The 57671-nt window shown below is 32.3% G+C and carries 57 protein-coding genes (1 of these 57 running past the window's edge); 27 read left to right on the forward strand and 30 right to left on the reverse strand.

Annotated elements, in window-relative coordinates:
• On the forward strand, nt 1-265 hold a 265-nt coding region (locus BP92_RS16475; RefSeq protein ID WP_084329784.1), incomplete at its 5' end, for an integrase core domain-containing protein.
• A 12-nt stretch (nt 266-277) separates the two neighbouring features.
• Here BP92_RS16475 and BP92_RS0113795 read toward each other — a convergent pair.
• Entirely contained in the window at nt 278-907 is a 630-nt protein-coding gene (locus BP92_RS0113795; protein WP_026726555.1) for a hypothetical protein, read from the reverse strand.
• A 265-nt stretch (nt 908-1172) separates the two neighbouring features.
• Between BP92_RS0113795 and BP92_RS0113800 the strand changes: the two genes are divergently transcribed.
• Nucleotides 1173-2198 carry a M28 family metallopeptidase gene (locus tag BP92_RS0113800; RefSeq protein ID WP_026726556.1) on the forward strand — a complete coding sequence of 342 codons (1026 nt, stop codon included), beginning with the start codon at nt 1173-1175 and terminating at the stop codon, nt 2196-2198.
• Nucleotides 2199-2267: 69 nt separating this feature from the next.
• On the opposite strand, the gene glyA is transcribed toward BP92_RS0113800, so the two are convergent.
• The gene (gene glyA, locus BP92_RS0113805) at nt 2268-3542 is read right to left on the reverse strand and encodes a serine hydroxymethyltransferase (protein ID WP_026726557.1); all 1275 of its coding nucleotides are present in this window, start codon (nt 3540-3542) and stop codon (nt 2268-2270) included.
• 112 nt (nt 3543-3654) lie between these two features.
• Here glyA and fahA point away from each other — a divergent pair, with 112 nt between their 5' ends.
• The 9 genes from fahA to BP92_RS0113850 all read left to right on the forward strand — a co-directional run bounded on the left by fahA (nt 3655) and on the right by BP92_RS0113850 (nt 14503).
• Complete coding sequence (fahA, locus tag BP92_RS0113810; RefSeq protein WP_026726558.1) at nt 3655-4941, forward strand: fumarylacetoacetase; 1287 nt, start codon at nt 3655-3657, stop codon at nt 4939-4941.
• A gap of 280 nt (nt 4942-5221) precedes the next feature.
• Nucleotides 5222-7825: an ATP-dependent chaperone ClpB gene (gene clpB, locus BP92_RS0113815; protein WP_026726559.1), complete on the forward strand. Its 2604-nt coding sequence runs from the start codon at nt 5222-5224 to the stop codon at nt 7823-7825.
• 150 nt (nt 7826-7975) lie between these two features.
• Nucleotides 7976-9220 (forward strand): MFS transporter, encoded by a 1245-nt coding sequence (locus BP92_RS0113820; protein ID WP_026726560.1) that lies wholly within the window; start codon nt 7976-7978, stop codon nt 9218-9220.
• 38 nt (nt 9221-9258) lie between these two features.
• Nucleotides 9259-9762 carry a DUF4199 domain-containing protein gene (locus BP92_RS0113825; protein ID WP_026726561.1) on the forward strand — a complete coding sequence of 168 codons (504 nt, stop codon included), beginning with the start codon at nt 9259-9261 and terminating at the stop codon, nt 9760-9762.
• Nucleotides 9763-10371, forward strand: coding sequence for a DUF2238 domain-containing protein (locus BP92_RS0113830; protein ID WP_026726562.1), 609 nt, complete (start codon nt 9763-9765; stop codon nt 10369-10371). It abuts the gene before it with no gap.
• A gap of 19 nt (nt 10372-10390) precedes the next feature.
• Nucleotides 10391-10951 (forward strand): GNAT family N-acetyltransferase, encoded by a 561-nt coding sequence (locus BP92_RS0113835; protein ID WP_026726563.1) that lies wholly within the window; start codon nt 10391-10393, stop codon nt 10949-10951.
• Nucleotides 10952-10954: 3 nt separating this feature from the next.
• Nucleotides 10955-12097 (forward strand): ABC transporter ATP-binding protein, encoded by a 1143-nt coding sequence (locus BP92_RS0113840; protein ID WP_026726564.1) that lies wholly within the window; start codon nt 10955-10957, stop codon nt 12095-12097.
• Between the two features lie 13 nt (nt 12098-12110).
• Entirely contained in the window at nt 12111-13655 is a 1545-nt protein-coding gene (locus BP92_RS0113845; RefSeq protein ID WP_026726565.1) for a hypothetical protein, read from the forward strand.
• A gap of 2 nt (nt 13656-13657) precedes the next feature.
• Nucleotides 13658-14503 carry an aldose 1-epimerase family protein gene (locus tag BP92_RS0113850; protein WP_026726566.1) on the forward strand — a complete coding sequence of 282 codons (846 nt, stop codon included), beginning with the start codon at nt 13658-13660 and terminating at the stop codon, nt 14501-14503.
• 29 nt (nt 14504-14532) lie between these two features.
• Here the strand turns inward: BP92_RS0113850 and BP92_RS0113855 are convergent, their stop codons facing one another.
• From BP92_RS0113855 to BP92_RS0113865, 3 genes are all read right to left on the reverse strand, one after another.
• Complete coding sequence (locus BP92_RS0113855) at nt 14533-15057, reverse strand: hypothetical protein (protein ID WP_026726567.1); 525 nt, start codon at nt 15055-15057, stop codon at nt 14533-14535.
• 18 nt (nt 15058-15075) lie between these two features.
• The gene (locus BP92_RS0113860) at nt 15076-15357 is read right to left on the reverse strand and encodes a hypothetical protein (protein WP_026726568.1); all 282 of its coding nucleotides are present in this window, start codon (nt 15355-15357) and stop codon (nt 15076-15078) included.
• 173 nt (nt 15358-15530) lie between these two features.
• A complete protein-coding gene (locus BP92_RS0113865) occupies nt 15531-16205 on the reverse strand; it encodes an OmpW/AlkL family protein (protein ID WP_026726569.1) in 675 nt (224 codons plus the stop codon).
• 139 nt (nt 16206-16344) lie between these two features.
• Here BP92_RS0113865 and smpB point away from each other — a divergent pair, with 139 nt between their 5' ends.
• Both smpB and BP92_RS0113875 read left to right on the forward strand, forming a co-directional pair.
• Nucleotides 16345-16797 (forward strand): SsrA-binding protein SmpB, encoded by a 453-nt coding sequence (gene smpB / locus BP92_RS0113870; protein ID WP_026726570.1) that lies wholly within the window; start codon nt 16345-16347, stop codon nt 16795-16797.
• Nucleotides 16798-16806: 9 nt separating this feature from the next.
• Nucleotides 16807-17169, forward strand: coding sequence for a helix-turn-helix domain-containing protein (locus tag BP92_RS0113875; RefSeq protein ID WP_026726571.1), 363 nt, complete (start codon nt 16807-16809; stop codon nt 17167-17169).
• Here the strand turns inward: BP92_RS0113875 and BP92_RS0113880 are convergent, their stop codons facing one another.
• Nucleotides 17170-17811, reverse strand: a complete 642-nt coding sequence (locus BP92_RS0113880; RefSeq protein ID WP_026726572.1) for a protein-L-isoaspartate(D-aspartate) O-methyltransferase — start codon at nt 17809-17811, stop codon at nt 17170-17172. It lies immediately after the preceding gene.
• A gap of 143 nt (nt 17812-17954) precedes the next feature.
• On the opposite strand from BP92_RS0113880, the gene BP92_RS0113885 reads away from it, so the two are divergent.
• The 10 genes from BP92_RS0113885 to BP92_RS0113930 all read left to right on the forward strand — a co-directional run bounded on the left by BP92_RS0113885 (nt 17955) and on the right by BP92_RS0113930 (nt 26712).
• Nucleotides 17955-18920, forward strand: a complete 966-nt coding sequence (locus BP92_RS0113885) for a Gfo/Idh/MocA family protein (protein WP_026726573.1) — start codon at nt 17955-17957, stop codon at nt 18918-18920.
• 6 nt (nt 18921-18926) lie between these two features.
• Nucleotides 18927-19325: a hypothetical protein gene (locus BP92_RS17165; protein WP_026726574.1), complete on the forward strand. Its 399-nt coding sequence runs from the start codon at nt 18927-18929 to the stop codon at nt 19323-19325.
• Complete coding sequence (locus BP92_RS0113895; RefSeq protein ID WP_026726575.1) at nt 19322-20212, forward strand: 3-hydroxyacyl-CoA dehydrogenase family protein; 891 nt, start codon at nt 19322-19324, stop codon at nt 20210-20212. Before BP92_RS17165 ends, BP92_RS0113895 begins: the two co-directional genes overlap by 4 nt.
• A 65-nt stretch (nt 20213-20277) precedes the next feature.
• Nucleotides 20278-21498 (forward strand): DUF1015 domain-containing protein, encoded by a 1221-nt coding sequence (locus tag BP92_RS0113900; protein WP_026726576.1) that lies wholly within the window; start codon nt 20278-20280, stop codon nt 21496-21498.
• Between the two features lie 92 nt (nt 21499-21590).
• A complete protein-coding gene (locus BP92_RS0113905) occupies nt 21591-22010 on the forward strand; it encodes a hypothetical protein (RefSeq protein ID WP_026726577.1) in 420 nt (139 codons plus the stop codon).
• A 124-nt stretch (nt 22011-22134) separates the two neighbouring features.
• Entirely contained in the window at nt 22135-22791 is a 657-nt protein-coding gene (locus BP92_RS0113910; protein WP_026726578.1) for a YggS family pyridoxal phosphate-dependent enzyme, read from the forward strand.
• A 54-nt stretch (nt 22792-22845) separates the two neighbouring features.
• Complete coding sequence (locus BP92_RS0113915; protein WP_026726579.1) at nt 22846-24207, forward strand: exonuclease domain-containing protein; 1362 nt, start codon at nt 22846-22848, stop codon at nt 24205-24207.
• Nucleotides 24208-24225: 18 nt separating this feature from the next.
• Nucleotides 24226-25053 carry an ion transporter gene (locus BP92_RS0113920; protein ID WP_026726580.1) on the forward strand — a complete coding sequence of 276 codons (828 nt, stop codon included), beginning with the start codon at nt 24226-24228 and terminating at the stop codon, nt 25051-25053.
• Nucleotide 25054: 1 nt separating this feature from the next.
• Nucleotides 25055-25984: a tRNA (adenosine(37)-N6)-dimethylallyltransferase MiaA gene (gene miaA, locus BP92_RS0113925; RefSeq protein WP_026726581.1), complete on the forward strand. Its 930-nt coding sequence runs from the start codon at nt 25055-25057 to the stop codon at nt 25982-25984.
• Nucleotides 25985-25986: 2 nt separating this feature from the next.
• Complete coding sequence (locus BP92_RS0113930; protein WP_026726582.1) at nt 25987-26712, forward strand: acyl-[acyl-carrier-protein] thioesterase; 726 nt, start codon at nt 25987-25989, stop codon at nt 26710-26712.
• 34 nt (nt 26713-26746) lie between these two features.
• Here the strand turns inward: BP92_RS0113930 and BP92_RS0113935 are convergent, their stop codons facing one another.
• From BP92_RS0113935 to BP92_RS0113995, 13 genes are all read right to left on the reverse strand, one after another.
• Nucleotides 26747-27445: a response regulator transcription factor gene (locus tag BP92_RS0113935; protein WP_026726583.1), complete on the reverse strand. Its 699-nt coding sequence runs from the start codon at nt 27443-27445 to the stop codon at nt 26747-26749.
• Nucleotides 27446-27465: 20 nt separating this feature from the next.
• The gene (locus tag BP92_RS0113940; RefSeq protein WP_026726584.1) at nt 27466-29049 is read right to left on the reverse strand and encodes a sensor histidine kinase; all 1584 of its coding nucleotides are present in this window, start codon (nt 29047-29049) and stop codon (nt 27466-27468) included.
• A gap of 71 nt (nt 29050-29120) precedes the next feature.
• Nucleotides 29121-29708 (reverse strand): dephospho-CoA kinase, encoded by a 588-nt coding sequence (gene coaE, locus BP92_RS0113945; RefSeq protein WP_026726585.1) that lies wholly within the window; start codon nt 29706-29708, stop codon nt 29121-29123.
• Nucleotides 29709-29711: 3 nt separating this feature from the next.
• The gene (locus BP92_RS0113950) at nt 29712-30710 is read right to left on the reverse strand and encodes a glycosyltransferase (RefSeq protein WP_026726586.1); all 999 of its coding nucleotides are present in this window, start codon (nt 30708-30710) and stop codon (nt 29712-29714) included.
• Nucleotides 30711-30869: 159 nt separating this feature from the next.
• A complete protein-coding gene (locus BP92_RS0113955; protein WP_026726587.1) occupies nt 30870-34523 on the reverse strand; it encodes a GEVED domain-containing protein in 3654 nt (1217 codons plus the stop codon).
• A gap of 183 nt (nt 34524-34706) precedes the next feature.
• The gene (gene fabV / locus BP92_RS0113960) at nt 34707-35897 is read right to left on the reverse strand and encodes an enoyl-ACP reductase FabV (protein WP_026726588.1); all 1191 of its coding nucleotides are present in this window, start codon (nt 35895-35897) and stop codon (nt 34707-34709) included.
• A gap of 64 nt (nt 35898-35961) precedes the next feature.
• Nucleotides 35962-37614 (reverse strand): DNA repair protein RecN, encoded by a 1653-nt coding sequence (gene recN, locus BP92_RS0113965; RefSeq protein ID WP_026726589.1) that lies wholly within the window; start codon nt 37612-37614, stop codon nt 35962-35964.
• 27 nt (nt 37615-37641) lie between these two features.
• The gene (gene porD, locus BP92_RS0113970; RefSeq protein WP_084329786.1) at nt 37642-38535 is read right to left on the reverse strand and encodes a type IX secretion system protein PorD; all 894 of its coding nucleotides are present in this window, start codon (nt 38533-38535) and stop codon (nt 37642-37644) included.
• Nucleotides 38525-39736, reverse strand: a complete 1212-nt coding sequence (coaBC, locus tag BP92_RS0113975; protein ID WP_026726591.1) for a bifunctional phosphopantothenoylcysteine decarboxylase/phosphopantothenate--cysteine ligase CoaBC — start codon at nt 39734-39736, stop codon at nt 38525-38527. The genes porD and coaBC overlap by 11 nt, the downstream gene beginning before the upstream one ends.
• Nucleotides 39737-39742: 6 nt before the next feature.
• Nucleotides 39743-40057, reverse strand: a complete 315-nt coding sequence (locus BP92_RS0113980) for a DNA-directed RNA polymerase subunit omega (RefSeq protein ID WP_026726592.1) — start codon at nt 40055-40057, stop codon at nt 39743-39745.
• A 9-nt stretch (nt 40058-40066) separates the two neighbouring features.
• Nucleotides 40067-40873, reverse strand: a complete 807-nt coding sequence (locus BP92_RS0113985) for an outer membrane protein assembly factor BamD (RefSeq protein WP_026726593.1) — start codon at nt 40871-40873, stop codon at nt 40067-40069.
• A 98-nt stretch (nt 40874-40971) separates the two neighbouring features.
• Nucleotides 40972-41850, reverse strand: coding sequence for a 4-hydroxy-tetrahydrodipicolinate synthase (dapA, locus tag BP92_RS0113990; protein ID WP_026726594.1), 879 nt, complete (start codon nt 41848-41850; stop codon nt 40972-40974).
• Between the two features lie 3 nt (nt 41851-41853).
• Nucleotides 41854-42372, reverse strand: a complete 519-nt coding sequence (locus BP92_RS0113995; RefSeq protein ID WP_026726595.1) for a DUF6913 domain-containing protein — start codon at nt 42370-42372, stop codon at nt 41854-41856.
• Between the two features lie 45 nt (nt 42373-42417).
• On the opposite strand from BP92_RS0113995, the gene BP92_RS0114000 reads away from it, so the two are divergent.
• A complete protein-coding gene (locus tag BP92_RS0114000) occupies nt 42418-43206 on the forward strand; it encodes a 5'-nucleotidase C-terminal domain-containing protein (protein ID WP_026726596.1) in 789 nt (262 codons plus the stop codon).
• A gap of 11 nt (nt 43207-43217) precedes the next feature.
• Entirely contained in the window at nt 43218-44132 is a 915-nt protein-coding gene (locus tag BP92_RS0114005) for a bifunctional metallophosphatase/5'-nucleotidase (protein ID WP_026726597.1), read from the forward strand.
• 687 nt (nt 44133-44819) lie between these two features.
• Here BP92_RS0114005 and BP92_RS0114015 read toward each other — a convergent pair.
• The 6 genes from BP92_RS0114015 to rpsF all read right to left on the reverse strand — a co-directional run bounded on the left by BP92_RS0114015 (nt 44820) and on the right by rpsF (nt 49198).
• Nucleotides 44820-45530: a hypothetical protein gene (locus BP92_RS0114015; protein WP_026726599.1), complete on the reverse strand. Its 711-nt coding sequence runs from the start codon at nt 45528-45530 to the stop codon at nt 44820-44822.
• Nucleotides 45523-47514 carry an NAD-dependent DNA ligase LigA gene (ligA, locus tag BP92_RS0114020; RefSeq protein ID WP_026726600.1) on the reverse strand — a complete coding sequence of 664 codons (1992 nt, stop codon included), beginning with the start codon at nt 47512-47514 and terminating at the stop codon, nt 45523-45525. The genes BP92_RS0114015 and ligA overlap by 8 nt, the downstream gene beginning before the upstream one ends.
• A 2-nt stretch (nt 47515-47516) precedes the next feature.
• Complete coding sequence (locus tag BP92_RS0114025) at nt 47517-47990, reverse strand: DUF6495 family protein (RefSeq protein WP_026726601.1); 474 nt, start codon at nt 47988-47990, stop codon at nt 47517-47519.
• A gap of 60 nt (nt 47991-48050) precedes the next feature.
• Nucleotides 48051-48494, reverse strand: coding sequence for a 50S ribosomal protein L9 (gene rplI / locus BP92_RS0114030; RefSeq protein WP_026726602.1), 444 nt, complete (start codon nt 48492-48494; stop codon nt 48051-48053).
• A 63-nt stretch (nt 48495-48557) separates the two neighbouring features.
• Nucleotides 48558-48854 carry a 30S ribosomal protein S18 gene (gene rpsR, locus BP92_RS0114035; RefSeq protein ID WP_008253655.1) on the reverse strand — a complete coding sequence of 99 codons (297 nt, stop codon included), beginning with the start codon at nt 48852-48854 and terminating at the stop codon, nt 48558-48560.
• A 2-nt stretch (nt 48855-48856) separates the two neighbouring features.
• A complete protein-coding gene (gene rpsF / locus BP92_RS0114040) occupies nt 48857-49198 on the reverse strand; it encodes a 30S ribosomal protein S6 (RefSeq protein ID WP_026726603.1) in 342 nt (113 codons plus the stop codon).
• A 150-nt stretch (nt 49199-49348) separates the two neighbouring features.
• Here rpsF and BP92_RS0114045 point away from each other — a divergent pair, with 150 nt between their 5' ends.
• Nucleotides 49349-50044: a LytR/AlgR family response regulator transcription factor gene (locus tag BP92_RS0114045; RefSeq protein ID WP_026726604.1), complete on the forward strand. Its 696-nt coding sequence runs from the start codon at nt 49349-49351 to the stop codon at nt 50042-50044.
• Here BP92_RS0114045 and priA read toward each other — a convergent pair.
• The 5 genes from priA to sucC form a co-directional block, all read right to left on the reverse strand.
• Nucleotides 50041-52491, reverse strand: coding sequence for a replication restart helicase PriA (gene priA / locus BP92_RS0114050; RefSeq protein WP_026726605.1), 2451 nt, complete (start codon nt 52489-52491; stop codon nt 50041-50043). The two genes, BP92_RS0114045 and priA, sit on opposite strands and share 4 nt — an antisense overlap.
• 115 nt (nt 52492-52606) lie before the next feature.
• Nucleotides 52607-53170 carry a chalcone isomerase family protein gene (locus BP92_RS0114055; protein ID WP_026726606.1) on the reverse strand — a complete coding sequence of 188 codons (564 nt, stop codon included), beginning with the start codon at nt 53168-53170 and terminating at the stop codon, nt 52607-52609.
• Nucleotides 53171-53190: 20 nt separating this feature from the next.
• Nucleotides 53191-54114 (reverse strand): YihY/virulence factor BrkB family protein, encoded by a 924-nt coding sequence (locus BP92_RS0114060; protein ID WP_026726607.1) that lies wholly within the window; start codon nt 54112-54114, stop codon nt 53191-53193.
• 3 nt (nt 54115-54117) lie between these two features.
• On the reverse strand, nt 54118-54975 hold the full coding sequence (nadC, locus tag BP92_RS0114065) for a carboxylating nicotinate-nucleotide diphosphorylase (RefSeq protein WP_026726608.1): 858 nt from the start codon (nt 54973-54975) through the stop codon (nt 54118-54120).
• Between the two features lie 122 nt (nt 54976-55097).
• Nucleotides 55098-56291: an ADP-forming succinate--CoA ligase subunit beta gene (gene sucC, locus BP92_RS0114070; RefSeq protein WP_026726609.1), complete on the reverse strand. Its 1194-nt coding sequence runs from the start codon at nt 56289-56291 to the stop codon at nt 55098-55100.
• A 237-nt stretch (nt 56292-56528) separates the two neighbouring features.
• Between sucC and lysA the strand changes: the two genes are divergently transcribed.
• Nucleotides 56529-57671, forward strand: the 5' portion of a protein-coding gene (gene lysA / locus BP92_RS0114075) for a diaminopimelate decarboxylase (protein WP_026726610.1). Its footprint extends 63 nt past the window's final position; the window shows 1143 of its 1206 coding nt (coding positions 1-1143); its start codon is at nt 56529-56531; its stop codon lies beyond the right edge, outside the window.

Below are 57671 nucleotides of genomic sequence, written 5' to 3' on the forward strand. Positions count from 1 at the left end.
GAAAAATGTTGTAAAACTTGATAATTACTTCGCTCCAGAAGAATTAGAAGCTGCTTTAGAAAAGTTTGTTTATCGTTATAACAATGAACGCTATCATGAATCATTAAACAACTTAACTCCTGCAGACGTGTATTTTGGAAGAGGTGAATTAATTTTAAAAGAACGTGAACGATTAAAGAAAATGGCTATTATAAACCGAAGAAATGAGTACCAAAAATCAAAATTAACAACTAATCAAAAAAATCTTTTATCTTTGAATTATTAACTAAATACTCTCTTAGCAAAAGTCCAATTTAGTTTGAAGACGTACATCAAGATGAAGTTTTCCTAATGTAATAAATTTCCAAAGTTTAACTTCTGAATTGGATTTATCATCTAATTTTATTCCATCTAATACATTGATAGCCTCATCAATTTTTTCTAACATCATTTTATGCTTTGCTTTTTCAATTAGCAAAAAGGCATTTGAATCTGAAGTAACATCATTAGAATTATTTTTTATTAATAAATCACAATTCGTAATTTCAGTTTCAGATTCTTTATACAAGCACAAATATCTTAAGATTGTTGATTTTAAAAGTTCAACCTCTGCTTTTTCGGGTATTGTTAAATATTTTTGCTGTTGTTTTTCTTGAAATAAAGACTTTAAACAAGCACTCAAATCACCTTTTGCTAAATATGCTTTAGCAATTAACAAATTAGCTTTAGCCTTTTCTTCCTCAGAAATAATTGGGGTACTCAATAAATGTTGAGCAATTTTAACAGCCTGATTAGGATTAGAATACATTAACTCTTCAACTTCACCAATCAAATTATGCTTTTCAGGAGTTTGCGCAAAAAATGAAACAGAGTAAAATCCGCATACAAGCAACAATAAAGCACTAAAATTGAGGTAGCTTTTTCCCATTTTCTTTTCAACAATTTTTAAGCAATTTGAATAGTAGCAAATATATTATTTTAAATATAAGAAAAAAAACGAAAACCATAACATCTTAAACAAAATTTGTTGATTTTTTTTATGATTAGTGAAATTAATATCCCATATTTAAAACAATAATTACCATAGGTTGTTAAATTTTAAAATATTTTAAACTTGTTGTGTAATAAAAAATCAAATTAAGCTACTAACTCTTATATTTGTTATAACTTTCAACCAAACAAAACCTATTTCTATGAAAAAAATATTTTTTTCAAGTGCCGTTTTAACCTTGTTTCTTACAAGCTGCTCCTCAGCTCAAATGACAGAAAAAAAACCAGCAGATGCAGGCACTTACATTAACACAATTAAAGCAGAAGAACTAAGCAAACACCTATACATTGTTGCAGGTGATGAAATGCAAGGAAGAAACACTGGTGAACCTGGACAAAAAAAAGCAGGTGAGTATTTAATTAACGAATACAAAAAAATGGGCATCAGTTTTCCTCCTGGAGCGACTGATTTTTATCAAAAAGTACCTTCCGAATTCATGAAAAGAGGATTTGCTCCTAAATTAAATGATTCAGAAAACATTTGGGCTTTCATTAAAGGTTCAGAAAAGCCGGATGAAGTTTTAGTTATTTCAGCTCATTACGACCACGTTGGTATGAAAAACGGAGAAATCTACAACGGAGCTGATGATGACGGTTCAGGAACTGTTGCTTTATTAGAAATTGCACAAGCCTTCAAAGAAGCAGAGAAAAAAGGTCATGGACCAAAACGTTCAATCTTATTTTTACACGTTACAGGTGAAGAGCATGGCTTACATGGATCTAGATATTATTCTGAAAATCCTTTATTCCCATTAGCCAACACTATTGCCGATATTAATATTGATATGGTGGGAAGAAGAGATACACTTCATCCAGGAACAAATAATTATATTTATGTAATTGGTTCTGATAGATTAAGTAGTGAACTTCACACAATCAACGAAGAAGCTAATGCTAAATACACCAAATTAGAATTGGATTATAAATACAACGATAGAAAAGATCCTGAGAGAATTTACTACCGTTCTGACCATTATAACTTTGCAAAAAAAGGAATCCCAGCGATTTTCTTCTTCAACGGAATCCACGCAGATTATCACTTACCAAGTGATACTCCAGACAAAATTGAATACGATGCTTTAGCAAAACGTGCACAATTAGCCTTTGCCTTAGCCTGGGAATTAGCAAATCGTCCAGAAAAAATAAAAGTAGACAGAGACGGGAAATAATCCTGAACTTCTTAAAAATAAAAACTCCTGATGATTAGTCAGGAGTTTTTTATTGAATTTTGTTTGAAATTAAAATACAAACATTGCTCTTTCGCTCATTAAATCATTTACTTCTTCCGCTACTTGTTCTAAAACAGCTTCATCAGTGTGATTCATTAATACTTTATCGATTAAAGCTACAACTGTTTCCATATCTTCTTCCACCAATCCACGAGTTGTGATTGCTGGAGTTCCCACACGAATACCAGAAGTAACAAATGGTGATTTATCATCAAATGGCACCATATTTTTATTCACCGTAATTTCAGCTTTTACTAGTGCGTTTTCCGCATCTTTACCTGAAATTCCTTTGTTTCTTAAATCAATTAACATCATGTGGTTATCTGTACCACCCGAGATTAATTTATAACCTCTTTTATTGAAAGCTTCTGCCATTGCTTGTGCATTTTTCTTCACTTGCATAGCATAACGGAAAAACTCATCTGTTAAACATTCTCCAAACGCCACCGCTTTAGCTGCAATAATATGCATTAAAGGTCCGCCTTGATTTCCAGGGAAAACCGACATATCTAAAACATGCGACATCATTCTGATTTCTCCTTTTGGAGTAGTTAATCCCCAAGGGTTTTCAAAATCTTTCCCCATCATAATCATTCCTCCTCTTGGACCACGTAAAGTCTTGTGAGTAGTTGTTGTTACAATATGGCAATGTGGAATTGGGTCATTCAATAAACCTTTAGCAATTAAACCTGCTGGGTGTGAAATATCAGCTAGCAATAAAGCACCAACGCTATCTGCAATTTCTCTGAAACGTTTAAAATCCATATCACGAGAATAAGCCGAAGCTCCTGCGATAATCATTTTTGGTTTTTCTCTTAAAGCAATTTCTTGGATTTTGTCATAGTTCAAAACACCTGTTTCCTCTTCTACTCCATAAAATACTGGACGGTATAATTTTCCTGAGAAATTCACAGGAGAACCATGCGTTAAGTGACCTCCGTGAGATAAGTCAAATCCTAAAATAGTATCACCTGGTTTTAAACATGCTGCAAAAACTGCTGTATTGGCTTGAGAACCAGAATGAGGTTGTACATTTACATACTCAGCACCAAACAAAGCTTTTGCTCTGTCAATTGCAATTTGTTCTACAATATCTACTACTTCACATCCTCCGTAATATCTTTTACCAGGATATCCTTCAGCATATTTGTTGGTTAAACATGAACCTGCTGCTTCCATTACTTGGTCGCTAACAAAGTTTTCAGAAGCAATTAATTCAATTCCGTGAATTTGTCTGTCTTGTTCATCAAGAATTAGGTCAAAAATTTGTTCGTCGCGTTGCATTGCAATAAATATTCGTTAAAATTAGGTCAAAATTACGAAAAAGGTTTGTTACATTGCTAGATAATTTTATATTTGATTCATAATTTTTCAACAACAAACTAACAATACAATTATGCCAAATATAGCAAACGACCCAAATAGAAAATCGTGGATTCCAGTTCCTGAAAATAGTGACTTCCCGATTCAAAACATTCCTTTTGGTGTTTTCATTACAAAAGAGGATGTAATCACTATTGGAACAAGAATTGGAAATTGTGCCATCGACATGGGTGCTTTACAACAATTAGGATATTTTGAAGGTATTGAACTTACAGACGATATGTTCATGCAAGACACTCTAAACGATTTTATTTCTGACGGAAAAAAAACATGGCGTTTGGTAAGAAATCGCTTAGCGGAACTTTTCGATGAAACCAATCCAACTTTAAGAGACAATAAAAATCACAGAGAAGTTGTAATTTTTAAAGTAGAAGATATCGAAATGCTTTTACCGGTTCAAATTGGAGATTACACCGATTTTTACAGTTCAAAAGAGCACGCTACAAACGTAGGAAAAATGTTCCGTGATCCAGAAAATGCGTTGTTACCAAACTGGTTACACATTCCTGTAGGTTATCACGGCAGAAGTTCTACGATTGTGCCATCTGGGATTCCTGTTCACAGACCGTATGGACAAACTTTACCAAACGGAGAAACAACTCCAGTTTTCGGACCTTCAAGATTAGTGGATTTCGAATTAGAAACTGCTTTTATTACTACTGATGCGAATTTAATGGGCGAACCAATTCCTGTTGAAGAAGCAGAAGAACATATCTTCGGAATGGTGTTATTTAATGACTGGAGTGCGCGTGATATCCAAAAATGGGAATATGTTCCACTTGGACCTTTCTTAGCGAAAAACTTTGCTTCGTCAATTTCACCTTGGATTGTAACCATGGATGCTTTAGAGCCTTTTAGAACAAAAGGTCCTGAGCAATCACCAGAGCCATTACCTTATTTACAACAAAAAGGAGAAAAAGCATTTGACATCAATTTAGAAGTTTTAATCAAACCTGAAAATTCAGAAGAAACTGTAGTTTCACGTTCAAACTTTAAATACATGTATTGGTCAATGGCACAACAATTGGCACATCATACCATAAATGGTTGTAGAGTAAATTCAGGTGACATGATGGGAAGTGGAACCATTTCTGGACCAACAGAAGATTCTTTCGGTTCGATGTTAGAGTTAACTTGGGGCGGACAAAAACCATTAAAAATGAAGGATGGCTCTGAACGTAAATTCATCAACGATAATGATACCGTTATTGTGAGAGGATATTGTCAAAAAGGAAATTTAAGAATTGGTTTTGGAGAAGTTTCAAGTAAATTGTTACCTGCTATTGATTTGAAATTTTAAAAATTAAACCCTAAAATATTAGAAACTCCGAAAGTTATTTTCGGAGTTTTTTTTGCTTAAAACTTTCCCATTTTCATTCATCGATTATTCACGACATTTTATCAAAAAAATTGAATTTTAGCCACACTTTAAGACATTATGTCGTAAATTTATATGGTTTTCGGAGTTTTATCAGTCATTTTGTCTTGATTTAAGCATTGGAATACCAATTGCAGTACTCCTTTCAAAATCATTAAATTGAAAATAAAAACGAATCCCCAACTCGACAACAACTAAAAAAATGAACTTAAAAAATTTAACTATTAAATCGCAAGAAGCATTGCAACAAGCACAGCAACTTGCACAAGAATTCGGACACCAACAACTAGAAAATGAACACATTTTCAAAGGTATATTGGAAGTCGACGAAAACGTAACTCCATTCATCCTAAAAAAATTGAATGTAAATGTGGAGTTATTTAAAAAAGTTTTAGAAAGCACATTACAAAGTTTCCCTAAAGTTTCGGGAGGCGAAATCATGCTTTCTCGTGAAGCAGCAACCGCTTTAAATGAAGCTAATATTATTGCTAAAAAAATGAACGATGAATACGTTTCTATCGAACATTTAATCTTAGCTATTTTCAAATCGAAAAGTAAAGTAGCCCAAATTCTAAAAGACCAAGGAGTTACTGAAAAAGGATTAGAAAGTGCGATTGCGGAAATACGTAAAGGAGAACGCGTAACCTCAGCATCAGCAGAAGAAACCTACAATTCTTTGAACAAATATGCTAAAAACCTTAACGAATTAGCACGTACTGGCAAATTAGACCCTGTTATTGGTCGCGATGAGGAAATTCGTAGAGTGTTACAAATCCTAACTCGTCGTACCAAAAACAATCCGATGTTAATTGGAGAACCCGGTGTTGGTAAAACAGCTATTGCTGAAGGTTTAGCACATCGAATTGTAGATGGCGACGTTCCGGAAAATCTAAAAGATAAGATCGTTTATTCTTTGGATATGGGCGCCTTAATTGCGGGTGCGAAATATAAAGGGGAATTTGAAGAACGCTTAAAAGCCGTAGTAAAAGAAGTTACTTCAGCCGAAGGTGATATTGTTCTTTTCATTGACGAAATTCACACCTTAGTAGGCGCTGGTGGTGGCGAAGGTGCTATGGACGCAGCTAACATCTTAAAACCTGCTCTAGCTCGTGGTGAATTACGTGCGATTGGAGCGACGACTTTAGACGAATATCAAAAATATTTCGAAAAAGACAAAGCGTTAGAAAGACGTTTCCAAAAAGTAAATATCGATGAACCTGATACTGAAAGTGCGATTTCGATTTTACGTGGTATCAAAGAAAAATATGAAGCACATCATAAAGTTCGTATCAAAGACGATGCAATTATTGCTGCGGTAGAACTCTCACAACGTTACATTACAAATCGTTTTCTACCAGATAAAGCGATTGACTTGATGGACGAAGCGGCTTCAAAATTGCGTATGGAAATCAATTCAAAACCAGAAGAATTAGACGTTTTGGATAGAAAAATCATGCAGCTGGAAATCGAAATTGAAGCGATTAAACGTGAAAATGATGAAACTAAATTAAAAGTTCTTGGTTTAGATTTAGCGAATTTAAAAGAAGAACGCAACGAAATTTTCACCAAATGGAAATCAGAGAAAGATGTTGTAGATAACATACAAGCGGTAAAATTAGAAATTGAAGATTTTAAAATCGAAGCCGAACAAGCCGAAAGAAATGGAGATTACGGAAAAGTGGCTGAAATCCGTTACGGAAAAATAAAAGAAGCACAAGAACGATTAGATGCTTTACAAACACAATTAGCAGAAAATCAAGCTGGTAATTCTCTAATCAAAGAAGAAGTTACGCATGACGATATCGCAGAAGTGGTAGCCAAATGGACAGGAATTCCAGTTACTAAAATGCTTCAAAGTGAAAGAGAAAAACTACTTAAATTAGAAGATGAATTACATCGCAGAGTAGTTGGGCAAGAAGAAGCAATTGAAGCGATAAGCGATGCTGTTAGAAGAAGTCGTGCTGGTTTACAAGATGCAAAAAAACCAATTGGTTCGTTCTTATTCTTAGGAACAACAGGTGTTGGTAAAACCGAATTAGCAAAAGCATTAGCCGAATATCTATTCGATGATGAAAATGCGATGACCCGAATTGATATGAGCGAATATCAAGAACGTCATGCGGTAAGTAGATTAGTTGGTGCCCCTCCAGGATATGTAGGGTATGACGAAGGCGGACAATTGACTGAAGCAGTAAGAAGAAAACCGTATTCTGTAGTATTGCTAGACGAAATTGAAAAAGCACATCCAGATACGTTTAATATTTTATTACAAGTTTTAGACGAAGGTAGATTAACCGATAACAAAGGTCGTGTGGCGGATTTCAAGAACACGATTATAATTATGACTTCGAATATGGGAAGTCAAATTATTCAAGAAAAATTCGAGAATTTAAAAGGTGGAATTGAAGCAGCAACCGAAGCGGCAAAAACAGAAGTTTTAGGCTTATTGAAACAAACCGTTCGACCTGAGTTTATCAACCGTATCGATGAAATCGTAATGTTTACACCGTTAACCGATAAAAACATTAAAGAAATTGTTGGATTGCAATTGAAAAGTGTGATTAAAATGTTAGCACAACAACACATTACTATGGATGCCACTCCAGAAGCGGTAGCGTATTTGGCAGAAAAAGGATACGATCCTCAATTTGGAGCGCGACCAGTAAAACGAGTAATCCAACGAGAAGTGTTGAACCAACTTTCGAAAGAAATATTAGCTGGAAAAGTGACTACTGATAGCATTATTCTTTTAGATAGTTTCGATGGCCAATTAGTATTTAGAAATCAAAGTGAGTTGGTAAACTAAATCCAATTCATAAAATATCCCCACAATCCAGGGGTTTATAATGGGTTAAGTTTGTTTTAGTTTGGGAAACACCGGTTCAATTTTGAATCGGTGTTTCTTTTTTTATCTGATAACCAATTATTTTTCTATTTTTGAAACAAATGCAACCCAATGAAAGAATTTTCAACCCATGAAAAACTAAAACATTTATTATCGTTTCCTGTAATTGTAGCGGCTTTAGGCTACTTTGTAGATATTTACGATTTACTACTTTTTGGAATTGTTCGTGTTCCCAGCTTAAAAGATATGAATTTAGATGTGGATACGGCTGGAACCCTAATTCTGAATTATCAAATGGTTGGATTATTATTAGGCGGAATTCTTTGGGGTGTTTTGGGCGATAAAAAAGGAAGACTTTCCGTTTTGTTTGGTTCCATTTTAGTGTATTCTTTAGCGAATATTGCTTGCGGATTTTTGCCTCATTTTCCTGTTGAAGATAAAACCATGTTATACGCATGGTTACGATTCATTGCAGGTATTGGTTTAGCAGGCGAATTAGGTGCTGGAATTACTTTAGTATCCGAATCGTTACCCAAACAATTGCGTGCTATTGGAACTTCAATTGTCGCAGGATTTGGTTTGCTTGGAGCCGTAGTGGCTCAGTTAACAGTAGAATTAGCGGGTGATTGGACAATAGCTTATTTCATTGGCGGCGGATTAGGATTAATGCTTTTAGTGTTGCGAATCAGTGTCGCTGAATCTGGAATTTATAACGACATCAAACATGATTCAGACATCAAAAAAGGAAATTTCTTTTCGTTTTTTACCAATTGGAATCGTTTCGTAAAATACATGAAATGCATTGCCATTGGATTACCTACTTGGTTTTGCATCGGAATTTTAGCGGTTATGGCGAATCAATTTGCTGTAGTTATGGGAATTGAGAATATTCAGCCGGGAAAAGCGATTATGTGGGCTTATGTAGGAATTTCTATTGGAGATTTTGCAAGTGGTTTTATTTCGCATTGGTTACATTCTCGAAAAAGAGCGATTTTTTATATGATGTTATTCACCATTATAGGAGTTGTTTTAATGCTTTACGGCGGAACAAAATCGGAAAACATGTACTACTTCTATTGTGCTTGGTTAGGATTAGGTACTGGCTATTGGGCCATGTTTGTTACGGTTGGTGCAGAACAATTTGGAACCAATATTAGAAGTACCGCAACCACCACTATTCCAAATATGGTACGCGGATTAGTTCCTGTGATGTTATTAGCTTTTGATGGTTTAAAGGTCAATAATGGAGTTATAACGGCAGCTGCCATAGTGGGTTTCTTTGCTTTTGGGTTAGGCATTTACTCTACCCTAACTATTTCAGAAACCCATAATAAAGATTTAGATTTCATTGAATAATTTCATTAAATTTGATTAACTAACCAAAACTAGTCATTATGAACAAAATTGTTTTAAAAAACGGATTATTTGGAAGTAGTATTGTTACTGCACTATTGTTATCTGTTACTTTCTATATGAAAGCAAATCCAGAAAAAGAAGTAAGCATGTTTTTTGGTTTTGCTGGAATGCTTCTTGCTTTCATCTTTGTGGTATTAGGAGTTAAACAACAACGAGATACAAACAATGGTTTCATTTCTCTTGGAAAAGCATTCCTAACAGGTTTTTGGATAACATTAATTATTTCAACTATTTATGTGGTAGTTTGGCTAATTATCTTTTATAATTTCTTCCCAAATTTTGCAGAACATTATACAGATATGGCTATTGCAAAAGCAAGTCCAGATGAAGTGGCTAAAGTAACCGAAGAAATGAATTCCTTCAAAGAAATGTATAAAAGTCCAATTATGGTTATATTATTAACTTATATGGAAATATTACCATTAGGAATTATATTTTCGTTAATAAGTGCTTTAATTTTAAAGAAAAAGCAAATTAACTAAATGAAAAAACTACAACTTTATTCTCTATTATTCTTTGTCGGATTATTAATTTCTGGAATTTGTCCAAAAGAATATTTTACTTGGTTTTTAGAGGTTATACCTGCCATTATTGGATTCGCAATTTTAGCTTTTACCTTTAAGCGTTTTCAATTTACGAATTTTACGTACTTTTTTATTCTCATTCATTGTTACATCTTATTCCTTGGCGGGCATTATACGTATGCAGAAGTTCCGCCTTTTGAATGGATAAAAGAAACGTTTCATCAAACTCGAAACAACTACGATAAAGTTGGGCATTTTGCTCAAGGCTTTGTTCCTGCTATGATTGTGCGAGAATTATTCATTCGTAAAAATGTTATTTCTAATAAGAGTTTTTTCAACTTCATCATTGTTGCAGTTTGTTTAGCAATAAGTGCAGCTTACGAATGGTTAGAATGGGGTGTTTCATTATCAACTGGTGAAGGTGGCGACGCATTTTTAGGAACACAAGGTTATATTTGGGACACACAATCGGATATGCTGTATGCAACCATTGGTGCCATTTGTATGCTGATTTTCTTTAGGAAAAAACAAGACAAAGCAATTCAAGAGCAATTTCAAACTCAATAAAAAAATACAAACTATAAAAATGTTACAACTCAACTTCTCTCCTTTTCCGATACTAGAATCGGAACGTTTGCGTTTTAGAAAGCTAACCAATGAAGATGCTCCAGAAATTTTAGCACTTCGAGGCAATCCTGAAACCATGAAATTTATTCCGAGACCACTCGCTACAAATATTGAAGATGCCTTGAATCACATCAAAATCATTAACGATAAAATAGATGAAAATCTCGATATCAATTGGGCTGTAACCGAAAAAGGAAGCGATAAATGCATTGGACTAATGGGATTTTACAGAACCCAACCTGAACATTTTAGAACCGAATTAGGCTACATGATTGTACCTGAACACAACGGAAAAGGTTATGTTACAGAAGCAGTTAAAACGCTATTAGATTATGCTTTCAATACCTTAAATTTTCATTCTATTGAAGCTGTTATTGATTCTAGACACATTGCATCAGAGCGCGTTTTACAAAAAAATGGTTTTGAAAAAGAAGCGCATTTTAAAGAGAACTTTTATTACAACAATGAATTTACAGATACCGTAATTTATGGCTTGTTAAAACGAAATTTTATAAAATAATATATGACCGAATTTGAAAAACAATTTCGAGAAGTCAAAGAACTTTTAGATTTTAAAGATTACAATCAAGTAATCAAACGTATTATCGATTTTACTTTAGACAGTGAAGATATTACGCTTTACCAAAAGACAAATGCTTTTTTAGATTGGCACGACAACAATGAAAATAACGAAATTGAGAAATTAAGTCAACTTTCTAATTTACTTACCGAACTTCACTCCTTTTTGAGTTCAAAAGAATGTCACGACCATCAAACGATTATCTCGGTTAAAAATCTTCAAAAAGTTTATAATTCGGCTTTTGGATTAGGTCCGATAAACTTAGACATCAAAACAGGCGAAATCATTGGTTTAGTTGGAGAAAATGGAAATGGAAAAACTACTTTATTACGTAGTATTTGTGGTGAATTACATCCAACATCTGGAAGCATAAATTATCAATTTCAATACGATGATTTGTATGATTTGCGTACCAAATTGGTTTACATTCCTCAACGAACAGATACTTGGCGTGGATCTATGTATGAAAATTTAGAATTTACTGCTAGTTCTTACGGCTATAAACCTGAAGAAAACAATTTAGTAGTGAATCTTGTTATCACGCGATTAGGTCTTAGAAAATTCAGAAATCACTCTTGGAACAACTTATCGTCAGGCTATAAAATGCGTTTTGAATTGGCTCGAATGTTACTTCGTAAACCTAAAATTTTATTGATAGACGAACCTTTAGCAAACCTAGACATTTTAGCACAACAAACCGTTTTAGATGATTTTAGAAACATTGCTAATTCAGCATTTAGACCTATTGCCATTGTGTTGAGTTCGCAGCAATTATACGAAGTAGAAAAAACATCAAATCAGGTAGTTTTCTTGAAACGTGGCGCACAAAAGAATTTACTAGCCGAAAATGAAGCTAATAAAAATTGTATTGTTGAATTTGAAAGCTCATTAAATCTGAGCGAACTAAAACAAGCATTTGTGGCTTTGGAAATCATTTCATTAGAGCAAAATGGCGGAACTTTTATTGCAACTTTCCCAGAAAACATCAGCATAAATGATTTTATGAAAACGGTTGTTAATCAATCGGTTCCTTTAACTTATATGCGAAATATTTCAAATTCAACCCGTCGCTTTTTTGTGAACTAAAATTAAAAATCTCATGTTTAAAGATATACAGAAAAAACTTTTACTTCAATATCCATTGCTTTGGAACACCAAATTTGTTCCAATGGTTGCTATTGGAATTCTAATGCACATTATCTTCTTCGGTTTAGGTTATATTGATGGAACCATTGATTTTTCAAACAAAAATAATATTGATATAATTTCCTTTTCAATTATGATAGGTATTTTATCGGTTATTATTATTGTGATTTTATGGCTAGTGGCTTATTTCAAAAATAACGCTTTAAAATCTTTTTATAGAAAATCTAAAAACAGCCTGTTTTTTGAATGGATGCAAATATTTGTCATTTGTGTCTTACTCATTTCATTTTATGTTCCTTTTAGTATTGGAAAACAATTACATCAAAGAAGTTATTATTCACTAGAAGAAACCGCAAAACGTTGCAAAACCATAAGTACTGCCGATATATTTATTGACGGTAGTTTTGGAGATACCGAAATAGATTCTCTTGCTTCAGGATTGATTGATAGCCAAGGGAATAAAATTGCTCAAACGAATGCTAATTATGCAAATGAGCAAGATATAGAAGCAAATACTGTTGACTCAGCTGTTGCCTTACGATATAAAGACCACATCATTTTCAATAACAAAAAATACGACCAATTCTCTTTATTAAATAGAAATACGTTTGAATTTTCTGTTATTTCAAGAGAACAAGATTCAATAAATAAAATTCAAGTTGACACTTGGTTGCAGAACAAAAATGAAGGAGAAATAAAAAAATTAATGGCCGATTATATGAGTTTAATACGCGAACATAATTTAGCAACTAATTTGAATGCAACCAAATGGTTTGAAATCACTTACAAAGCACCCGATTTCAATGAATTTCTATACATTCAACCTTACTTAAAAGAATTCGAAACAGAAAACTCATATCAATACAATGATTACGAAACAGCCGTAGCAGTACCTTACGGTGAAAATAAATATTCCAAATATTTTGTTCAACAAGACATTTTAAAAGACAAATATGATATTGTAGCCGATGCATACACTGATTCCTTTATTGAAATTGAAATGATACTATCATTCCTTTATGGGGCATTTGGATTATCAATTTTAATATTCTCATTCCGTGTAACATCTGGAAAGAGTTGGTTAATTGCGGTTGTTGTTACAGGAGTTATCAATGTAATTTACGGAATTTTTACTGCAATTGCAGGTTCTTCAACTATGTATTTTTATTTAATTTTAGCTACCATTTTGGGAGTGTTATTCTATTTCTTCCTAATCTTTTTCAACAAGAAAAGCTTACAATTAAGTCGAATAGCGCTCAACTTGGCTTTATGGTCTTTTAGTACCATTATTCCAATTGTTTACTTTTTAACAATGGAAGCAAATAAACCAAGATATTACGATAATTATAATTTGCAACGCTATGAAGATTCAAAATTATATAATTGGCTCAATGAACATTTAATTCATATGCTCTCATTAAATTTTGTTTTAGTAATCTTATCACTTTTCTTCTTATCAAAAATTATTAGAAACTGGAGGGGAATTGCAGAAAATTAATTATGATAGTTACGATTTCAAATACTAAAATTTCGGCATCAATTAATGCTCTTGGTGCCGAATTAATCCGATTAGAAAAAGACAACCAAAATTACATTTGGACAGTTGATGAAACGTATTGGAACAAAACTTCTCCGATATTATTTCCCATTGTAGGGCGATTAAAAAATGACACTTACAGCATTGAAAATAAAACCTATGAATTACCGCGACATGGTTTTGCTAGAAATTTCGAATTTCAAATTGTAAATCAAACCGAAAGTTCTGTTGTTTTTGTATTGGAAAGTAATTCCGAAACTTTAAAAAATTATCCGTTTGAATTTCAATTGCAATTGCAATATAAATTGGTCGGAAACGAATTAATAATGAAGTATTCCGTTGAAAACAAATCAAAAGTATCTATGCCTTTTTCTATTGGAGCTCATCCGGCATTTACTATTGAAGATTCTTTTTCAGATTATTCTCTAAAATTTAACCAAACCGAAGAATTTATATCATATGAATTGGATAACGAACAATTTAGTAATTCATTCAGAAAAATACAATCTGAAAAGGGGATTATTAATTTGAATTACACTCTTTTTGAAAAAGACGCTTTAGTTTTTAAGCATTTACAATCAAACGAATTAACAATTTTAAAAAAGAAGGAACCCGTTCTTTCTGTTCAGTTTGAAGGATTTCCCTATTTAGGCATTTGGACCAAACCTAACGCTCCTTTTTTGTGTATTGAACCTTGGTGTGGTTTAGCTGATAATAGAAATCATAACGGAAATATTTTTAAAAAAGAAGGCATTAACTTTTTACAAGCAAAAGAAACTTTTTCAAAAACAATCAAAATAAAAATATAAAAAAATCCCGATTTCTCGGGATTTTTAATTTAGTCGATATACGTTTTATTACCATTTTTATTGATGTAATATTTACCGCCTCTTGGTCCTGTAAATACTTTTTTTCCTTTGTATTCTCCAGTAACTTTATCTTTTACTTTTTTCTCAGCTGCTTTAGACATTGCAGTTTCTTTTAAGTCTTCTTTTTCTTCAGCTTCGGTTTTCTTTACTTTTGTTTTAGCATCAGCTTTTTTTGTTTCTACTTTTGCTTTTGTTTCTGCTTTTTTAGCATCAACTTTTGCTTTCGTTTCTTCTTGCTTTGCAGTGGCTTTTGCTTTTGCATCAGCAGAAGTTGATTTGCCTTTGGCAGAAGCCTCATCTGCTTTCGATTTAGAATCTATTTTTACTGAGGTTGCTTTCTTTTCTGTCTCTTTCTTTTTCTTTTCAGCTTCTTTTTTACTTTTTTCAGCTTTTTCTGTTGTAGCCTTTTTAGCTTCTTTTGTTGTTTTAGTTTCTTGTGCTAAAGAACCTAATGTAAATAATAGGGATAAACCCAAAAGAGCGATTTTTTTCATAAGTAATCAGATTTTAAATTAAACAATTTTATGTATTCTTTTTACCGGAATTACAACACCTTGTTTTAATATAACACGTTCTTCTGTAACTCCCCAAATAGTAGTTTCTACCATTTTTTTTGAGATATCATCTTCAAAATAAATTTTAATCTTAACATGCTCAAGGTTACCCAAAGAAAGTGCTCTATCTAAATTGTTTCTGCGTTCCGCGATATCTTCTTTATCTTCTAATACATCCTCTTTTGGGAAATTTAATGATGTAATTATTTCTTTGTCGATTAATTCAAATACTGTATTCATAGTTTATTAGTTAGGTTAGTTAAATAAAATTATAAAAAAAAACTAAATAAAATTACTTTTTTTCTCTTTTATTTCAAGGCTTAAGCATTATTTAAGCTAACTTTAAAATACATGTAAAAAAAAGAGACTACCCTAGAGTAATCTCTTTAAGATTAAAACTAACCGATAAGCTATTAGAACTTCATTCCAACACCAACACCAAACAACCAAGGATCAATGTCAACAGTAGCAGGAATACTCAATCCAGGAGCTAAATTTGAAGCGTCAACCGTTACGTCAGTGCTTAAAAATAAACGTTTAGCGTCTACGTTTATGAAAAATGTATCATCTAACATTAAGTCAAAACCTACTTGAGCTGCATATCCTAATGCATTATCATATTTTACATCAGCAACATCTCCTGACTTAACATTGTAAAACAAAGTATAATTTACACCAGCTCCAATATAAGGTTTGAAAACTTTTTGATCTGATGTATAAAAATGATATTGAGCCGTTAATGTTGGAGGCAATAACCAAACACTTCCTAAATCTACATCACCAGCAGCAGTATTAACAGCTTTTACATCATGTTTTGCAGTTCCTAAAATTAATTCCGCCGCAAAATGTTCAGTAAAGAAATAAGTGAAGTCTAATTCAGGAATTAAAGCATTCGAGATTGCAACATCACCCCCAATAATACCAATTTTAGCACTTTCATCTGGAGCAACTCCAACTGCTCTTAATCGAACTTGCCATCTTTTAAATTCATTTGATTTTGATTCATTTTTTGTTTCACTATCTTGTGCATTAACAAAATTTACTGTCATTAAAGACATTGCCATTAAAGCAAAAACTATTTTTCTCATTTTTAATTAGTTTAAAATTATGAGTCAAAGATATTCAGATGTAAAACCCTAAAAACTGATATAAATCATAGATTAAAAATTATTTATCTGTAATTATCATTTTAAAATGCTACAATTTTAATTTACATTTGTAGTCCTTATGCAAAAGACCGTTAACATACTTAATAAAAGAGCTAAATTCGATTACGAAATTTTAGACAGATATACCGCTGGAATCGTTTTAACCGGAACCGAAATCAAATCGATTCGTCTGGGAAAAGCTTCTATTGCAGAAAGTTTTTGCGAATTTCATGATGGCGAATTGTTTGTAATTAACTCACATATCGAAGAATATTTATACGGAACGCATTACAATCACAAAGCAAAAAGTGAACGTAAATTGTTATTGAATAAACGCGAACTAAAAAAACTCGATAAAGATTCTGATAATAAAGGACTAACCATTGTTCCGCTTCGTTTGTTTACCAATGAAAAAGGATTAGCAAAGCTAGATATTGCGCTATGTCGTGGTAAAAAGAATTACGACAAACGTGAATCGTTAAAAGAACAAGATACCAAACGCGATATCGACCGAATTAAGAAAAGTTTCTAATCATTTTTTATGAAAGAAATTTTAAAACAAGGCCGAATAGATAAAGAACTTTCAACCCGAAAGTTAGCCGAAATTGCGAAAATCGACCAAGCTTTAATCAGTAAGTTTGAAAACGGATTTCGTATTCCAACAAAGAAACAAATTCAAACGCTTGCTCAAATTCTAGAAATTGATTTAAAACCATTGTTAGTTGCTTGGTATAAAGTAAAACTCGACCATAATTTCGATTTAAATCCATTTGCGATTCAAGCTATTACGGAAATTCTTCAAGAAAAAGGAATCGAAGTTGGAAATTCTTCAAAAGAAAAAGAAATCACTTCCATATTAGACGAATTGGAAGTTTTGAAACAAAAATTAACGAATCTTCGCTAATTAGTTTTTGTTTTCCAAAAGAGGCACAAATCTAAAATCACCAAATTCGTGTTTTTCAAATTGGGTTTCGTTTTTACGAATCAATAACGTCATGATTTGTTCTTTTTCGCCTACTGGAATCACTAACCTTCCTCCTATTTTTAATTGCGCCATTAAAGGTTGTGGAATAAATGGTGCTCCAGCAGTTACAATAATTCCGTCAAAAGGTGCATAATCGGGTAAACCTTTGTAACCATCTCCAAACGATAAATATTTTGGGCGAATATTTAATTTAGGTAATAAATTCGAAGTGATTTTAAACAATTTATTTTGTCTTTCTACCGAATATACTTTGGCTCCCATCATACACAAAACTGCGGTTTGGTAACCACTTCCGGTACCAATTTCTAAAATTTTATGGTCTTTTTCTACTTCTAATAACTGAGATTGAAATGCCACAGTATAAGGTTGAGAAATAGTTTGACCCGCTTCAATTGGAAACGCTTTATCTTGATAAGCAAAATTTTCAAAACTAGAATCTAAAAACAAATGACGCGGAATTTTTCCAATAGCCGCTAACACGTTTTTATCGGTAATTCCTTTTTCTTCCAATTGCTTTACCAACTGATTTCTAAGTCCTTGATGTTTATTAGTATCTTTCAATTTGGGATGATTTTGATTGGGTAAAAATAGCTTTAAAATCTCAAAAAACAAATCAGAAAATAAACTAACTTTTTTAAGAAGTTTCGGAATTTAATCTTTTGCACTTTCAACTAAAATCGTACTTTTGATAAAATTAATTTTTTATGCTAAAAGTGGGAGTTTTAGGTGCAGGTCACCTTGGAAAAATACATTTGCGATTATTAAATCAATCTGAAAAATATGAATTAGTTGGCTTTTACGATGCTTTTGAAGAAAACGCCAACAAAGTTGCAGCCGAATTTGGTTATAAAAAATTCGATTCTATTGCCGAATTAATCGCGGCAGTTGATGTAGTAGATATTGTAACACCAACGATGCAACATTTTGAATGTGCCAAACAAGTTATCGAAGCTGGAAAGCACATTTTCATCGAGAAACCAATTTCAAATACTGTTGCCGAAGCCGAAGAAATCATCGCTTTAGCTAACAAATACAACGTAAAAGGGCAAGTAGGTCATGTTGAACGTTTCAATCCAGCGTTTACAGCTGTGAAAGATAAAATCAACAATCCGATGTTTATTGAAACGCATCGTTTAGCAGAATTCAATCCTCGTGGAACTGATGTTCCTGTGGTTTTGGATTTGATGATTCACGATATTGATGCCATTTTAAGTGTTGTAAAATCGAAAGTAAAATCAGTAAATGCGAGTGGTGTTGCTGTAATTTCAGATTCACCAGATATTTCAAATGCACGTATTGAATTCGAAAATGGTTGTGTGGCAAACATTACTTCGAGCCGAATTTCGATGAAAAACATGCGTAAATCACGCTTCTTCCAAAAAGACGCTTACATTTCGGTAGATTATTTGGATAAAGTGTGCGAAGTAGTCCGTATGAAAGACGCACCAGAAGTTCCAGGTGATTTCGACATGATTTTACAAAATGCAGAAGGTGTAAAAAAACAAATCTACTTTGATAATCCACAAGTGGATGCTAACAACGCAATTTTGGACGAATTAGAAACATTCGCAGATGCTATCAATAACAACACAACTCCAATCGTAACCTTAGAAGATGGTACTGAAGCACTTCGTGTGGCGTATCAGATTATTGAGTGTATGAAAAGATAGTAATACATGACAAGAAAAGAATTTATATTAACAATCATTGATAAAAAACTAAAACCATTACTATTTTTAATAGTTTTGGTTTATCTCGTTATCTATCTTTTTAACATTGTTAATAATAATACAAATAACAATGTTAATAGTATTTTTAATTTAATCTTTTCGATTTCTATATTATTTTTAATTCTAGGAATTATAAAATACGCAATTGACATTATAAACTATAGTTTACCTAATTCAGTCAAAAATAGTTTAGCACATTTATCAAAAATTATAAATTCAATAGCTTACATAGGCTTATTCTTTTTGGGCTATTTTTCCTATATAGAAGAAAAATTCATTCAAACAATCTTGATACTATCAGCTATAATTTATTTAACATATACAAAAATTAAAAAAACAAAATGAACACAATCGCAGTAATCGGAGCAGGAACTATGGGTAACGGAATTGCTCATACTTTCGCGCAAAGCGGATTTACCGTAAAATTAATAGATGTTTCTGAAAAATCATTAGAAAAAGGGATGGCAACTATCGCCGCTAACCTTGACAGAATGGTTGCTAAAGGAAGTATCACCGAAGAAGACAAACATAAAACTATCGGAAATATTATCACGTATACCGACGTTAAAGATGGCGTTGTAGGATGTGATTTAGTTGTGGAAGCTGCTACAGAAAACGTACAATTGAAATTCAACATCTTCAAACAATTGAGTGAAGTTTGCGATCATAACGTAATTTTAGCTACGAATACTTCTTCAATTTCTATTACTCAAATTGCGGCTAACGTAGTTCATCCAGAGCGCGTAATCGGAATGCACTTTATGAATCCGGTGCCGATTATGAAATTGGTAGAAATCATCCGTGGATATAACACTTCAGATGAAGTTACGAAAATCACCATGGATTTATCTGTGAAATTAGGAAAAGTTCCGACAGAAGTTAACGATTATCCGGGTTTCGTAGCGAACCGAATTTTAATGCCAATGATTAACGAAGCTATCGAAACGTTATACAACGGTGTTGGTGGTGTTTACGAAATCGACACGGTTATGAAATTAGGAATGGCACACCCAATGGGACCATTACAATTAGCTGACTTCATCGGATTAGACGTTTGTTTGTCTATCCTAAACGTAATGTACGACGGATTCAAAAATCCAAAATACGCGCCTTGTCCGTTATTAGTAAACATGGTAATGGCTGGAAAATTAGGAGTTAAATCAGGAGAAGGATTCTACGATTACTCTGAAAGCAAAAAAGCAGAGAAAGTTTCGAAACAATTTTCTAAATAAAGTGAAAAGTGATTAGTAATTAGTGAATAGCTAGTTACTAATCACTAATTACTAATCACTCAAAAATGGCCAAAATAAAACCTTTCAAAGCAGTACGACCAGCGCCAGACAAAGTGGCTTTGGTAACGTGTAGAACTTATGACGATTATAGTTCGGCTGAGCTTGCCGCTTGGTTGGATTTTAATCCGTATTCGTTTTTGCATGTCATTCATCCTGCTTACGCCAATGCGCAAAAAGTGTCATTAGAAAAGCGTTTTAAAGCCGTTGCTAATAAATATCAAGATTTCAAGCACGACCAAATTCTAATTGAAGAAGAACATCCTGTTTTTTATCTGTACGAAATTCAGTCAAAAGGACAAACTTTTACTGGAATTATTGCTGGAACTTCGGTGAAAGATTATCAAAATAACGTCATCAAAAAGCACGAAGATACCTTACAATATCGAGTGGAATTGTTCAAAGATTATTTGCATCAAACCAATTTTAATACGGAACCAGTTTTGATTACGTATCCGGATAGTGTGGAAATCAATACGTTTATTGCGTTGCGAAAAAAGAGCAAACCAGTTTACGAATATTCAACAACCAATAAAGAAAAACACACGCTTTGGAAAATTGATACCCAAAGTGAAGTCGATTGGTTACAAGAACATTTCGAAAATATTCCGAATTTATATATTGCAGATGGACACCATCGTTCGGCTTCAGCGGAATTGTTATACGAGCAAGACAAACATTTAGGCAATGAAAATTTGAATTATTTCATGAGTTTCTTAATTGCTGAAAGTAATGTCAAAATTTACGAATTCAACCGATTAATTCGCGATTTGAATGGTTTGTCTAAAGATACTTTCATCAAAAAATTATCAGAACATTTTGTCATTGTGGCCAAAGACCAAGAAATTTGGAAACCGCAAAACAAGTTTGAATTTGGAATGTACTTAGATGGCAGTTTTTATGCTTTGTTTTACAAAAAAGAAAATCACCAGCAAGCTTCTATTTTGGACAATTTAGACGCCCAAATTTTATACGACAAAGTCCTTTTCCCTTTACTTGGAATCGAAGATTTAAGAAACGACGAACGCATTGATTACATTCCAGGAAAGCAATCGATATCCGTTATAAAAGATTTAATCGACGAAGGCGAATTTGAAGTGGGCTTCATGCTCTACCCTTCCGACATCAACGAAATCAAAGCATTAGCCGACAACAATTTAATCATGCCTCCAAAATCAACCTACATTGAACCGAAGTTTAGAAGTGGTTTGGTGGTGTATGAGCTATAATAGAGTTTGAAGATGGAAGTTGGGAGTAAAAGAAAATAAAAACAATTTTGTCATTTTGACAAAGGAGAAATCACATTAAAAACGTTAAATGAATGATGGAAGATTACAAAAATAGACTTATTCAAATTTTTCCTGCTTTTTTTGCAGCGATGTTTGATATTTTAATTACTATTTATTTTCAACCACAAGAATATTGGAATGGAAATTTAAAAAATCACAATGAAGCAAATCCAATAGGAAGTTTTGCAATGAATGAGAGTATTTATGGGATATTTATTATTTCTGTATTATGGCTTATAATTATTCTATTAATGGGAATATTTTTACCAAAAAAATGGATTTCTTATACTTCATTATTCATTCTAATTTGTCATACTTTAGGTGGATGTTCTTGGATTATGATTAATTTTGGTTTTCAATATCAATTCATTCTTATTGGATTTAATACATTTTTGTTTTTAAAATTTAATAATATATCAAAATTGCATTCGTTTAACCAACACATTAGATAAAAATTCAGTTTGTTTATTTTTTGCACATACTGTCTCAAAAGTCTATTTTCAGTAATCGAGGAATTCTCGATAACTTAAAACCAACAATTTCCATTTTGGAAACAGTTCATTCAAATAAAAAACAATGTCAATAGCAAAAAACCTAACTCAAATAAAATCTCAACTTCCAACTCACGTTACTTTGGTAGCGGTTTCAAAAACCAAACCTGTAGCGGATTTAATGGAAGCGTATGATGCTGGCCAACGTATTTTTGGAGAAAACAAAATCCAAGAAATGACTGATAAATGGGAAGTCATGCCAAAAGACATCGAGTGGCACATGATTGGTCATGTGCAAACCAATAAAGTCAAATACATGGCGCCTTATGTGAGTTTGGTTCACGGTGTAGACAGTTTAAAATTATTGCAAGAAATCAACAAACAAGCGGCTAAAAATAATCGTGTGATTGATTGTTTATTGCAGGTTTACATTGCGGAAGAAGAGAGTAAATTTGGATTAGACGAACAAGAATTAGACGAGATGCTGAAACAAGTTCAGCATGACAAAGAAAACTATAAAAACATTCGAATTATAGGTTTAATGGGAATGGCAACCTTCACTGAAAACCAAAACCAAATTGAAAAAGAATTCAAGCATCTAAAAACGATTTTTGACAAATTCACAATTCACAATTCACAATTCACAATTCTTTCCATGGGCATGTCGGGCGATTATCAACTAGCAATTTCATGCGGAAGTACAATGGTTCGAATTGGAAGTAGTATATTTGGCAGCAGATAAAAGAAAATAGACATAAAAAAGACTAATCACTATTCACTAATTACTAATCACTTTTTGTACGCAATCATCGACATAGAAACCACTGGAGGACAATACAATGAAGAAGGTATTACCGAAATCGCCATTTATAAATTTGATGGTCATGAGGTTGTGGACCAATTCATCAGTTTGGTAAATCCTGAGAAGCCAATTCAACCCTTTGTGGTAAAATTGACTGGGATTAACAATGCAATGCTCAGAAGTGCTCCCAAATTCTATGAAGTAGCCAAAAGAATCATAGAAATTACTGAAGGTTGCGTTATTGTAGCGCACAATGCATCTTTCGATTATCGTATTTTAAAAACCGAGTTTAGACGTTTAGGTTACGATTTCAAAAAACAAACGCTTTGTACTGTGGAATTGGCTAAAAAGTTAATTCCAGGTCAAGAATCGTATAGTTTAGGGAAATTGGTGCGTTCGCTTGGAATCCCAATGGCAGACAGACATCGTGCAAGTGGTGATGCTTTAGCTACAGTGAAATTATTCAAAATGTTGTTGGTAAAAGACATCGAAAAAGAAATCGTAAAAAGTTTCATTAAAACCGAAATCAAATCGGGAATTTCTCCAAAACTATTGGATATCGTTGAAAATTTACCTTCAAAAACTGGTATTTACTACATTCACAACGAAAAAGGCGATTTGATTTACATCGGAAAGAGCAAAAATATCAAGAAACGCGTTAATCAACATTTCACAGGAACTTCAAGTAAAAGTAAAAAAATACAACGCGATGTTTATACCGTAACTTTTGAAGAAACAGGAAGTGAATTGATTGCTCTTTTAAAAGAAAGCGAAGAAATAAAAATCAACAAACCGATTTATAACAGAGCCCAACGCAAAAGTATTTTTCAATATGCCTTATATCAACATAAAAATGAACAAGGTTACATTGCTTTAAGCATCGAAAAAGCGGATGGTAGAAAGAAAGAAATCACTTCGTTTACTTCGCTTCAAGAAGGAAAAAATGCATTGTTTAAGATAACAGAAAAACACAATTTGTGTCAAAAAATCAATGGTCTGTATGAAACCCAAAACGGATGTTTTCAATATAAAATCAAAGAATGCAATGGTGCTTGTATAGGCGAAGAAAATCCAGAAAGTTACAACGAACGCGTTTTAGAATTCATCGAAGAAAACTCGTTTGAAAACAACAATATGGTGATTCTCGATCGCGGAAGAACTTACGATGAAAGAACCGCAGTTTTAATTGAAAATGGCATTTACAAAGGCTACTGTTTCTACGATTTGAATTATCAGGTAAACAACATTGAAATTTTGAAAAACATCATCATTCCAATGCAACACAACCGCGATACTAAAACGATTATCCAATCCTATTTACGCAAACATAAGGTTTACAAAATAATTCAATTTTAATTGTTTAACTTTGTTTTTATGAATGAAGTTAAGTCGAAATACGAGATTTTTAAACAAAAAGCTCACATTGTTATCTACGGAACAAATACAGTTGCGGGAAGACTTTTCGATTTAATTCTTTTAGGTTTGATTTTACTCAGTGTTGTCTTGGTAATGCTAGAAACCGTAAAAGAATTCGATGGAAAATACCACTCTTTCATTTTAGTTTCCGAATGGATAATAACTATTTTCTTCACAATTGAATACATTTTACGAATCATTACGATAAAAAAACCCATCAATTACATTTTAAGTTTTTACGGAATTATCGATTTGGTAGCAATTTTACCGATGTATTTATCATTTTTTGTAACTGGAACAAGTGTTTTCACTGTTATTAGAGCCTTACGACTATTACGATTATTCAAAATATTAAACCATCCTCAATTCTCAAGTCAATCGGTGCATTTGCGAGAATCGATTATTGCGAGTCGAGGTCGTATCTTGGTTTTCATGTACTTTATTTTGATAAGTTGTATCATCATTGGTTCGGTAATGTATGTTGTAGAAGGAGATGAAGCTGGATTTACGAGTATTCCAGTTTCGATTTATTGGTGTATTGTAACTTTAACGACAGTAGGATTTGGCGATATTACTCCAATTACACCTTTAGGTCAATTTATTGCCTCATTTGTTATGATTATGGGTTACGGAATCATTGCCGTTCCAACCGGAATTATTACAGCGGAAATTGCAAAAAACACACCTAGAACAAGAGAAAGTGACAAAAAAGTTTGTCAAAACTGTGGTAATCACGAACACTTAATTAACGCCAAATTTTGTCAAGATTGCGGAAGCGAATTATAAAATGAATTACCTAATTACGATTATTGGTCCAACAGCCATTGGAAAAACGGCTTTGAGTATTGCTTTAGCACAACATTTTGGTTGCGATATTATTTCGTGCGATAGTCGTCAATTTTTTAAAGAAATGAAAATTGGAACTGCTGTCCCTAATGATGAAGAATTAGCAGCTGCACCACATCATTTTATCCAAAACAAATCGATTTTTGAAAGTTATTCGGTAGGTGATTTTGAACAAGAAGCTTTGACTAAATTGGACGAATTATTTCAGAAAAATAATATTCAAATTATGGTTGGTGGTTCTGGATTGTATGTCGATGCTGTTTTGAAAGGATTTGATGATTTTCCAGATATTGATGATTCGGTTCGAACTGAAATCAATACTAAATATGATGCATTAGGAATCGAATATTTACAAGAACAACTTCAAAAATTAGATTCGAAATATTACCAAAAGTTACAAACTGAAAATCCGCAAACCTTACAAAATCCACAACGTATGAAACGCTTTGTTGAAGTTTGTATTGGAAGTGGAAAACCCTATTCGAGTTTTATTGGAAAACGAAAAACTGAGAGAAACTTCACTCCTATTATCATCGGTTTAGAAGCCGACCGAGAAATCATGTACGACAGAATCAACCAACGTGTTGATATTATGATGAATGAAGGACTTTTAGAAGAAGCACAAACTTTGTATCCAAACAAACAGCTGAATGCTTTACAAACCGTTGGTTACAGGGAATTATTTGATTATTTTGATGGAAAAACAACTTTAGATTTCGCCATCGAACAAATTAAAATGAACACGCGACGTTTTGCTAAACGTCAAATCACATGGTTTAAACGAACTGAAAATGTGAGTTGGTTTAATTATTTGATTGATAGAAACAAGATTATTAAAAATATAGAATCACAGATTCAAAAAACACAATAAAAATGCCCATTTCACCCAACTTTACATCCATTTTAGAACAAGAATACGAAATTAACTTTCTGCAATGTTATCCAAATGGTTTATTGAAATATACTGAGTTATGTAATATTTTTCAAATTACAGCCGGAATTCATGCCGATTTAGGAGGAATTAGTTTTAGCGATATGCAAGAACATCATCAAGCTTGGGTAATGAGCAAAATGCGTTTAGAAATCATTAGCTTACCGAAATGGAAAGAGAAAGTAACCGTAAAAACTTGGATTAAATCGTTAGAAAATTCACGTTCGACGCGTTGTTTGGAATTGTATCGTAGAGATGAAAAATTAGCTGGTTGCGAAACTTATTGGGCCGTTTTAAATACACAAATTAGACGACCTGAAAATTTAGCGTTACCTCATGAACATTTTGTAAAATATCCAGAACACAACGCTACTAAAAAATCGGTTCAGCGTATTAATTTAGATGTTCCGTTTGAAAAGGTATTAGATTATAAAGTACAATTATCCGATTTAGATATCGTAAATCATGCTAATAACGTGAAATACTTGGAATGGTGTCTGAATACTATGGATAGAAAACTCGTTTTAAAACAACACATAAAAGGTTTTGAAATGAATTTCTTAAAAGAATTAAATTGGAATGATGAAGCGGTGATTTCAAAAAATGAAAACACCTATATTATCACCAAAGACGACAAGGTTTGTTATGCTTTAGAAATTATTGAATAAAAAAAGTCCTGAAGTATTTCAGGACTTTTTTTTATTATTTTTTGATTACTAATCTAAAACCTTCTCCGTGAATGTTTAAGATTTCTACGTTTTCATCTTGCTTTAAGAATTTTCTCAATTTAGCGATGTACACGTCCATACTTCTTGATGTGAAGTAGTTGTCGTCTCTCCAAATTTTTGTTAAAGCTAATTCTCTAGGCATTAAATCATTTTCGTGAAGTGCTAACATTTTTAATAATTCGCACTCTTTTGGTGATAATTTAATTGGCTCTTGACCAGGATAGGTTAAAAAACGTAATTTTGAGTTTAAGTGAAATTTACCAATTTCGAACTCAAATTTAGTCGTATCTGGTTTAACTTCAGTAGCTTTTCTTTGAATAATCGCTTTGATTTTCATTAAAAGTACTTCAGAGTCGAAAGGCTTATTCAAATAGTCGTCAGCTCCAACTTTATATCCTTTTAAAACGTCTTCTTTCAACGTTTTAGCCGTTAAAAAGATAATAGGCACTTCTTGATTTTTCTCGCGAATTTCTCTAGCCAAAGTATATCCATCTTTGTATGGCATCATTACGTCTAAAATACATAAATCGAAAGTGTCTTTTTTGAATTTCTCAAAACCTTCCATTCCGTTTTTAGCCAACGTAACTTCAAAATCATTTATCATTAAATAATCTTTCAAAACCGCACCAAAGTTTGGATCGTCTTCAACTAATAATATTTTCTTTGCTTCCATAGTAATTGTATGTATATTTTTTAATTTATTAATGGCATTTTAATAATAAAGGTACTTCCTTTACCTTTTTCACTCTCAACAAATATTTGACCGTTATGGTCTTCTACTATTTGTTTTACGTAGGCTAATCCTAACCCATGACCTTTTACATTATGTAAATCTCCCGTATGTTCACGGTAGAATTTTTCAAAAACTCGTTTTTGTGCTACTTTAGTCATTCCGGCACCTTGATCTTGTATTTTTATCAGGATAAAGTCTTTTATATTTTCTGTAAAAACATCAATTACAGGCGCGTTTGGGGAATATTTAATAGCATTATCTAACACGTTTACTAATACATTCGTAAAATGTACCTCGTTTAATAGAATCGTACTTCGTTGTGCATTAAAATGCGAATGAACAACCCCTTCTCTATCTTCTACTATTAAACTAACATGTTCGATAGCATCTTCAATTATTTCGGTTACATCTCTTGGCTCTTTTGAGATATCAAGTTCGTTTTTCTCTAATTTAGAAATACGTAATACGTTTTCAACCTGAGCGTGCATACGTTTATTTTCCTCTTTTATCATTTGAAGATAACGTTGTACTTTTTCTTTATCTTCAATGATTTTTGGGTTCTTAATGGCATCTAAAGCTAAATTAATGGTAGCTATAGGTGTTTTGAACTCATGTGTCATATTGTTAATGAAATCGGTTTTGATTTCTGAAATTTGTTTCTGCTTGATTAACTGATTCAACGCACTAGAATACGTTAATACGATAACCAATGTGAACAATAATGACAAACTCGAAATTCCAATTAAAGAAGAGAATACGAATTTATTTTTTTGAGGAAAACTCACTAATAATTGATATTTAGACATCCCTTCATTATCCTGAAAAACAGGAATTCCGTAAGTTGTTTTTACATCATATTTGAAATCCTCAGAACGCACTTTTGTTGCTAAACCATTACTGTAAATACCAAACTCAAAAGGGGTTTTAACACCATATTTGTGAAGTTCATCTTTTAAATATTTACCCAATTGCTCTGTTGAGACTCTTTCTTGCAAAGGTTTTAAAGAAACAACATCTTTGAAAGCAACTTCAAAGTTGGCTTTATCTAAACTAGAAACGCTTCCTGATTTTCTAATGGTAACATCTGGAAAGGAACGCATTTGTAAACTTCCGTCATTAATGGAATTTCCATTAAAAATTTCTGTTTTTCTTTTAGAAACCACGTTTCCAAAATTAACTGAATTTGCATTTTTATCAAAGAACGATCCATTAATACCGTAGTTTTCGGCTACTAGAGTATTGGTATAAATTATCGTTTCATTTGTTTTTTTGTCACGTTCATAGAAATAAATTTCTTTCAATTCCTCTTCCTTAGGGATTTTACCAGTACTATCAATAATTTTATTATAGTAATTGTAAAAAGAAACTAACTCTTTTTCTTTAATTGTGTTTGAAACATTTCCTAAAACTTGCTGAACGTGATATTTGAATTCCTCTTCATTTTTATCCAAAGAAGTGGAAATCCAATACAATTGAACTAAGATGATTCCAATTAATGATAAACTCATTAAAAAGACCAATAATCTAAATCTTGACTTATTCATCGAAACAAATTTAACATTTTAACATTTCTTGTTAAAATACATTAACCAAAGATTAACATATAAACCTTTTTTTAAAGTTTTGCTAATATTTTAAGAATTTTATCGATTTTTAAGAAAGTATTGCTCAAATTTATATTATCTATTATAAAATCGCTCAATTCTTTCTTTTTTGACTCAGGAAGTTGATTGTTAATTCTAACTAAAATGTCCTTTTTTGTTACATTATCACGTTTCATGGCTCTTTCTATTCTAAGTTCTTCGGGAGCAGTGATTAAAATAACTTTATCACATTGTTTATTACCACCTGTTTCAAAAAGAATGGCAACTTCTTTAATTATAAAAGGAGAATCTTTATGCTCGTTTAACCAATTTTTAAAATGAAGTTGTACTGCTGGATGAACTATATCATTTAATTCTTTTAACTTATTGGGGTTGTTAAAAACGAATTCGGCAATTTTTTTTCTATTAAGTGAATTATCTGGATTGAGTACCGATTCGGAAAACAAATTTTGAATTTTTTGTTTAACATCTTCTCTTTCCATAATTTTTTTGGCTTCTTCATCGGCGATGTAAACAGGAATTCCTTTTGAAGCAATGTAGTTTGCAACAGTAGATTTTCCACTTCCAATTCCGCCTGTTAAACCAATTATTTTTGTCATATCTTATTTCTTAAAAAACAACTCCGGAAATGCTTTTTGAGGCTCTTGCTTTAACACCTCAACTTTATAGTACGAAATAAAGAATCCTTTTCCATAACCATAAAACTGAATTAACGCAGCCCATACTGAATATAACGCTATTTTGAAACTTTTATTGGATAGTAATGAACTTATGAATAATAACAAAAAGTATAATCCGTAAACACCAATAAAAAAGTATATTTTAAAAATGGTCAATAACGCAGAGAATAGAAAGCCTAATAAAAATAAACTTGGAAACCAAAATGTAATTTTTTTATGCTCTGGATACCATGAATTTAAAATTGGTCGCGCTTTTCCAAATTTATTGACTTGGATTTGGAACTTTTCCCAGCTGATTCTTCTTTTATGATACACGAAGGCGTTTTTAATTAACTTCGTTTTGAAACCTAAATTCCACAATCGAATAGATAAATCGGGATCTTCCCCTGGGTGGATATTTCCAAAACCATTTGAAGCTTCAAAAGCTTTTTTAGACAATCCCATATTAAAACTTCGAGGTTGAAATTTATCTACTTTTTCACTTCCACCTCTAATTCCTCCTGTAGTTAAGAAAGAAGTCATCGTAAAATTAATTGCTTTTTGAATATCGGAAAACGAATCTAATGCTGCATCTGGACCTCCAAAACAATCTACATATTCTTCATTTAAACTTTTCTCAACTTGAGATAAATAATCCGATGGAATTATACAATCAGAATCAAGAATAATAAAATAATCGCCTTTAGCCACTTTCATTCCGTAATTACGGGAATCTCCTGGACCTGAATTTGGTTTAAAATAATAGGAAATAGTTAATTTATCAGTATACTTTTCAATTATATTCTGACAAGGAATAGTCGAACCGTCTTCAACAACTACAACTTCAAAAGGAATTGAGGAAGAAAACTTAGTCAAGCTTTCCAACAATTCATCAATTTCATCTGGTCGGTTATAAACGGGAACTATAAAAGAAAAATACATCTTATTTTTTTTTACAAACCTACATAAATTTTAAAGATTTTAAATAGTTGTCCTCTAATTTATGTAAGTTCTTTCTCATTGGGTAAAGTAAAACTTAGGAAAAAGATAAAAAAAAGTCCCGAATAAATCGGGACTTTAATCATTAACTAAATTTAATATTTATTGCTTAACAACTTTTAATGTTTTAACTGCATCTCCAACAGCAACATTAACAATATATGTTCCAGCGCTTAACTGAGACATATCAACTTGTGATGAAGTAGCGTTAATAGTTTTAGAAATTACTTCTTGACCAATCATATTGATTACTCTAATAGAAGATATTTCAGAAGTATAAGATACATTTAATACATCTTTAACTGGATTTGGATAAGCTGTAAAGTTAGAATTATCGAAATCTTCATTGCTTAATACACAAGTAACAGCCATTTCAAAAATACCAGTATTACTACCATATCCTTCTACCATGATATAATAAGTAGATGTTCCGTCCGCTGTAAAAGTTACTTGTGATTGTGTTTCACAAGAATCATCATTAGATGTTATTTGCGTACCACTACATGCATCATACACTCTTAAATAAGTGTCAAAAGATGTATTATTACATAAACTAACTGTTATAGCACCAGCAGCTCCACTATATGAATACCATACATCGGCAGCAGCATTACCTCCTGTGTTAGATGCACCATTAGCAGTTGAACCCGTAACAACAGATCCACATGTAACTGGAATTGCAGTTGCACAAGTATCATTAGTTGGTGGACAGAAGTAAACAAAATTACCTAATGGTAAATTACAAGTAGTATCCGAACCATGTAATAAAGTTAAATTAACTGAAGAACCACTTGCAAATGGACCAACATTTACCACTCCAATAGCTGAAACTGGCCATGAATTTGTTCCATCAGTAATTGAAGGCGTTCCACTTCCTAATGCAGTAACATTTACATCAATAGAATATTGAGCAGTACCACAAGCAGGAACTACAGTTGTAGTAGCCGCTGGTGGAGTACAAGAAGCTGCAACAATATTAACTGTAAAATCAGCAGTTTCACCATAAGTACCTGAATAACATGGATTAGCAGGAGTTTGCAAAACATCAGTAGCTACTATTCTCATTCTATGTTGACCTAGAGGCATTGTTCCAGGCATAACAAAAGATGCATTGTGAGTAACAATTGGAGTATTAGGAGCTAAACCTGTATAAACAATTTCTGACGCATCTAAATTGAAATCGTCATTTGCATCAATCCAAATAACAATATTATAATCATAACCAAAACCTGTATCAAAAGAAATTTGAACATTATTGTTAACTCCTTGAGACATAGTAACAGGCGTTGCTGTATGATCATTGTAAACAGGAGAAGTTGAAACTGTGTTCGCAAAATTTGTTGACACAATTTGAACATTTGTAATACCTAAATTATCAACAGAAGTTGGAGCAGATACACAATAACAACCATTAACATTTGTTGCAAAAGATTGTTCAGTACAACCTGTTGCAGAACCATTAGCATTATAAGGAACAATTGTATAAAAATAAGTAGTATTAAAGTTACCAGTAAAGTTATAAGAAGTACCCGAAACTGGAACAGCATTTGCAATATTATTTCCACCAGTTGTTGTACCAATAGTAACATAATATCCATCAGCACCAGATGTAACATCCCATGTGATTGAATTAGCATAATTTCCACATGTTGGATGAGGCGTTGCTACAACATTAGTTGCACAAGTAGGTGCAGATGATGGTACTGCTTCCCAAATTACATTATCTAAATAAACATAAGTATATGTAGAAGTTGACAATCTTTTAATTGCAATATAATCATCAGTTCCTGTATAACCTGTAAAATCAACAATATACTGAGCAAAAGTTCCATTGATATCAACTGTTTGAAAAGGTGTAAAAGTATTAGCATCACTAGGATTACTCATAGTACCTACAATAACATCTTGTGAAGCTACTGAATTACTAGCAACAAATCGCAATCTGTTAGTACCTGCACTTAAATTATTGATGTAAGGTGTAACTAACATTATATTAGCTGTAGCAGGTGAATCTGAATTGTATAAAGAAATACTATATGGAGCACTAAAGTTAGTTGTTGAAGATCCAACGGTTGCAAAAGTACTAACACCATTACTTAAAATCTTACTCCAACAAGAAGGAATTTGACCCGTAGCCGTTAGTGTATCAAAATTTTCAAAGAAATCTCCTAATTCATCACAAGTTGTAAAATTGATTTCTGTACATCCCACTGCTTGACCATAAGGATTATATGGAAATACACTAACATAATAAGTAGAACCTCCTACTAAATTAGATAAATAATAAGACAATACATTGCCAACATCAAAATTATTTAAAACATCTGTTGCCCCTGGAGTTGTTCCAACACTAATTCTATAACCTGTTGCATCAACGTTTGCTAACCAAGTTACTGTAGAATTAGAAACATTAATAGCACCATTAGCTGGTGAAGTAATAGCTACACAAGAAGGTAGTGTAACTGGAATTTCTTCAAGTACAACACCATCTAAATAAATATAAGCATCTCCACTTCCGTAGTTACTTGTTCCTTTAAACTTAATTTTAAGATTTGCACCAATATAACTTGTTAAAACATAACTTTTCAAAGTCCAATTGGCAGCGCCAGTTAAACCAGATTCTAACAAAGTATATGTTGAACCTCCATTTGTTGAAACATAAACTTCAAAATTACCTCCTGTAGGATTTTTATAGTAAAATTTCAATCTTAAAGATGAAACAGAAGAAGCATCAATAACAGGAGTAGTTAACTCAGAAGTATTTCCATTTGAATTACTCCAAGAGTCAAATCGTAAACCTTTTCCTGTATTTCCAGTAGCAAAACTAGAAAAATGATATGCTGAATTTGTTGTAGTCCCTGCTATTCCCCAACATGAAGGAACTCCTGAAGTAATACTTTCAAACTCTTCTGTAAAAGGAATTGTAGATACATCACAAGTTGTAAAATTAATTTCTGTACATCCTGTTGCTTGTCCATTCGCATTGTAAGGAAATACAGTTACATAATAAGTAGTACCACCTTCTAAGTTTGATAAATAATAAGACAATACATTTCCAACATCAAAATTATTTAACACATCTGTTCCTCCTGGATTAATTCCTACATTTAATCTATAACCTGTAGGGATTCCTGAAGCTGAATTCCAAACCACAAGTGGATTTGCAACGTCTATAGCTCCACTTACTGGAGATGTAATTGAAGTACATAATGGTGGTGTTGAAGTTGGTTGAGTTGCCGAAATATTATCTATATACACATAATAATCGCCAGTTGTACCATACACACAATTCCATCTCACTTTAACATTTGAAGCATTTGGAACACTTGCTCCTGGAACCACATAACTTACTGTTGTACAAGTATTGCCAACGATGTGATTGGAATCATTAATAACACCTGCAGTTACAGTCCAAGTTGCACCATTATCGATAGAAACTTGTGTTGTAATAGTTCCATTATAAGGAGTAGTTGCTACTGTTCCTGCATACCAATCGACAATTTTATAGTCAAAAGAAATTGTTAGATCTTGACCATTTGAAATTTGTGTTTCAGAAGTAAGGATTTTTGGTGTTGAATTGTAAACATTTCCTCTCCAAGAAGCTGTAGCACAAGTTTCTGTTGTGGAAATCCCTCCAGCGCCAACATCCCAACCTGTAGGAGTGGTTGTATTTGGAAAACTTTGAATAATACCCACCTGGGCATCAACTTTCCAAAACATAAAAAAGAGAAATAAAATAAATGTAATTTTTTTCATGTAATTGTGTTTTTTTGTTAGTATAAAAGCGAATTTAACTATTATTTAACTTCTAAAAAAGTTAAATTAATAAAGAAATATAACTAAAAACTAGTATATCGACGAAATACTCGATTTATCGATAAAAAACACAAAACCCCGACAATATCGGGGTTTTTATAACATTTTTTATATATTTTGTGATTATTTTATACTCGGCACTAAAACCATTTCATTTGTATCAGCCTGATAATCTACACCTTCAAATCCAAACCCAAATAAGTTTAAGAAATCTTGTTTGTATCCAGCTAAATCTCCTAATTCAACTAGAGTTTCTGTTGTAGATTCTCCCCAAAGTTTAGCAATTTTTTCTTGAACATCAGTTCTCATTTCCCAATCATCAATACGGATTCTTCCTTTATCGTCTGTTGGAACAGCATTTCCTGTGTACAATCTTTCCGCATACAAACGTTGGATTTGTTCAATACAACCTTCATGAATACCTTCAGCTTTCATAATTTTGTACAACAATGAAATATATAGTGGAATTACTGGAATTGCTGAACTCGCCTGAGTTACCAATGCTTTGTTTACAGAAACATATCCTTTCCCATTAATATCTTTTAACTTCTCTGTAATTTCAAAAGCTGTTGCTTCTAAATGATCTTTTGCTCTTCCAATAGTTCCTTTTCTGTAAACCGCTTCAGTTACCTCAGGTCCTATGTAAGAATACGCAATTGTAGTTGCTCCTTCAGCTAAAACTCCTGCTCCTTTTAAAGCATCCATCCACATTGACCAATCTTCACCACCCATTACTACTACAGTATTGGCAATATCTTCTTCGTTAGCTGGTTCAATAGAAACACTTGTTACATTTCCTGTATGGAAATCAACGGTTTTATTGGTAAAAGTACTTCCAATAGGCTTTAAAGTAGAACGATGCAAAACTCCTGTTACCGGATGTTGACGCACTGGAGAAGCTAAACTATAAATGATTAAATCCACCTGACCTAAATCAGCTTTAATCATATCTATAGTTTGTTGCTTTACTTCATTTGAAAACGCATCACCATTGATACTTTTTGCATACAATCCTGCTTTTTGCGCTTCCATTTCAAAAGCGGCCGAATTGTACCAACCTGGAGAAGCTGTTTTACCTTCTGAAGGTTCTTTTTCAAAAAACACACCAATAGTTGCAGCATCAGAACCAAAAGCACTCGTAATTCTTGAAGCCAAACCAAAACCAGTTGAAGCTCCAATTACTAAAACTCTCTTTGGTCCGTTGATTTTTCCTTTCGATTTTACATATTCAATTTGATTTTTTACATTTTGTTCACAACCTTTTGGATGAGCTGTCAAACAAATAAATCCTCGCATTCTTGGTTCTATAATCATCTTATTCTATTTTTATAATTGGTTTGTTGTCGTTTAAAATGGAAAGCAAAAGTACTTTAAAAAATTAATTCAACAAAGCTTTTGCATGTTGTAAAGCCGAATCTGTAATTTCTTTTCCTGATAACATTTCGGCTATTTGTTGAATTCTTTCTTCTGAGGTTAACAAATTTAATTCTGAAATTGTGGTTTCTCCTAAATTACGTTTGGATACTTTATAATGCGAATTTCCTTTAGCGGCAATTTGTGGTAAATGCGTAATGGCAAACACTTGCATGGTAGCACTCATATCTTTCATGATTTCACCCATTTTTATTGCAATTTCTCCAGAAACTCCGGTGTCAATCTCATCAAAAATGATGGTTGGTAATTTAGAATAATTAGCTAAAATGGCTTTTATCGCTAACATGATGCGCGACATTTCTCCTCCTGAAGCTACTTTCTTCAACAATCCAAAACTGGTTCCTTTATTTGCCGAAAACAGTAAAATCACTTCATCTTTTCCTTTTGGATAATAGGAATCGGTATGATTGATTTCGATTTGAAAATTGGCTTCTACCATTCCTAATTGTGATAAAATTGCTTTAATCTTTTCAATTAAAATTGGAGCGGTTTTCTTTCTGTTTTCAAAAATCGATTTAGCAATTTCGTCAACTTTAGCTTGTTTCGAATTTAATTCGGATTGTAATTTATTGATAACGTTATCTAAATCATCTACACGAATAACTTTAGCATCTAATTCGTTTTGAATTACCAACAATTCGGAAATCGTTTGTACTTGATGTTTCTTCTGTAAATTATAGATGGTTTGTAGCTTTGTATTTACCAATTCTAATCGCTCAGGATCTGCTAAAATTTTCTCGTTGCTTTGTTCACATTCTGAAACAATATCTTCAATTTCGAGTAAACTACTTGTCAAACGCTCCAACAATTGTGCATTTTGATTAGAAAAACCAGCTATTTTTTGAAGTGAAAACTTAATTTCTTTCAAATTGATTAAGGCGCCAACTTGTTCTTCATTGGCAATAGCTAAAATTCGTTCGAAATTTTCTTTTATGAATTCAACATTACTTAATTGCTCTAATTCTTGTTCTAATGTTTGTTGTTCGCCATCAATTAAATTAGCAGCTAAGAGTTCATTCAATAAAAAAGAATTGTATTCATATTCCTTAACCAATGCTTCTTTTTCCGAAATCAATTGTTTCAACTCTTTTTGAGTCGACTTGAAATCAGCTAATGAGTTCTTATATGAATTTACGGATTCGCCATTATTCGCAACCGCATCTAAAATATCTATTTGGTAGTTTTCTTCGGTAAGTTCTCGGGTTTGATGTTGGGAATGAATATCCAACAACATCGCACCTAATTCTTGCAATTCTTGAAGATTTACTGGACTATCATTTACAAAAGCACGCGATTTTCCCGAAGGTAAAATTTCTCTTCTAATGATGGTTTTATCTTCATAATCCATGTCATTATCCTCAAAAAAAGATTGAAGATTATAATTAGAAATAGCAAATTGTGCTTCTATAATACATTTTTGCTCCTTATCTTTAAGGGATGTTAAATCGGCTCTATTTCCTAAAACCAAACCTAAAGCACCAAGAAGAATCGATTTTCCAGCACCGGTTTCTCCTGTAATAACAGAAAACTGATTGGAAAAATCAGTTTCAAGCGATTCGATTAACGCATAATTTTTTATGGAAAGTGAAAGCAACATAAGTTAAATATTCATTAAGCGATTGAACTATCTTATTTTATTCCACTTTTGAGAATTAAGAGGAGAAATTCTATTTAAAGTTTCTAGTAATTTAGCATTATTTGTTTGTGGACCGCCTGAGAAAATCGAAACTAATTCGTCACCTTTGGCATCAAAAAAAGTTCTAACTAACAATGAATTTGGTCTAGTTTTTTGAATTTCTGCCAAAGTTTCTATGGAATTTGCAATATTCTCTTTTCCTTTTTTAACATCGTCACTCATAATGTCCAAACCTTGTCTATGATACTCATAAAGTGCTTTTCTAAAAGGGGCAAAAGTCGTAGCTAACATATCGGAAATTAAAAAATAACGATTGTTATTATTTCCTTCAGATTGAGACCATCCTTTATATCCACTGGATTGGGCAACGTTAACAATGTTTGAAGCTATTTCTAAATATTTTGAACCACCATTTAAAGCAAAAGAATCCATATCCATTCCAATAATCATATTAGAATAAAAAGCCAATACAGAAACTAAGTTAGAATTAAAAGAGTTTTGATCGTAAACCATTGTTTCAAATTCGATAAATCGAAAAGTGAAATTTTTATCGTTTATATTTAATATTGGAGTTACTAAAGTAGAGTTAAGAACAGGTCTTGAAGATTGTACTTGTAATGTTGCTTCAAAAACATTTGAACCGTAAGATGTTACATTGATAAAAAAATTACATTCAATTTTTTCTACATCAGTATACTCTTTGTTAGTCCATTTTGTAGTATTTAAAAAATCTTTAATTTGCGTTTCAAGATTTTTAAAAAGCTGTGGATTTCCATTAGCTACCTGTTGGTAGTTAACAGATACCGTTGCATTAAGTTCTTGTGAAAACACATTACCTAATGAAAGTAAGGAAACAAATACTACCAATATTTTACGCATCATAAAATTGAATTACTTTATTAATGATATCTTGAGCTACTTCTTCTTTTGATTTTAATTCTTTTGGTTCGATTGCAAATTCTTTGGATATAAAAGTTACTTTATTAGTAGCTTTTCCAAAACCAGCACCTTCATCATTTAAAGAATTTAAAACAATCAAATCTAAGTTTTTTTTCTGGATTTTTTGCTTTGCATGTTCAATTTCATTTTCAGTTTCCAATGCAAATCCAATTAAGAATTGATTTTTCTTTTGTTCGCCAAGTGAAGCCAAAATATCTTTGGTTTTTTCTAATTCTATAGAGAACGTTGCATCGTTCTTTTTTATTTTCTGGTTAGCTACATTTTTTGGACGATAATCTGCAACAGCTGCTGCAGCAATAGCGACATCAACACTATTATAAAATTCGTGACAAGCATCATACATATCTTGAGCCGATGTTACTCGAATCAATTTAATAGCTGAATTTTGTACATTCAGATGTGTTGGGCCAGTTACTAGAATTACTTCTGCTCCTTTATTTACAGCTTCATTTGCAATATCAAATCCCATTTTACCCGAAGAATGATTTCCAATAAAACGCACAGGGTCAATAGCTTCATAAGTTGGGCCAGCGGTAATTAAAATTTTCTTTCCTTTAAGTGGTAATTTTTCTAGTAAATCATGTTCCAAAAACGAAACAATATTTTCAGGCTCGGCCATTCTTCCTTCACCAGACAAACCACTTGCTAATTCACCACTTTCAGCAGGAATTATAATATTTCCAAATGATTTTAACTTGTGAAAACTATCCAAAGTAGACGGATGTTTGTACATATCCAAATCCATTGCTGGTGCAAAGTAAACTGGACATTTAGCAGAAAGATAAGTTGCAATTAATAAATTATCGCAATTGCCATTTGCCATTTTAGAAAGGGTGTTTGCTGTAGCTGGAGCAACAATCATTAAATCAGCCCATAATCCTAATTCTACGTGATTATTCCATTCTCCATTTCCTTCTTCTTCGTTGTAAAAAGTTGAATAAACCGGATTTTTAGAAAGGGTTGCCAAAGTAAGTGGCGTAACAAAATGCAAAGAAGCAGGCGACATTACTACTTGTACTTGTGCGCCTGCTTTTATGAATAGTCTAACCAAGTTGGCTGTTTTGTAAGCAGCTATACCACCAGATACACCTAGCAAGATTTTTTTACCGCTTAAAACAGACATATTGATTTATTTAGCTTCTCTGTAATAGATTTTACCTTCTTCCCACTCTTGTACTGCTAAAGCATGTGGCTTAGGTAATTTTTCATAGAATTTTGAAACTTCAATTTGCTCTTTGTTTTCAAAAACTTCCTCTAAACTATCGTTGTATGTAGCAAACTCTTCTAATTTTTCAATCAATTCTTTTTTAATTTCAGTATTGATTTGATTAGCACGTTTTGCCATGATAGTAATCGCTTCATAAATGTTTCCGGTAGGCTCTTCTAATTTACTTTTATTGTAAGTAATAGTGTTTACTGGAGCATTTGTTTTCTTTAAATCCATGATTTACTTTTATTTAGAAAATTGTTTTAATTCTTGTTCAATATCGGCCAATATTTTATCAGCTTCTTCTTTAAATTTTGTATTAGGCTTGAATTTAATCAAACTATTGTATAATGATTTAGCGGCATTGTAACGTTCCGCTTTTTTTAAATCGGTACTATTTTTTGCAAAACGATATGCAGTATCAAATCTCAAAAACATAGCTTCTTCCTTGTAAGGTGTACCTGGATAGTCTGCAATGAAATTTTCCAAGCTCTTTAGAGCGGCATTATACTCTAATCGATAATCTGCAATCTTATGATATTGCTTCGCTATTTCAAACGCTTTCTTTTCTTGTTTTTCTCTTAAATCTTTAACATATCCATTTGCCGTAGCGATGTACTGAGATTCTGGATAATTATCTATGAATCTTTGCATCTTATCTAATGCCTTTTCAGTATCCGACTGATCCAAACTATACGCTGGCGACAATTTATAAAAACACTCAGCCGCTAAAAAACTTGCTTCTTCTCTTTTATCACTTTTAGGATATGAAACAACATAATTTTCAAATTGATATCCAGCTAAATAATATTGTTTAGTATTATATAAAGCTTTTGAATAATTATAAAAAAAAGCTTCTGATGTTGGTTTCCCTTTATATGCTGGCGCTACTTGCTCATATAAACGAAGTGATTTTTCATATTTACCCCTTTCATACATTCTATTAGCAACAGCTGCTTTCAAATCAACATCATCTGATTTTAAAGCCTTTTGATAAGGACTACATGACACCAACAAAATGGTAAGAATAAGGAAACTAAAAAATTTATTCATTTGGCTTTATATTTTTTCTTTATAAACATCAATAAGATGTCACCTAAAAAAGCAACTGCAAATTTAGGCATTATTTAATTACTATAAAAATCTTTTTTTTAACTTAATTTTCTTGTAAAATTATGCAATCTTGTAGCTAAATCTTCATTTACATTTACAAGTGGCAATCGTACTGTATTTTCCGATAATCCTAATGCTTTAAAGACTTCTTTAATTCCTCCAGGATTTCCTTGTTCGAAAATCATATCGATACTATCAGCTAAAAGATAGTGCAATTTATAAGCTTCATCTACTTTTCTTTGTAGACCTAAACGTACCATTTCAGAGAATTCCTTTGGAAAACCTTCACCAATTACCGAAATTACTCCCGCTCCACCTGCTAAAACCATCGGTAATGTAATCATGTCGTCTCCAGAAATTACTAAAAATCCTTCTGGTTTTGTTTGGATTAATTTCATTGCTTGAACGATATCTCCAGCCGCTTCTTTAATTCCGATTACATTTTTGAAATCATTTGCAATTCGGATAACAGTAGATGGCAACATGTTACTTGCTGTTCTTCCTGGAACATTGTACAAAATAACAGGAATTGGAGACGCTTCAGCAACTGCTTTAAAATGTTGGTAAATACCTTCTTGCGTTGGTTTGTTGTAATATGGTGAAACTGATAAAATTGCTGAGAAATGAGAAAAATCGCTAGTTTTCAATTCTTCAACAACTTTATGAGTGTTATTTCCTCCAACTCCTAAAACCAAAGGCAATCTTCCTGCATTAGCTTTAATAATAGTATCGATAACTAATTCTTTTTCGTCTTGTGATAACGTTGCCGATTCTGCTGTAGTTCCTAAAACCACTAAATACTCTACTCCTCCTTCAATTACATAATTTACTATTCGCGTTAAAGCCTCTACATCAACCGAAAAATCTTTTTTAAATGGCGTAACTAAAGCAACACCTGTACCAATAAATGATTGCATTTTTTATATTTTATTTAAAATTTTCAAATACTTAAACAATTCTAAAACAAACTCATTAAAATCTTCAACGAGTGTTTTTATGATAAAATGATTGACTCTTTTGTCAACCGTATCAAATCCAACTTTAAATTTGGCTTTTGATTTTGTTGAAAGCAATAAAAGAGCACTTTTATTAACATCGTAATAATTGATTAACAAATCAAAAGGAGTTTCGATAAAATCGTTTACTTCTTTTTTATTGATTTCTCCTGAAATCGAAATGTTTTTTAACGACAAAAAGGGTTCGTTTATTACTTCTTTCTTTTTAATTTTATCTTTATAAACTAAGATAGAAATATTACTTTCTTGAATTCCCTGAGAAACAATTCGCTCCACTAATTGACTAGTTTCATTGAAATATGTTTCGTCTACTAAAACTCCAACCGTCAACACTTTATCGTTTGAACCAGACGAATTTTGAGTTGCTAATCGTTTAGTAACATTTTTTTTAAGAAAAAAGTTCTTTATAATATTATAAAACATAGTATTTTTACCTATTCGACAAAATTAAAAATTTAAGCTTTTGTTATGCTTGTAAATGTAAAAAAGAATACGATATCTTTTGGATTTTTTGTTATATTATTAACATTTAATCTCTTTATATCTTGTAAATCAACTTCTTCCTATCAAACTACTAAAATTGAAGGAAAAAAAATAGGCGTTACCAATGAAAAAGGTGAAAACGAAGCTATTGTAACTTACGTAAAACCTTACAGTGATAATATCAATAAAGATTTAAATAGCGTATTAGCTTACTGTCCAGAAACACAAGACAAAAGCAAGGGAACGTGGCAATCGAATATCGGGAATTTATTAGCAGAAATCACTTTTGAACTTGGAAATCCGGTTTTTCAAAAAAGAGAAAACAAAACGATTGATATTTGTTTGCTAAATCACGGCGGTATCAGAGCTGTAATTCCAAAAGGTGATGTAACTACAAGAACTGCTTTTGAAGTGATGCCTTTTGAAAATAGTTTGTTCATTGTGGGATTAACTGGAAAAGAAATTAAAACGTTAGCCGAATATATCATAAAAGAAAAGAAGCCTCATCCTTTGTACGGAATGAAAATTTATATTGATAAGTCAACTTCAGTAATAAATAAGATTGAAATTAACAATCAACCTTTAGATGAAAATCGAATTTATTATGTGGGAACTTCCGATTATTTAGCCAATGGAGGCGATAATATGACGTTTTTTAAAGAAAGTAAAATCAAATTTGACATGGAATATAAGCTTAGAAATATGATGATTGATTATTTTAAGAAAGTAGATACAATTCCAAACCTAACCACCGAAAAAATAATTTTAGAATAATACTTAAAGCAATGAAGAGAAGAGATTTCATCCAAAAAACAGCTGCGAGTTCGGTTTTACTTGGCTTATCAGGAGTGAGTTTAAGTAGTTTTTCTACTATTGATACCAAAAAGATTACTATTTTACATACGAATGACACGCACAGTCATATCGATCCATTTCCTGCCGATCATCCAAAAAACCCAAATATGGGTGGTGCTGCCAGAAGAGCTGCTATCATAGAAAGCATCCGAAAAGAAGAAAAAAACGTGCTTTTGTTAGATGCTGGCGATATTTTTCAAGGAACTCCATACTTCAATTATTATGGTGGCGAATTGGAATTCAAACTAATGAGTATGATGCAATACGATGTGGCCACAATGGGAAATCACGATTTTGACAACGGAATTGATGGTTTTTATGCGCAATTACCAAATGCAAAATTTGATTTTGTATCAGCTAATTATGATTTTAAAAACACGGTTTTAAATGATATCGTAAAACCTTATAAAATCATTATAAAAGATGGAATTAAGATTGGAATTTTCGGATTAGGCGTTCAATTAGATGGACTTGTGGATAAAAAACTTTACAAAGAAACGGTTTACAACAATCCAATTGAAGTAGCACAAGACATGACGCGAATTCTAAAAGAAGAAAAAAAATGTGATTTGGTGATTTGTTTGTCGCATTTAGGATTCAAATACAAAGACGAACCTGAAAAACCAAGTGATATTGTTTTAGCGCAAAAAACTAAAAATATCGATTTGATTATTGGTGGTCACACGCATACTTTCTTAGACAAACCTGTGATTGAAAAAAATAGTGAAGGAAAAGAAGTTTTAATTAATCAAGTAGGCTGTTTTGGAGTGAATTTGGGTAGAATTGATTTCTATTTAACCAACGACAAATTGCATCACGATCAAACAAAGAATATTATTGTTTAGTACTTTTCTCTATAAAGCAGATATTTTAAAAGAAAATAATACACTGGAATTTCGATTATACAAGAGATATAAATAAAGATATCATTTTTAAAATAATACTTATTTAATACTATAAACATGTCAGAAAAAAAAAGACATAAAATGGTTAACAATAAAAATCTAGAAGCAATTGATTTAAATCGTAATGCATTATAAATACTCAAAATCAAAACCATTAAGAACATTATAATATATCCAATTACTACAAAAAACTCTTTAAACTCCATATTTAAAGTCAAACTTGCAATCTTATAAAAGATAACCAACGACAAATAAGCAATTATAAAATAATTGAAATTGTTTTTTAAAAAATTATTTTTTTTAAAAATTTTCGAATCTGTAACTACATAACTAAATAAAATACCTATTGCTATTAGATACAAATAGGTCGAAAATACTTTAATATCTCTTCCCTCTATCAAAATCAAATTATCAGCAAAAAAGATTACTAAAAACAAAAATAAATTCAAATATATTTTTGTTGCTTTACTTATAAAAAAGTAAGCAAAAGCAATACTTGGAACTATGATGGGTTTAAAAATCAAAGCTATGTCTAAATCGCCATAAACCCTATAAAAAAACAAATAACACAAATAGGAAATAAAATATATATACAGAGCTCCACTAGCTCGGCTATCTATATTTTTATCAGTCTTGAATATCTCTCTTACCATAAAGTTTAAATTTAGTTCTGTAAACAAAATAACTTATGTAACAAAAAAACGATAACTCTTGAGTTGCAACATTAATCATCTTCAAGGCTAATAAATCGGGGATTTTTTTTGAAAAAACAAAAAACAAATCGGATAATAGAAAACAACCAACCATAAAACCCGTGTACAAAATTGTTCTATTAATGTAGTTAATTAGCATTACAAAGGCTAAAATTCCCATTAACAACAATAATATTCCATACAAAGAATAAATAAAAAATTCAAAGCTATTCTCTTCTATCATCATCATTAGTACATTAAAAAACAAATACACTAAAAGCATTACGATAATATAGAAAGAAAAGGTGTTCAGGTTAATTTTTTTCTTTTTCAAATAATAGATTAAATCTTGAAAAATAAAAAACAATATAATGAAATATGGAATTAATAAAAATATAAGCCCCGAAACATTAAACTCTTCTCTACTAATTAAATGCAAAATTTCTCCTATAAAAAAAGACAAAACCGAAAAAGAAAACAAATAATCAATCTTACCCCTAACACTAATATAATAGAAATAATAAATCGACGGAATGATAATTGGCTTACTAAAAAGTTCCAAATTATCGCTTCCAATTATAACAGCAAATACATATAAAATAAAAGCTGTAAAATATAATATTAAAGCCGAATTTACTTTAAGCATCTATCATTTGTTTGAAGTCTAATTCTGATATAATTGCAATTTTTAATTGATTTGCTTTTTCTAGTTTGGATGGTCCCATATTATCTCCAGCAATTACATAATCGGTTTTTGATGAGATTGAACTTCCTACTTTTCCTCCGTTATCTTCAATAGCTTTTTTTAGTTCATCTCGAGAATATATTTCAAAAACTCCTGATACGACAAAGGTTTTTCCTTTTAATTTTTCAGAAAGTAAAACATCATCTTCACCCGATTCTAATTGAACTCCAAAACTCTTAAGCTTATCAATAATACGAATATTTTCTTGATTTTCAAAGAATTGTACGACACTCTGTGCGATTTTATCGCCAATCTCATCAACCAAAATCAAATCCATGATACTCGCTTGAGCAATTGCATCAATTGATTTGTAATGCTTCGCTAGCTTCTTAGCAACTGTTTCACCTACATATCGAATTCCTAACGCATATAAAACACGCTCAAATGGAATCGTTTTCGATTTTTCAATTCCGTTGATTAAGTTTTCTGCTGATTTTTCCGCCATTCGTTCTAACGGAATGATTTGCTCTTTCTTTAATTCGTACAAATCGGCATAATTCATAACCAAACCTGCATTGAACAACAAAGCAACCGTTTCTCCACCTAAACCATCAATATCCATGGCTTTTCTTGTAATAAAATGCTGAATTCTTCCAATAATCTGCGGTGGACAACCATAGAAATTTGGACAAAAATGATTGGCTTCGCCTTCGCTTCTAACCAATTCTGTTTGACATTCTGGACAATGAGTGATATATTTTGTTGGCTCGGTTTGATTACCTCTTTTGGCAACCGCAATAATTTTCGGAATAATTTCGCCACCTTTTTCTACAAAAACTTCATCGCCAATTCGAATGTCTAATTTTTCTATTTGGTCAGCGTTATGCAATGAAGCGCGTTTTACAATCGTTCCCGCCAATTGCACGGGTTCTAAATTCGCAACCGGAGTAATAGCACCTGTTCGTCCAACTTGATAGGAAATTGAATTTAATTTCGTAGTTACTTGTTCGGCTTTAAACTTATACGCCATTGCCCAACGTGGAGATTTTGCCGTATAACCTAATTCCTCTTGATGTTGTAAATTATTGACTTTAATTACCACGCCATCTGTCTCATAAGGTAAATCGTGACGGTGTTTATCCCAATAATTGATGTATTCGAAAACTTCGTTTAGATTCTTAGCTAATTTGGATTGTGTTGGCACTTTAAATCCCCAATCTCGTGCTTTTTGTAAGCCTTCGAATTGGGTTTTAAAAGGTAGATTATTTCCAATTACGAAATACAAAAGGCAATCTAATGGTCGCTTGGCAACTTCGGCACTGTCTTGTAATTTTAAACTTCCAGAAGCGGTATTTCTTGGATTAGAATAAGGTGTTTCGCCAATTTCAATTAACTCTTGATTCATTTTTTCAAATCCAGCAAACGGCAAAATGATTTCTCCTCGAATGTCAAATTTCTCGGGAAAATCTCCTTTTAAATGAATGGGAACTGCTTTTATCGTTTTGATATTATTCGTGACATCATCGCCTTGAAAACCATCGCCACGCGTTACAGCACGAACTAAACGGCCATTTTCATACGAAATACTAATTGATGCTCCGTCGTATTTTAATTCGCACGTATATTCTAAAGAAACATCGCCCAAAACCTTTTGAATTCGGGTTTCCCAATCTTGTAAATCTTCTATGGAATACGAATTATCCAACGAATACATGCGATATTCATGCTTCACCGTTTCAAAATTCTTCGTAACCATTCCTCCTACTCTTTGAGTAGGGGAATTTTCATCGAAGAACTCAGGATGTTGTGCTTCTAAATCTTGTAATTGTTTTAGCTTTTGATCAAATTCAAAATCAGAAATGATAGGTTTATCTAAAACATAATAATTGTAATTATGCTGATTTAATTCGTCTCTTAAATTCTTAATAGTATCTAAAACGTTCATATTTACTGATTGATTAAGCTGTCTAATTTGGTAAACAATTCTCCTTTGCTGATGATTCCGCCTTGCTTGATAATTTCAAACAACGATTCATTTCTGTTTTCTGATAAATCTTTTTTGCCTCTTGTAATTTCAACATCATCGGAAAATAAATTTTCTGATAGCCAATGAATTCCATCAGCAGAAACAAAGTCAATTTGTGGATTATTGGTTTTTATTACGAAAGAAAAAACCACATTTTGCATACATTTAAAAAGAAAAATGTAGTTTTTAGAAAAATGATCAATGTGCGTAACATTCGTCAACGCTTTTTCCCAAATCATATCAGAGAAAACGTCAATTTCTTGTTCGGCAATATGAGGTTTATTTTGCTTAATTTCATCCCATTCCTTTTTATCAATTGATTGTGTAGCTAAAAAAGTAATGAATTCTGGATGTAATTCTTCTAATTGTTCTTTAGTTAATCTTGCGTATTTCATAAAGTAAAGATAAAAAAAAAGCCCCGATAAAATCGGAGCTAATTTATATTTTAAGAAAAATTATGCTTTTTCACCTACGATTTCGTATGGTAATTCAACGATAACATCTCTGTGTAATCTAACTGATGCAGTATATTTACCTACACGTTTTACAACACCACTAGTGATGAATTTTTTCTCAATTGAATGACCGTTAGCTTCTAATGCTTCCACGATGTTAGCGCTAGTAACTGAACCAAACAATTTATCACCACCTGCTTTAGCAGTAATTTTAATTTCTAAAGCTTTTAAAGCTTCAGCTAAAGATTTTGCATCTGCAACGATTTTAGCTTCTTTGTGAGCTTTTTGCTTTAAGTTTTCAGCTAAAACTTTTTTAGCAGAAGGTGTAGCTAAAATAGCAAAACCTTGAGGAATTAAGAAGTTACGTCCGTATCCGTTTTTCACAGTTACTACATCATCTTTAAATCCTAAATTTTGAACGTCTTGTTTTAAGATAAGTTCCATGTTGTTGTCCTTTTAATTAGAAGTTAGCTCACCAATGGCGAAGCAACAACTATTTGTTAAATATTATTTTAATAAATCGGCCACGTATGGCATTAAAGCTAAGTGACGAGCTCTTTTAACAGCTACAGAAACTTTTCTTTGGTATTTTAATGAAGTACCTGTTAAACGTCTTGGTAAAATTTTACCTTGCTCGTTAACAAATTTCAATAAAAAGTCTGCGTCTTTATAATCGATATATTTGATACCTGATTTTTTGAAACGACAGTATTTTTTAGTTTTGTTTGTATCTATATTTAAAGGCGTAAGATATCTGATATCCCCGTCTTTTTTCCCTTTTGCAGATTGCTCTAATGTAGACATGATTAGTTTGTTTTAGATTTTAATTTTGCTCTTCTTCTTTCTGCCCAAGAAATTGCATGTTTGTCTAAAGACACCGTTAAGAAACGCATAACACGCTCGTCACGACGGAATTCAGTTTCAAATGCAATAATGATTTCAGCTGGCGCTTTGAATTCGAATAAGTGGTAAAATCCACTTTTCTTGTGTTGAATTTCGTAAGCTAATTTTTTTAAGCCCCAATCTTCTTTCGATACCATCTCAGCCCCTTTAGAAGTAAGAAAATCTTCAAACTTGCTTACTGTTTCCTTTACCTGTTGCTCAGATAAAACGGGATTCAAGATGAAAACAGTTTCATAATGATTCATAATCTTTATATTTATTGTTATAAAATTGGGTGCAAAAATAATACTTTTATTTGAAATAGCAAGCATAACACATTATTAATTTTTATTAAAAAAACTTGTGTATTTGTAATAATTGTTCTACTTTTAACAAACTATAAAAATTACATGCCCATGAAGTTGAATTGTATCGTTGTAGATGATAGTGCTATTCAAAGAATTACCATCACAAAATTAGTTAACGAATCAACATTATTAAACTTAGTAGGAGATTTTGCCAATGCTCTTGAGGCAAAGAATTGTATCAACAACAATACTATTGATTTAATCTTCTTAGACATTGAGATGCCGTTAATAAACGGTTTCGATTTATTAGACGGACTAAAAACAAAACCACAAATTATATTCATTACTTCAAAAGCAGATTACGCAGTGAAAGCTTTTGATTATGAAGCAACTGATTTTCTTCAAAAACCTATTTCTAAAGAACGTTTTAATAAAGCGGTAAAAAAAGCTACTGAACTTCACGCGTTACGTTATGAAAACCATGAAGATCATGGAGAAAGTATCGTTATCAAAAGTAATTTAAAGAAACTCAAAGTGTATGTTTCTAAAATTAAATGGATTGAAGCTTATGGCGATTACATCAAAGTGGTTACCGATGATGAAAGTCATTTAGTATTATCAACCATGAAAGGTTTTGAAAAAGAGCTTCCAGAAGGTAAATTCATTCGTGTACACAAATCATACATTATTAATTTAGACCGAGTGGAGAAATTCAATAGTAAGTTTGCTGAAATTGGAAATACAAAAATACCATTAAGTCGTAACAAGAAAGAAGAAATTGTAAAAGCTATCGAAAACGCTTAATACACATCGACATCAACTTTTACCTTAATAGCACGATATTGCGGAACTGCTTCAAAACTCATGAGCACTTTCGCAATATTTTTTTTGGTATTGCCCAAATGCTTCTGAACCGGAATTTTAACCATAATAGTGCGAATATACTCATTGCGAATTCTATTAATAGCTGGTTCTTCAGGACCCAAAACGGGCATATCTAAATTTTGAGACAACACGTTATAAATCCACATAGAACCTTCTTTCAGTTTATCAAAATCACGATGTTTCAAAGTAAGTTTTACTAATCTAAAGAAAGGCGGATATTTGAAATTCTGGCGTTCGTAAATTTGCTCTTTATACATTCCTATATAATCATTACCCAAAACTTGTTGGATAGTGTTGTGATATGGATTATAGGTTTGAATTACCACTTTTCCTTTTTTCTCGGAACGACCTGCCCTACCCGAAACTTGCATCATCATTTGATACGCTCTTTCGTAAGCTCTGAAATTCGGTTGGTTTAATAAGTTATCGGCATTTAGAATCCCAACTAAAGTTACATTATCAAAATCTAAACCTTTGGCCAACATTTGCGTGCCAACCAAAACATCGATTTCTCTATTTTTGAAGGAATCGATGATTTTCTCGAAGCCAAATTTTCCTCGAGTCGTATCTTGATCCATTCTTCCGATATTTTTTTCAGGAAAAAAGGTTTTCAATTCCATTTCAATTTGTTCAGTTCCGAAACCTTTAGTAGTTAAATCAACCGATTGACAACTATGACAATGTGCTGGATTAGAAATCGAATGACCACAATAATGACAACGCAATTGATTTTTGAATTTGTAATAGGTCAAACTTACATCGCAACTTGGGCAATGCGGCACATGACCACACGTCATACATTCCACATAAGGCGAAAATCCTCTGCGGTTTTGAAATAAAATAACTTGTTCGCCTTTTGATAAAGTTTCGGTAATTTCCTCTAATAATTCATCAGAAAAATGTCCCGACATTTTCTTTCTGAAATATTTATCTTTTAAATCAACGAGCTGAATTTCGGGTAACACTACATTTCCGTAGCGCACTTTCAATTCCGTTAAACCGTATTTATTGGATTGCACATTATAATAGGTTTCCAAAGATGGAGTCGCGCTTCCTAAAACTACTTTCGCTCCGTGTTGCTTCGCTAAAACTATAGCAGCATCGCGGGCATGATATCGTGGCGCTGGATCGTGTTGCTTAAAAGTTTGCTCGTGTTCTTCATCTACAATTATACATCCTAAATTGGAAAACGGAAGAAACAAAGCACTTCGCACCCCAATCACTACTTTAGCTTTTGGCGAATTTTCTAAAACTTGATTCCAAACTTCTATTCGTTCGTTATTGGTGTATTTGGAATGAAAAACAGCAACTTCATTTCCGAAATAAGCTGTTAATCGTTGTACTAATTGAGTGGTTAAAGCGATTTCTGGCAATAGAAACAAAACTTGCTTTCCTTCTTTAATATATTGTTCTAAAAGTTTGATGTAAATTTCGGTTTTACCAGAAGCGGTAACTCCGTGTAATAAATTTACATCAAACGATTTGAAATTTTCTTGAATGCTCTCAAAAGCTACTTGTTGGGCTTCACTTAACGTGAATTGACTATCATCATCTTTATCGAAAGTTACTCTATCTTGGACGATGTAATATTCTTCGAAAATTGTTTTATCAACTAAAGATTTTACAATTGCTGCAGAACTTCCCGAAGTTTCAATTAGTTTTTTTACTGAAATAGGTGCTTTTTCACGAGCTTGTAATTGGAAATAATGTAGAACCAATTCGCGTTGCTTTTTGGCTTTGGATAACATTTCTAATAATTCGGCTAATCTTTCTTGTTGCAAAAATTCTTCTTGCAATCTGATATAACGAACTAATTTTGGTTTGTATTGTTCCGAAATTTCTTCTTGCAAGACCAAAGCGCCTTTCGCCAATAATCGATTAATGATTGGGAAAACTGTTTTCTTTCCTAAAATCTTAATCACCTCTTGAACTGTAATCGAAGATTGACTTTTTAAAGCTTCTAAAATTAGATATTCGTCATCTTTAAGTTCATTCGAATCAATTTCGACATTTTCTTTAGCTGAAATAATGGTTTCACTTTCCAAAATATAACCAGAAGGCAATGCACTTCGAAAAACCTCGCCTAACGAACACATATAATAAGACGAAATCCATTTCCAATGTTCGATTTGGTGAAGATTCACAACTGGTTTTTCATCTAAAATTTGATGAATTTCTTTTGCTTCGTATAATTGAGGTGGCGTATTCGTTTTATCTAACACCAAAGCAGTATAAATCTTAGTTTTCCCAAAGGGAACTGCCACTCGCATTCCTATTTGAATGTAGTTAAATTCCGCTTCCGAAACCTGATACGTAAAGGTTTTAGAAACAGCTAATGGTAAAACGACTTCGATAAAATACAGCATAGAACAAATATAGTTGGAAAAAGAGAATAGAGAAAAGAAAAAAGAGAAAAGATAAATACATCAATAAAAAAAAGCGTCCTCGATTGAGAACGCTTACTTTTATATTTAGTTGGAATTATTTTCCTAACATTTCGTCTTTTAAATCTTTATCAGCTGGTTTGTCGCATAACCAGATTCCGAATAAAGCTTTTTTGAAATCGTGACCGTCAATGCTTCCTTTTTTAACTCCGTTTTTGTAAACAACAACTCCTTCGTTAGGCACATTGATGATAATAAAAACATCCCCTTTTTTGATTTCTTCTTTGAAGAAACCTTTGAATTTATCAATTTTAGCTTTTAATGGAGCTGTTTTCTTACCTGTAGCATTTTCAAAACCTTCATTGATAGCAGAAACCATTTTTTCAGAAGTAATCAAACCTGAAACGATGTTTAGTTTAATAGCCGCTCCTTCTTTACTGTTCATGATTTCAGAAGCATTTGTACTTTTTTTCTCTAAATACAAAGAACCTACGTACATGTCCATAAACATTTTAACACGAGTTCCTGCTCCGTTTAAGACTAAAGACTGACCTTCTAAACTCATTTTAGCATCTACTTTAACTCCTGATACAGTTTTTTGTGCATTAACCGTGAATACAGTCGCAATCAACATTAAAAATGTAATAACTTGTTTTCTCATAATCTTTTTTTTTAGTTTGGTTAAATATATAAATTTTTTCTTTTCAATTTTGAAATTGTTGCATTTAGTTCGAAACCTAATAATAAAACCATGCAATTAATCCAGATATAAAACATTAGTACAAGAAGCGTACCAATTGAACCATACAACTCGTTGTACTTAGCAAATTTAGTTACATAAATTCCGAAAATGTAGGATGATAAAATTATTAAAATAGTAGTAAAAACAGCACCATAGCTAATAAATGACATGCTTGAGGTTTCTTTAGCTCCAAATTTATATAAAATTGAAGTGGTAATTAAAATCATCAAAAGAATGAATCCGTATCTACTCCATTCAATTAATGCGATATCCGTTACTTCTCCAAAAAGATTAATTTTTTGAATCATTACTTCAGCAACTACAATCGCAGCAACCGTGATTAGTAAAATCATCGACAATACTAAAGAAATAGCTAATGAAATGAAATATTGTTTAAAAAAACCTCTAGTAATCGTAATGTGGGCCGACATTTCAAATCCTCCCAAAATGGCATTAATTCCGTTAGTCATCAACAAAATAGACAAAATAAAACCTGATGAAAGTAATCCTTGGTGACTAGTTTCCATAATATCTTTCAAAATGGCTTCAATAGCTTCGTAAGTATTGGGTGGAACTCCTTCTTCTACAAACTCTAAAAAATCGGCTTGGAAATTTTCCAAAGGGATAAACGGAATTAAATTCAAGATAAATAAAGCAAATGGAAATAACGCCATAAAGAAACTGAACGCAATGGCACTCGCTCTGTATGAAAAAGCGCCTTTGAAAATTCCCAAAACATACATTTCTAAAATATCATAAAGCGACAAACCTTCTAAAGATTTAAGCTTTACAGCTTTTGTAAGCGAAATTAATTGTCTTACAACAGGAATTTTATTGAGTTTATTTTCTATTTCTTCTGACATACATTATATTGCTTTTAGGCTTAAATCCATATTATAAACTGAATGCGTTAAAGCACCTGAAGAAATATAATTCACTCCACATTCTGCGTAATTACGAATGGTTTTTTCATTAATATTTCCTGAAGATTCTGTCAAAGATTGATTTCCAATCATGGCTACTGCTTTCTTAGTAGTTTCGTAATCGAAATTGTCTAATAAAATTCGATAAACGCCGCCAGCATCTAAAATTTGTTGCACTTCGTCTAAATTTCTGGCTTCTACAATGATTTTTAAATCTTTTTTATTATCGATTAAATATTGCTTTGTCTTTGCAATCGCTTGCGGAATTCCTCCAGCAAAATCGTTGTGATTGTCTTTCAACATAATCATATCGTACAAAGCAAATCTATGATTTTCACCACCACCAATTTTTACCGCCCATTTTTCGATGGCACGGATTCCAGGTGTGGTTTTACGAGTATCTAAAATTTTAGTTTTTGTTCCTTCCAGTAAATCAACAAACATTTTGGTTTTCGTTGCGATGGCGCTCATGCGTTGCATTGAATTCAAAACCAAACGTTCCGCTTTCAAAATCGATTGCGAACTTCCGGAAACATGAAAAACAATATCGCCATGTTTCACTCTTTGACCATCATTGATAAAAGTTTCCACTTTCATGTCTTTATCTACATAATGAAAAATCATTTTAGCGAATTCTACTCCTGCGATAATCCCTTCATCTTTAACTAACAACTTCGCTTTTCCTTGTGCTGAAGCTGGAATACAAGCCAACGAACTATGGTCGCCATCTCCAACATCTTCGCGAATGGCATTGCTAATGATTAATTCTAATTCTTTTTGAAATTGCGCTTCTGAAATCATGTTTTGTAAATTGAATTGCTAATGTAAGAAATCCTTTGAAGTTTAAAAAATATTGAGTGTTTAAAAACAAAAAACTCCCAGATAAATCTGAGAGTTTCATTATGATTGAATTTAAAATTCGATTAAGATAAAGCTGCTTTTACTTGGTCAGCAGCTTCTTGGAATTGTACTGCAGATAAAATTGGCATACCTGAATTATCGATTAATTCTTTAGCAATTTCTGCGTTTGTTCCTTGTAAACGAACGATGATTGGCACTTTAATAGCGTCACCCATGTTTTTGTAAGCATCAACAACACCTTGAGCAACACGGTCACAACGAACGATTCCACCAAAAATGTTAATTAAAATAGCTTTTACGTTTGGATCTTTTAAAATGATACGGAAAGCTGTTTCCACACGTTTAGCATCGGCAGTTCCACCTACGTCTAAGAAGTTAGCTGGCTCAAAACCTGCATACTTAATTAAGTCCATAGTAGCCATTGCTAAACCAGCTCCGTTTACCATACAACCTACAGTTCCATCTAAGTCAACGTAGTTTAATCCTACTTCTTTAGCTTCTACTTCGATTGGGTTTTCTTCTCTAACGTCTCTCATTTCAGCATATTTTGCTTGTCTGAATAAAGCGTTATCGTCGATATTTACTTTAGCATCAACTGCTAAGATTTTATTGTCAGATGTTTTTAATACTGGGTTGATCTCAAACATTGAAGAATCAGAACCGATATACGCTTTGTATAAAGCATCGATAAATTTCACCATTTCTTTGAAAGCCTCACCAGACAAACCTAAATTGAAAGCAATTTTTCTAGCTTGGAAACCTTGTAATCCGTAAGCAGGATCAATTTCTTCAGTAAAAATTAAGTGTGGTGTGTGCTCAGCTACTTCTTCGATATCCATTCCACCTTCAGTAGAATACATAATCATGTTACGTCCTGTTGCTCTGTTTAATAATACAGAAACATAGAATTCAGAAGTTTCGCTTTCACCAGGATAATAAACATCTTCAGCAATTAAAACTTTGTGAACTGTTTTTCCTTCTGGTGGAGTTTGTGGTGTAATTAACTGCATTCCGATGATTTGCTCAGAAATTTCAGTTACTTGGTCTAAGTTTTTAGCTAACTTAACTCCTCCACCTTTTCCTCTACCTCCAGCATGGATTTGTGCTTTTACTACGTACCAACTTGTACCTGTTTCAGCAGTTAATTGTTTTGCTGCAGCTACCGCCTCAACTGGATTGTTTGCAACAATACCACGTTGAACACGTACTCCATAACTAGCTAGGATTTCTTTACCCTGATATTCGTGTATGTTCATAATTGTTATGCGTTTATCTTGTTTAAAAAAGTGCCACAAAAATAGCAAAGTAATTTTTAATGGACTAACTTTTTTTCGTTTAATTTGGGAATTTGATATACATATTCGTATTAAAACTACAACTCTAAAAAAACACAAATGTTACAAATAAAACATTTTGTTATATTTTGTTAATAATTGTTTTAAAAATTGCATCTTTTAAATATTGATTTACTTTTGCATCAAATTAAATCAAAAATGAAACCAGAAGTATTACAACAATTAGCAACAGAATTTGGAAGTCCATTATATGTTTATGATGCGGAAAAAATCGCCTTTCAATACAACCGATTACAAAATGCATTTAGCAAAGTAGAACGCTTTAAGGTACACTATGCTGTTAAAGCTTTATCGAATGTTTCTGTTTTGAAATACTTAAAAAGTTTAGGTTCTGGATTAGATACAGTTTCTTTACAAGAAGTACAATTAGGATTACATGCTGGTGTTGACCCAAAAGATATCATTTATACGCCTAATGGCGTTTCGATGGAAGAAATTGAAGAAGTAGCACAATTAGGTGTTCAAATCAACATTGATAATTTATCAATTTTGGAACAATTTGGAACGAAACACCCAACAATTCCAGTTTGTATTCGAATTAATCCACATGTGATGGCGGGTGGAAACGCGAATATTTCGGTGGGTCATATTGATAGTAAATTTGGAATTTCGATTCATCAATTGCCTCATATTTTAAGAATTATTGAAAACACGAAAATGCATATCAATGGAATCCACATGCATACGGGTTCTGATATTTTAGATGTGGAAGTATTTTTGTATGCAGCCGAAATCTTATTCGAAACTGCAAAAAATTTCAAAGAGTTGGATTTTATTGATTTTGGAAGTGGTTTTAAAGTTCCTTACAAAAAAGATGATATTGAAACCAATGTAGAAGAATTTGGAAGAAAATTAACGAAACGTTTTTTAGCTTTCGAAAAAGAATATGGTCGACCATTAACACTAGCTTTTGAACCTGGAAAATTCTTGGTTAGCGAAGCAGGTTATTTCTTAGCGAAAGTAAATGTGGTAAAACAAACCACTTCAACAGTTTTTGCAGGAATTGACTCAGGATTCAATCATTTAATTCGTCCGATGCTATATGGAGCGCAACATCATATTGAAAACATTTCCAATCCGAAAGGAAAAGAACGCTACTACTCGGTAGTAGGTTATATCTGTGAAACCGACACTTTTGCTAGCAACCGAAGAATTACAGAAATTCACGAAGGTGATATTTTGTGTTTCCGAAACGCAGGCGCATATTGCTTTTCAATGGCATCTAACTACAACTCACGACTAAAACCAGCGGAAGTGCTGTGGAAAGAAGGAAAAGGTCAT

This window comes from Flavobacterium sasangense DSM 21067, assembly GCF_000686885.1.
Lineage (GTDB): Bacteria > Bacteroidota > Bacteroidia > Flavobacteriales > Flavobacteriaceae > Flavobacterium > Flavobacterium sasangense.

Coding starts and splice junctions, on each gene's coding strand:
- BP92_RS0113795 (WP_026726555.1), bottom strand. CDS start 907: ATGGGAAAAAGCTACCTCAATTTTAGTGCTTTATTGTTGCTTGTATGC.
- BP92_RS0113800 (WP_026726556.1), top strand. CDS start 1,173: ATGAAAAAAATATTTTTTTCAAGTGCCGTTTTAACCTTGTTTCTTACA.
- glyA (WP_026726557.1), bottom strand. CDS start 3,542: ATGCAACGCGACGAACAAATTTTTGACCTAATTCTTGATGAACAAGAC.
- fahA (WP_026726558.1), top strand. CDS start 3,655: ATGCCAAATATAGCAAACGACCCAAATAGAAAATCGTGGATTCCAGTT.
- clpB (WP_026726559.1), top strand. CDS start 5,222: ATGAACTTAAAAAATTTAACTATTAAATCGCAAGAAGCATTGCAACAA.
- BP92_RS0113820 (WP_026726560.1), top strand. CDS start 7,976: ATGAAAGAATTTTCAACCCATGAAAAACTAAAACATTTATTATCGTTT.
- BP92_RS0113825 (WP_026726561.1), top strand. CDS start 9,259: ATGAACAAAATTGTTTTAAAAAACGGATTATTTGGAAGTAGTATTGTT.
- BP92_RS0113830 (WP_026726562.1), top strand. CDS start 9,763: ATGAAAAAACTACAACTTTATTCTCTATTATTCTTTGTCGGATTATTA.
- BP92_RS0113835 (WP_026726563.1), top strand. CDS start 10,391: ATGTTACAACTCAACTTCTCTCCTTTTCCGATACTAGAATCGGAACGT.
- BP92_RS0113840 (WP_026726564.1), top strand. CDS start 10,955: ATGACCGAATTTGAAAAACAATTTCGAGAAGTCAAAGAACTTTTAGAT.
- BP92_RS0113845 (WP_026726565.1), top strand. CDS start 12,111: ATGTTTAAAGATATACAGAAAAAACTTTTACTTCAATATCCATTGCTT.
- BP92_RS0113850 (WP_026726566.1), top strand. CDS start 13,658: ATGATAGTTACGATTTCAAATACTAAAATTTCGGCATCAATTAATGCT.
- BP92_RS0113855 (WP_026726567.1), bottom strand. CDS start 15,057: ATGAAAAAAATCGCTCTTTTGGGTTTATCCCTATTATTTACATTAGGT.
- BP92_RS0113860 (WP_026726568.1), bottom strand. CDS start 15,357: ATGAATACAGTATTTGAATTAATCGACAAAGAAATAATTACATCATTA.
- BP92_RS0113865 (WP_026726569.1), bottom strand. CDS start 16,205: ATGAGAAAAATAGTTTTTGCTTTAATGGCAATGTCTTTAATGACAGTA.
- smpB (WP_026726570.1), top strand. CDS start 16,345: ATGCAAAAGACCGTTAACATACTTAATAAAAGAGCTAAATTCGATTAC.
- BP92_RS0113875 (WP_026726571.1), top strand. CDS start 16,807: ATGAAAGAAATTTTAAAACAAGGCCGAATAGATAAAGAACTTTCAACC.
- BP92_RS0113885 (WP_026726573.1), top strand. CDS start 17,955: ATGCTAAAAGTGGGAGTTTTAGGTGCAGGTCACCTTGGAAAAATACAT.
- BP92_RS17165 (WP_026726574.1), top strand. CDS start 18,927: ATGACAAGAAAAGAATTTATATTAACAATCATTGATAAAAAACTAAAA.
- BP92_RS0113895 (WP_026726575.1), top strand. CDS start 19,322: ATGAACACAATCGCAGTAATCGGAGCAGGAACTATGGGTAACGGAATT.
- BP92_RS0113900 (WP_026726576.1), top strand. CDS start 20,278: ATGGCCAAAATAAAACCTTTCAAAGCAGTACGACCAGCGCCAGACAAA.
- BP92_RS0113905 (WP_026726577.1), top strand. CDS start 21,591: ATGATGGAAGATTACAAAAATAGACTTATTCAAATTTTTCCTGCTTTT.
- BP92_RS0113910 (WP_026726578.1), top strand. CDS start 22,135: ATGTCAATAGCAAAAAACCTAACTCAAATAAAATCTCAACTTCCAACT.
- BP92_RS0113920 (WP_026726580.1), top strand. CDS start 24,226: ATGAATGAAGTTAAGTCGAAATACGAGATTTTTAAACAAAAAGCTCAC.
- miaA (WP_026726581.1), top strand. CDS start 25,055: ATGAATTACCTAATTACGATTATTGGTCCAACAGCCATTGGAAAAACG.
- BP92_RS0113930 (WP_026726582.1), top strand. CDS start 25,987: ATGCCCATTTCACCCAACTTTACATCCATTTTAGAACAAGAATACGAA.
- BP92_RS0113935 (WP_026726583.1), bottom strand. CDS start 27,445: ATGGAAGCAAAGAAAATATTATTAGTTGAAGACGATCCAAACTTTGGT.
- BP92_RS0113940 (WP_026726584.1), bottom strand. CDS start 29,049: ATGAATAAGTCAAGATTTAGATTATTGGTCTTTTTAATGAGTTTATCA.
- coaE (WP_026726585.1), bottom strand. CDS start 29,708: ATGACAAAAATAATTGGTTTAACAGGCGGAATTGGAAGTGGAAAATCT.
- BP92_RS0113950 (WP_026726586.1), bottom strand. CDS start 30,710: ATGTATTTTTCTTTTATAGTTCCCGTTTATAACCGACCAGATGAAATT.
- BP92_RS0113955 (WP_026726587.1), bottom strand. CDS start 34,523: ATGAAAAAAATTACATTTATTTTATTTCTCTTTTTTATGTTTTGGAAA.
- fabV (WP_026726588.1), bottom strand. CDS start 35,897: ATGATTATAGAACCAAGAATGCGAGGATTTATTTGTTTGACAGCTCAT.
- recN (WP_026726589.1), bottom strand. CDS start 37,614: ATGTTGCTTTCACTTTCCATAAAAAATTATGCGTTAATCGAATCGCTT.
- porD (WP_084329786.1), bottom strand. CDS start 38,535: ATGATGCGTAAAATATTGGTAGTATTTGTTTCCTTACTTTCATTAGGT.
- coaBC (WP_026726591.1), bottom strand. CDS start 39,736: ATGTCTGTTTTAAGCGGTAAAAAAATCTTGCTAGGTGTATCTGGTGGT.
- BP92_RS0113980 (WP_026726592.1), bottom strand. CDS start 40,057: ATGGATTTAAAGAAAACAAATGCTCCAGTAAACACTATTACTTACAAT.
- BP92_RS0113985 (WP_026726593.1), bottom strand. CDS start 40,873: ATGAATAAATTTTTTAGTTTCCTTATTCTTACCATTTTGTTGGTGTCA.
- dapA (WP_026726594.1), bottom strand. CDS start 41,850: ATGCAATCATTTATTGGTACAGGTGTTGCTTTAGTTACGCCATTTAAA.
- BP92_RS0113995 (WP_026726595.1), bottom strand. CDS start 42,372: ATGTTTTATAATATTATAAAGAACTTTTTTCTTAAAAAAAATGTTACT.
- BP92_RS0114000 (WP_026726596.1), top strand. CDS start 42,418: ATGCTTGTAAATGTAAAAAAGAATACGATATCTTTTGGATTTTTTGTT.
- BP92_RS0114005 (WP_026726597.1), top strand. CDS start 43,218: ATGAAGAGAAGAGATTTCATCCAAAAAACAGCTGCGAGTTCGGTTTTA.
- BP92_RS0114015 (WP_026726599.1), bottom strand. CDS start 45,530: ATGCTTAAAGTAAATTCGGCTTTAATATTATATTTTACAGCTTTTATT.
- ligA (WP_026726600.1), bottom strand. CDS start 47,514: ATGAACGTTTTAGATACTATTAAGAATTTAAGAGACGAATTAAATCAG.
- BP92_RS0114025 (WP_026726601.1), bottom strand. CDS start 47,990: ATGAAATACGCAAGATTAACTAAAGAACAATTAGAAGAATTACATCCA.
- rplI (WP_026726602.1), bottom strand. CDS start 48,494: ATGGAACTTATCTTAAAACAAGACGTTCAAAATTTAGGATTTAAAGAT.
- rpsR (WP_008253655.1), bottom strand. CDS start 48,854: ATGTCTACATTAGAGCAATCTGCAAAAGGGAAAAAAGACGGGGATATC.
- rpsF (WP_026726603.1), bottom strand. CDS start 49,198: ATGAATCATTATGAAACTGTTTTCATCTTGAATCCCGTTTTATCTGAG.
- BP92_RS0114045 (WP_026726604.1), top strand. CDS start 49,349: ATGAAGTTGAATTGTATCGTTGTAGATGATAGTGCTATTCAAAGAATT.
- priA (WP_026726605.1), bottom strand. CDS start 52,491: ATGCTGTATTTTATCGAAGTCGTTTTACCATTAGCTGTTTCTAAAACC.
- BP92_RS0114055 (WP_026726606.1), bottom strand. CDS start 53,170: ATGAGAAAACAAGTTATTACATTTTTAATGTTGATTGCGACTGTATTC.
- BP92_RS0114060 (WP_026726607.1), bottom strand. CDS start 54,114: ATGTCAGAAGAAATAGAAAATAAACTCAATAAAATTCCTGTTGTAAGA.
- nadC (WP_026726608.1), bottom strand. CDS start 54,975: ATGATTTCAGAAGCGCAATTTCAAAAAGAATTAGAATTAATCATTAGC.
- sucC (WP_026726609.1), bottom strand. CDS start 56,291: ATGAACATACACGAATATCAGGGTAAAGAAATCCTAGCTAGTTATGGA.